Origin of the sequence: Caballeronia sordidicola, from assembly GCF_000729995.1 — a bacterium.
In the GTDB taxonomy this organism is placed as follows: Bacteria; Pseudomonadota; Gammaproteobacteria; order Burkholderiales; family Burkholderiaceae; genus Caballeronia; species Caballeronia sordidicola_A.
Genome location: NZ_JNFG01000044.1, coordinates 1 through 47,544, shown reverse-complemented (window position 1 = coordinate 47,544; position 47,544 = coordinate 1). Strand labels below are relative to the sequence as shown.

General features: G+C 61.1%; 39 protein-coding genes. 16 read left to right on the top strand and 23 right to left on the bottom strand.

Annotation, left to right across the window (positions count from 1 at the left end; all coding sequences use genetic code 11):
• Positions 1-475: 475 nt before the first annotated feature.
• From FH08_RS0130520 to FH08_RS0130510, 3 genes are all read right to left on the bottom strand, one after another.
• On the bottom strand, positions 476-1,498 hold the full coding sequence (locus FH08_RS0130520; protein ID WP_031361996.1) for an aldo/keto reductase: 1,023 nt from the start codon (positions 1,496-1,498) through the stop codon (positions 476-478).
• Positions 1,499-1,538: 40 nt separating this feature from the next.
• Positions 1,539-2,417: an NmrA family NAD(P)-binding protein gene (locus FH08_RS0130515; RefSeq protein ID WP_031361995.1), complete on the bottom strand. Its 879-nt coding sequence runs from the start codon at positions 2,415-2,417 to the stop codon at positions 1,539-1,541.
• Between the two features lie 200 nt (positions 2,418-2,617).
• Positions 2,618-2,944 (bottom strand): DUF4148 domain-containing protein, encoded by a 327-nt coding sequence (locus tag FH08_RS0130510; RefSeq protein ID WP_031361994.1) that lies wholly within the window; start codon positions 2,942-2,944, stop codon positions 2,618-2,620.
• A gap of 171 nt (positions 2,945-3,115) precedes the next feature.
• On the opposite strand from FH08_RS0130510, the gene FH08_RS0130505 reads away from it, so the two are divergent.
• Entirely contained in the window at positions 3,116-4,030 is a 915-nt protein-coding gene (locus FH08_RS0130505) for a LysR family transcriptional regulator (protein WP_031361993.1), read from the top strand.
• A 158-nt stretch (positions 4,031-4,188) separates the two neighbouring features.
• On the opposite strand, the gene FH08_RS0130500 is transcribed toward FH08_RS0130505, so the two are convergent.
• A complete protein-coding gene (locus tag FH08_RS0130500) occupies positions 4,189-4,968 on the bottom strand; it encodes a hypothetical protein (RefSeq protein WP_051888665.1) in 780 nt (259 codons plus the stop codon).
• Positions 4,969-5,317: 349 nt separating this feature from the next.
• Between FH08_RS0130500 and FH08_RS0130495 the strand changes: the two genes are divergently transcribed.
• Entirely contained in the window at positions 5,318-6,361 is a 1,044-nt protein-coding gene (locus FH08_RS0130495) for a response regulator (RefSeq protein ID WP_081889626.1), read from the top strand.
• 110 nt (positions 6,362-6,471) lie between these two features.
• Here FH08_RS0130495 and FH08_RS0130490 read toward each other — a convergent pair whose 3' ends face one another.
• Positions 6,472-7,413 (bottom strand): diguanylate cyclase domain-containing protein, encoded by a 942-nt coding sequence (locus tag FH08_RS0130490; protein ID WP_031361990.1) that lies wholly within the window; start codon positions 7,411-7,413, stop codon positions 6,472-6,474.
• A 3-nt stretch (positions 7,414-7,416) separates the two neighbouring features.
• Positions 7,417-11,394, bottom strand: coding sequence for a response regulator (locus tag FH08_RS0130485; protein WP_235210551.1), 3,978 nt, complete (start codon positions 11,392-11,394; stop codon positions 7,417-7,419).
• A gap of 292 nt (positions 11,395-11,686) precedes the next feature.
• Here FH08_RS0130485 and FH08_RS0130480 point away from each other — a divergent pair, with 292 nt between their 5' ends.
• Positions 11,687-12,358 carry a cation diffusion facilitator family transporter gene (locus FH08_RS0130480; RefSeq protein ID WP_051888663.1) on the top strand — a complete coding sequence of 224 codons (672 nt, stop codon included), beginning with the start codon at positions 11,687-11,689 and terminating at the stop codon, positions 12,356-12,358.
• Positions 12,359-12,486: 128 nt separating this feature from the next.
• Here FH08_RS0130480 and FH08_RS0130475 read toward each other — a convergent pair whose 3' ends face one another.
• Positions 12,487-14,052 (bottom strand): methyl-accepting chemotaxis protein, encoded by a 1,566-nt coding sequence (locus FH08_RS0130475; protein ID WP_031361987.1) that lies wholly within the window; start codon positions 14,050-14,052, stop codon positions 12,487-12,489.
• Positions 14,053-14,469: 417 nt separating this feature from the next.
• On the opposite strand from FH08_RS0130475, the gene FH08_RS0130470 reads away from it, so the two are divergent.
• Positions 14,470-15,567, top strand: a complete 1,098-nt coding sequence (locus FH08_RS0130470; protein ID WP_031361986.1) for a DNA alkylation repair protein — start codon at positions 14,470-14,472, stop codon at positions 15,565-15,567.
• A 3-nt stretch (positions 15,568-15,570) separates the two neighbouring features.
• Here the strand turns inward: FH08_RS0130470 and FH08_RS0130465 are convergent, their stop codons facing one another.
• Complete coding sequence (locus tag FH08_RS0130465) at positions 15,571-16,464, bottom strand: LysR family transcriptional regulator (protein WP_031361985.1); 894 nt, start codon at positions 16,462-16,464, stop codon at positions 15,571-15,573.
• A 121-nt stretch (positions 16,465-16,585) separates the two neighbouring features.
• Here FH08_RS0130465 and FH08_RS0130460 point away from each other — a divergent pair, with 121 nt between their 5' ends.
• Entirely contained in the window at positions 16,586-17,335 is a 750-nt protein-coding gene (locus FH08_RS0130460) for a sulfite exporter TauE/SafE family protein (protein WP_031361984.1), read from the top strand.
• Between the two features lie 188 nt (positions 17,336-17,523).
• On the opposite strand, the gene FH08_RS0130455 is transcribed toward FH08_RS0130460, so the two are convergent.
• From FH08_RS0130455 to mdeB, 3 genes are all read right to left on the bottom strand, one after another.
• Positions 17,524-18,870: a pyridoxal phosphate-dependent decarboxylase family protein gene (locus tag FH08_RS0130455; RefSeq protein WP_031361983.1), complete on the bottom strand. Its 1,347-nt coding sequence runs from the start codon at positions 18,868-18,870 to the stop codon at positions 17,524-17,526.
• Positions 18,871-19,086: 216 nt separating this feature from the next.
• On the bottom strand, positions 19,087-19,857 hold the full coding sequence (locus FH08_RS0130450; protein WP_031361982.1) for an AraC family transcriptional regulator: 771 nt from the start codon (positions 19,855-19,857) through the stop codon (positions 19,087-19,089).
• 208 nt (positions 19,858-20,065) lie between these two features.
• Positions 20,066-22,786 (bottom strand): alpha-ketoglutarate dehydrogenase, encoded by a 2,721-nt coding sequence (gene mdeB / locus FH08_RS0130445; protein ID WP_031361981.1) that lies wholly within the window; start codon positions 22,784-22,786, stop codon positions 20,066-20,068.
• Positions 22,787-22,937: 151 nt separating this feature from the next.
• Between mdeB and FH08_RS0130440 the strand changes: the two genes are divergently transcribed.
• Together FH08_RS0130440 and FH08_RS0130435 are read left to right on the top strand one after the other, a co-directional pair.
• Positions 22,938-23,468, top strand: a complete 531-nt coding sequence (locus FH08_RS0130440) for an Lrp/AsnC family transcriptional regulator (protein ID WP_031361980.1) — start codon at positions 22,938-22,940, stop codon at positions 23,466-23,468.
• A gap of 134 nt (positions 23,469-23,602) precedes the next feature.
• A complete protein-coding gene (locus tag FH08_RS0130435; RefSeq protein ID WP_031361979.1) occupies positions 23,603-23,854 on the top strand; it encodes a hypothetical protein in 252 nt (83 codons plus the stop codon).
• On the opposite strand, the gene FH08_RS53610 is transcribed toward FH08_RS0130435, so the two are convergent.
• Together FH08_RS53610 and FH08_RS54050 are read right to left on the bottom strand one after the other, a co-directional pair.
• Positions 23,851-23,997: a helix-turn-helix domain-containing protein gene (locus FH08_RS53610; protein WP_235210550.1), complete on the bottom strand. Its 147-nt coding sequence runs from the start codon at positions 23,995-23,997 to the stop codon at positions 23,851-23,853. The two genes, FH08_RS0130435 and FH08_RS53610, sit on opposite strands and share 4 nt — an antisense overlap.
• Positions 23,997-24,122 carry a hypothetical protein gene (locus FH08_RS54050; RefSeq protein ID WP_268810837.1) on the bottom strand — a complete coding sequence of 42 codons (126 nt, stop codon included), beginning with the start codon at positions 24,120-24,122 and terminating at the stop codon, positions 23,997-23,999. The genes FH08_RS53610 and FH08_RS54050 overlap by 1 nt, the downstream gene beginning before the upstream one ends.
• A 392-nt stretch (positions 24,123-24,514) precedes the next feature.
• Between FH08_RS54050 and FH08_RS0130425 the strand changes: the two genes are divergently transcribed.
• The 9 genes from FH08_RS0130425 to surE all read left to right on the top strand — a co-directional run bounded on the left by FH08_RS0130425 (position 24,515) and on the right by surE (position 35,760).
• Positions 24,515-25,735 (top strand): MFS transporter, encoded by a 1,221-nt coding sequence (locus tag FH08_RS0130425; protein WP_031361978.1) that lies wholly within the window; start codon positions 24,515-24,517, stop codon positions 25,733-25,735.
• A 195-nt stretch (positions 25,736-25,930) separates the two neighbouring features.
• Positions 25,931-26,782: a TetR/AcrR family transcriptional regulator gene (locus tag FH08_RS0130420; protein WP_081889624.1), complete on the top strand. Its 852-nt coding sequence runs from the start codon at positions 25,931-25,933 to the stop codon at positions 26,780-26,782.
• A 123-nt stretch (positions 26,783-26,905) separates the two neighbouring features.
• On the top strand, positions 26,906-29,410 hold the full coding sequence (locus FH08_RS0130415) for an acyl-CoA dehydrogenase (protein WP_031361976.1): 2,505 nt from the start codon (positions 26,906-26,908) through the stop codon (positions 29,408-29,410).
• Between the two features lie 36 nt (positions 29,411-29,446).
• The gene (locus tag FH08_RS0130410) at positions 29,447-30,877 is read left to right on the top strand and encodes a 3-oxoacyl-ACP reductase (protein ID WP_031361975.1); all 1,431 of its coding nucleotides are present in this window, start codon (positions 29,447-29,449) and stop codon (positions 30,875-30,877) included.
• A 2-nt stretch (positions 30,878-30,879) separates the two neighbouring features.
• On the top strand, positions 30,880-31,809 hold the full coding sequence (locus tag FH08_RS0130405) for a MaoC family dehydratase (RefSeq protein WP_235210549.1): 930 nt from the start codon (positions 30,880-30,882) through the stop codon (positions 31,807-31,809).
• Positions 31,810-31,942: 133 nt separating this feature from the next.
• A complete protein-coding gene (locus FH08_RS0130395) occupies positions 31,943-33,247 on the top strand; it encodes an acetyl-CoA C-acetyltransferase (RefSeq protein ID WP_031361973.1) in 1,305 nt (434 codons plus the stop codon).
• Between the two features lie 270 nt (positions 33,248-33,517).
• A complete protein-coding gene (locus FH08_RS0130390) occupies positions 33,518-34,426 on the top strand; it encodes a DUF1571 domain-containing protein (protein WP_051888661.1) in 909 nt (302 codons plus the stop codon).
• A 210-nt stretch (positions 34,427-34,636) separates the two neighbouring features.
• Positions 34,637-34,876: a hypothetical protein gene (locus tag FH08_RS0130385; RefSeq protein WP_031361971.1), complete on the top strand. Its 240-nt coding sequence runs from the start codon at positions 34,637-34,639 to the stop codon at positions 34,874-34,876.
• A gap of 80 nt (positions 34,877-34,956) precedes the next feature.
• Positions 34,957-35,760 carry a 5'/3'-nucleotidase SurE gene (gene surE / locus FH08_RS0130380; protein ID WP_200878810.1) on the top strand — a complete coding sequence of 268 codons (804 nt, stop codon included), beginning with the start codon at positions 34,957-34,959 and terminating at the stop codon, positions 35,758-35,760.
• A gap of 52 nt (positions 35,761-35,812) precedes the next feature.
• On the opposite strand, the gene FH08_RS0130375 is transcribed toward surE, so the two are convergent.
• From FH08_RS0130375 to FH08_RS0130330, 10 genes are all read right to left on the bottom strand, one after another.
• Positions 35,813-37,204, bottom strand: a complete 1,392-nt coding sequence (locus FH08_RS0130375; protein WP_031361969.1) for a sigma 54-interacting transcriptional regulator — start codon at positions 37,202-37,204, stop codon at positions 35,813-35,815.
• A gap of 120 nt (positions 37,205-37,324) precedes the next feature.
• Entirely contained in the window at positions 37,325-39,115 is a 1,791-nt protein-coding gene (locus FH08_RS0130370; RefSeq protein WP_031361968.1) for a TadG family pilus assembly protein, read from the bottom strand.
• Position 39,116: 1 nt separating this feature from the next.
• Positions 39,117-39,554 carry a DUF3613 domain-containing protein gene (locus tag FH08_RS49675; protein ID WP_235210547.1) on the bottom strand — a complete coding sequence of 146 codons (438 nt, stop codon included), beginning with the start codon at positions 39,552-39,554 and terminating at the stop codon, positions 39,117-39,119.
• Between the two features lie 8 nt (positions 39,555-39,562).
• A complete protein-coding gene (locus FH08_RS0130360) occupies positions 39,563-40,480 on the bottom strand; it encodes a pilus assembly protein (RefSeq protein ID WP_419178032.1) in 918 nt (305 codons plus the stop codon).
• A 20-nt stretch (positions 40,481-40,500) separates the two neighbouring features.
• Positions 40,501-41,511: a type II secretion system F family protein gene (locus FH08_RS0130355; protein WP_031361965.1), complete on the bottom strand. Its 1,011-nt coding sequence runs from the start codon at positions 41,509-41,511 to the stop codon at positions 40,501-40,503.
• A 2-nt stretch (positions 41,512-41,513) separates the two neighbouring features.
• Entirely contained in the window at positions 41,514-42,527 is a 1,014-nt protein-coding gene (locus FH08_RS0130350; RefSeq protein WP_031361964.1) for a type II secretion system F family protein, read from the bottom strand.
• Entirely contained in the window at positions 42,520-43,896 is a 1,377-nt protein-coding gene (locus FH08_RS0130345) for a CpaF family protein (RefSeq protein WP_031361963.1), read from the bottom strand. The genes FH08_RS0130350 and FH08_RS0130345 overlap by 8 nt, the downstream gene beginning before the upstream one ends.
• Before the next feature lie 3 nt (positions 43,897-43,899).
• The gene (locus tag FH08_RS0130340) at positions 43,900-45,303 is read right to left on the bottom strand and encodes a fimbrial protein (protein WP_152602954.1); all 1,404 of its coding nucleotides are present in this window, start codon (positions 45,301-45,303) and stop codon (positions 43,900-43,902) included.
• Positions 45,304-45,423: 120 nt separating this feature from the next.
• Positions 45,424-46,947 carry a type II and III secretion system protein family protein gene (locus tag FH08_RS0130335; RefSeq protein WP_051888659.1) on the bottom strand — a complete coding sequence of 508 codons (1,524 nt, stop codon included), beginning with the start codon at positions 46,945-46,947 and terminating at the stop codon, positions 45,424-45,426.
• A gap of 119 nt (positions 46,948-47,066) precedes the next feature.
• On the bottom strand, positions 47,067-47,544 hold a 478-nt coding region (locus tag FH08_RS0130330), incomplete at its 5' end, for an RcpC/CpaB family pilus assembly protein (RefSeq protein WP_031361960.1).

The window sequence follows — 47,544 nt, the reverse complement described above, 5'->3', positions numbered from 1 at the left end:
AACGTCATTTGAAACCGCGCCTTTGCGACCTTCAAACCGCGATCGCATAAGCATTTGTCGGCCGTTTTAAAAGTGATACAGAAATGGTTGTCCGATTTGACGTGACCCGGACAATGTTCGCTTCTTGCGGGGTCCGGAATCAGCGAGCAATCGTCGGCGTGGTCTTAAGGGCGTTCATATCGCGATGGCGGAGAGGAGGTATCAAGGCTCGATGGCGATCAAAACCGATGCGTGAAACGCGCGACGTCCACCGTCCTCTGCAAACGACTCGGTAGCGATCCATGACACGCTATGTCGCAACACAGCCGGAACAGATGTTTCGCATCGCCCAAGCGGAGTCGAAGGCCGGCGTCCTTTCGGACGGCCGGGGCCTTCCCTTGGCGCAAACATCCGAACGGCGGAAGGAGTTGGTTACTTCGACGACGGTGATCCGTCGTCCTTTGATCGAGTGACGGGGTTATCGCTGATCAAGCAATCAGACCACTACCCGATCCTTGTCGTGGAACTGCTGCATCCAGTAAGGATAGGGCAGCTGCGGCTGCGAAACCTGATTCAGACGTTCGGTCTGCGCCGCGTTCAATTCGATTTGCTGGGCGTCGAGGTTGGCGGTCAGTTGCTCGGGCGTGCGCGCGCCCACGATGACGGAACAGACTTCACGGCGCTGGAGGGTCCAGGCCAATGCAACCTGAGCCGGCGACGCGTTCAATTCCGTTGCAATGTCGCGCAATACACGCACGACAGGATCCGCCTTTGCGGGATCGATCGGCGGAAAATTCAGTTTGGTTCGACGCCCCGTTTCGCCGCTGCTTCCCTGCGTGTACTTACCGCTCAGGTACCCGCCCGCGAGCGGACTCCACACCAGAAGCGCAACATCATTCGCCTTTGCCACGGGCGCAATCTCATACTCGACGTCGCGACTCGTCAGCGCATAGTGAACCTGATTGCTGACAACGCGCGCCCGGTGCGTCCGGGCGGTAATTCCCTGTGCGCGCTCCAGATCGCCCGCGCTGAAATTGCACACGCCGATGTGCCTCACCTTTCCCTGCGTGACAAGATCATCCAGCGCGCGAAGCGTTTCTTCGAGCGGCACGAGTGCGTCACGGTCGTGCAACTGAAACAGGTCGATATGATCCCGGCCGATACGCCGAAGACTCGTTTCCACTGATCGCATGATGTGCGAGCGGCCGAGCCCGACGTCGTTGTGCTCGACGCCCGTGCGCAGCCGGACTTTAGTCGCGACCAGCATGCGCGATTCGTCGAGTCCAAGGTCAGCCAACGCCTGACCGACGACCGCTTCAGAGTGCCCTTGCGAATAGGCGTCAGCCGTATCGATCAGGTTGATGCCGCGCTCGACGGCCATCGCGACAAGCCGTGTGGCCTGGGCGCGGTCGAGGCCGGCAATCTCGCCCCAGATTCCGGTCCCGGCGCCAAAGGTCATGGCGCCAAGACAAAGACGCGAAATGCGCAGCCCTGAGCTGCCGAGTGTGCTGTATTCCATAACGAACCCTTTGATGAATGATGAGCGAATGGCGCCCGCGTTAGTCCGCCTGCGTGCTTGCCTGCAAGACGAGGCCTCGCAGAACTGTTTCGAGTTCCACTTCGCCCTTGACGATGTCGGCTTCCTCGCCTTCGAAGGCGATCCAGCCTTCATTGAAGCCGTCGAGCATGCGCATACGCGGCATCGGTTCTTTCATACCTTGGGACCGGAACAGCGACTCCCACGTGTCACGCTGAACGACTTGCGCGACTACTGCATGGCCAAGAATTCTGGCGAACGTGTCCGCGATGTCGATCGGAGTGACACGCTGCGGCCCCTCCAGCTCGACGACACGCACACCGCGCCCTCTCTCCTGAAGCAGTTGCGCGGCGACGCGGCCGACATCTGCCGTGGCGACCATCGGTACAGGTTTGTCGAGCGGCTGTAGAAAGCTGGGAATAGTCCCCGTATCGCGGGCCGGCGCCACATCCCACGCTGCGTTCTCCATGAACCAGCCAGGTCGCAGAAACGTGACCGGCATGGGCAGCGTGCTCAGCGCCTGCTCCATCAGCGTGCGTTGCGTGAGCAGATTAGTCTCGGCGGCTTGCGCGCCAATCGTCGAGAGGCAAACGACCTTCTCCGGCGCCGCCGACTGAAGCGCGGCGCTCACGGCGTCGATGACAACACGTGCTCCGGGAAAGCCCGGCGCCGGATCAAAGTCGGACGGCGGCAGAATGAAGACGCCTTGCGTGCCCTCGAAAGCGGCGGTAAGGGACACCGCGTCGTCCATGTCGGCTGTCACCACTTCACAGCCGCGCTCAGCCCATGAACGTGCCCGGGCGGCATCGCGTACCACCGCGCGTACCGGATGGCCCGCTGCGAGCAACGTGCGAGCCACCGCCCCGCCGACCTTTCCTGTTATTCCTGTAATTGCATACATTGCCGTTTCTCCTTGGCGTAAATGGATCTGTCCCGATCACTGATCAGCGCTCAGGCGTGCCGCAAAACGTGCTGCAGCCCCTGCTCGAACTGTCTGTACAGATCTCGGCTGTACGTTGATACGTTGATGTCGAAGGAGAGGCCCCACTTCTGAGGCGTCCCCGGAAATCGAAATGAACAACGCCTGGTGTGACGTGTCGATCAGTGACGCGAATAAAGCGAGTCGAACGCTACATGCGTGGCGATGCGGTTGCCCGATGCGGACGAACCGCTGCGCACACCGCCCATGCTGCTGTCGACGTTCGACCCGGCCCCCTTCTGCGAGGCCAGCGCCGCTTCGGCTGCCTGAATGTCCGCGGGGTAATGTGGATCGTTGGCGCGGCCGGGCCGGTAGCCCACGCTTTCCAGTTGTACGAGCTCTGTGCGCACCTGCGCACGAGTGACAGTCGAGCTGGATTCCTGAGCGTATCCAGCTGCAGGGAAGGCGATGGCGGCCGCGATGGCCAGTGCGAAATGACGGGTATTCATGGCAATGCTCCTTGGGATCGTTGAGGTTGAAACGGACCGTTGGGATGCATTGTGGGCAAAGACGACAAGAAACTAAATGACATGAATGACACTTATGAAATGACTGATAGTCACTAATGAGTCATAGTGCGTTTTTTGTTCCGACCATCAAATGACCAGGAGGGCGCGCCAATGAGATCGTCCAGCGAGAATCTCTCCAGCGGTATCAGCGTATTTGCTGCTGTCGTCGATGCGGGGACGTTTGCCGCCGCCTCCGAAGTGATGGGTATGTCGCCACCGGGGGTTAGCCGGGCCATCGCTCGGCTCGAAAGGCGGCTGAAAATACGGCTCTTCAACCGGACGACCCGCGCCGTTTCCCTGACCGAAGAGGGCCGACGGTTCTACGAGCAGGTCATGCCGCACTTAAGGGGGATGGAGGAAGCGGCCGCAGCCGCGGCGGGCGGCGCCGTGACAGTACGCGGGAAGCTGCGAATCAATCTTGATCCGGCTTTTTTGCGAATCGCTCTGAGCCCGAAGCTCGACGAATTCATGGATGCGCATCCTGAACTTGAACTCGAGTTCATCGCGAGAGATCAGCTCGGCGACCTCATCATGGACGGCTTCGATCTGGCCTTGCGATTTGGCGAACCGCGCTCATCCAGTCTGATTGCGCGAAAGCTCCTGGACACCGCGGTTGTCACAGTCGCAGCACCCTCGTACCTCGCTCGCCGGGGGCGGCCAGCGGAGCCTCAAGAGCTGGGGCGCGGGGTGCACAGGTGTCTCGAATTCCGGAACCCGGAAACCGGAAAGCCGTATTCGTGGGAGTTTCATCGCAAGCGCAAAAAGCTTGTTGTCGAGACGAATGGAAGGCTTACGGTGAATGATCCGAGCGCACTCCTCAACGCGTGCCTGGCCGGCTCCGGCGTCGCGCAGATGCTTCTGCTCGGAGCCGAACCTCTGATCCGGGAGGGCCGGCTCGTCAATCTGTTCCCGGACTGGCCGGATGAGCACTTCCCGCTCTATGCATACCATCCATCGCGGCACCACACGCCGGCCAAGACGAGGGTATTTCTTGACTTTATCGTCTCTTTGACGAGTACAACTTAGCAAGTTGAGATAGGCCAATTGTCGAGCTTCCGCGCGAATCTGGAACGATGCCGACGTCGACTGTCGTGAGTCGACATTTAATCTGCTGTCTCGCACGCTGCAGTACGGGAGTCAGCGCCACCCAGGGTTCGATTTTATGGTCTGCAGCTCGCCAAGCGTCACATCATGCCGCCTGTGGTGCCGCTTGTGCTGCCGGTGCCGGTGCCGGTGCCGGACGAAGGTGTGGCCGTGGTTGCGAGAGGATGGGCGAGACCCGCTGCCGTCAGTAGCGAGACGGCGGCCTGATCGGGCATGCCATTGGTATCGATAGCGCCCGCTCGCGCCAGCGTGTCGAGATCGCCGTCGACGCCTGCTTGTCCAACAACAAATGGCGTCGTCAGAAACGCCGGTGCCGTCAGCGTAAGAGCGTAGCGCTGTTGCAGATTGGTGTCGACCGCCGATTGTGCGGCCAGCACATCGGCCTGGTTTTCCAGCGCTTGCTGGAACTGCGCGTTACTCGGGAAGCCGGCGATCAGACTGGTTTCGTTGGTGCCAAGCTGGGAAGCGAGATAGACGAGAAGCAACTCGGTTTCTGGCGTCGTATTAAAGGTGCCCCCGCCAAACGCCAGCGAATGCAGGCTCGTGGCGCCAGAGGTCACGGTGATGACGCAAGGAGGCGTGGCGTTGAACGTGATCGCATAGTGTCCACCACCGTCCGACAAGGCGGAGCCAGAACCCTGCGCACAACTGAAGCTGACCGTCGCGCTGGCGAGCGCACTGCCGGTAGCGGCCGTGCCGGATATGGCGACGTTTGGCGCCTCGTTCGGCACCCCATTTCCGCCGCCACAGCCGTTAAGGCCGATGCAGGAGTTTCCGCCGCACGCCACGAGCGTTGCGAGCGAAGCGACGCAAATCGCAGCCAGCGCCGGGCGAACGAAACACGCATAGCGAGTGTTCATGGTTGCCTGCCGTTGATAAATCGAGCCAAGGCAATCGGTTCCACACCAAAAGGACCGGCGCCACGTTCAATTCTAGCCCCCGATGCCCCGAGATAAATAGTTGCTACCTCAAGCACATCCGCTACCTACGAATTCTCGCGGATCATGCCGAACACATCGTCGAATTGCCCAATACCTCCGTTCCTCAATCTTACGGAATGCGGACGTCCATTTTTCAATTGAATTCAGTTTAGCGAGGCCGTGAACGAATCGGATCTGAGCAACCACCGCAGTCGCACTAAATACAGCGGCTTTGTGGCATTCGGCTTTGACACTTGACCTACAGCCCATCGGGCCGCCCTATATTAGAATGCGGCAAGACTTCCTATTCGCGGCCGCGGCAAGATTCGATTTAAGGTCCAATACCACCGCATTTCCCCCGATCAAGCTGCATCCGAATGCCGCATCATGGCGACATACATTAAAAATCCTGAGGAAGAATCGAATGTCAGCAAACTGTGCGCGACTTCTTTTAGTAGACGACGATCCGTTGACCATTCGAATCATGAGTCAAATGCTTGCCGCGTACCCTGATCAACGGTTCGCCACCTCAGGTGAAGCTGCCATTGAGCTTGCACAAGATTCACCCCCCGACCTTATTCTCCTGGATGCAGATATGCCGGGCATGACCGGATTCGATGCATGCGAAGTCCTTAAGGCCGACGCAAATCTGGCACACGTCCCGATCATTTTCGTGACGAGCCATGACGCGCCTGCGTTGGAAGTCGATGCGCTGAGACTGGGTGCAGCTGATTACGTCACGAAACCGCTCGTTGCCGCGCAACTCAAGGCTCGCGTGCGCGCTCAACTCCGCGTGAGGCAGATCGTGAAAGATATCGATCGTGACTGTCGAGCGGGCAAGTTACGAACCTGGGCGCAGACGCCGGAAAAGCCTGACCTGCTGATCATCGAAGATGATCTTTCCACTATCCAGCTAATGCGGCGAACGCTGGAAAATACAGGCACCTTACATTTTGTGGCCTCCCGCGAAGATGCATTGCGGCAAGCGCACAGCCACCCGCCGACCCTCATTCTTCTCGACACCCATACCGCGCAGAACGACGGGTTTGAAATTTTCGCGGCACTGAAAGCCGAGGCGGCGCTCGAACATGTGCCTATCGTTTATATCGCGCCGGCAGCCGACATCGACGCTGAACAGCGCGCCCTCGACCTCGGCGCAGCGGATGTCATCGCCAAACCGTTCAAGGCCGTCGTCCTGCAAGCCCGGATTCAAACTATCATCACCACCGTGCGACGCATCGAAGCTGAAGTTCACGCCATCATTCAATACTGGCAGTCGGCGGACGCTGATTCGGGGCAGGCAGTGGCAAACGAACGTACACATCCGTTGTAAAGGAAAGGCTGAATCAGAACAGTGTCATTGATCGGCGGGCTCGTCGTCCGCCGTAAAGACGTTCAGATCATCATGCGTGCGCGAGCGGCGCCGCGCAATTCGGACCCGACTCACGACGTCGTCAACGTACAGACACGCGCACGGCCCGTGCGCTTCGCTTCATAGAGCTGTTGGTCCGAGGCCTTCAACAATAATTCTGGAGTGACAGAGGGCGTCGGCACCATGGATGCAACGCCCAGGGAGATGGTCACGACCTGAGCAACGTCGGAGCCGAGATGCTCCACATTCAATTCGCTCACGCGCGTTCGCATTCTTTCCGCCATTGCGCTCGCCCCCGCGAGTTCAGTCTTCGGCAAAAGACAGGCAAACTCTTCACCCCCATATCTGGCCAGCTTGTCATAGGGCCGCCGAAGCGTTTCAACTAGCGCCCTGGCGACAAGTTTCAGGCAAGTATCACCTGCCTGATGACCATAGCGATCGTTATACAGCTTGAAATAGTCGATATCGATCAAGATCAATGAGAGGGGTGCGGTCTCTCTCAGGCACTGACGCCAATCAGTCTGCAGATCCTCGTCAAATTTGCGGCGGTTCGCAACACCCGTCAAGCCGTCAAGCAATGCGCTCGCGCGCAGCAAATCACCCTGCAGCTTCAGGGTCAGGTGTGTGCGCACGCGCGCGCGCACAATGACCGGGTTGATAGGTTTCGTGATGAAGTCGACAGCACCCAGCCCCAAGGCGATGACTTCATCTGCCTCCTGATTCTGCGAGGTCACGAAGATAATCGGTATGGCGCTGGTCCGCGGGTCAGCCTTAAGACGACGGCATACCTCATGACCATCGATATCATCCATCACCACGTCCAGCAGGATCAGATCGGGCAACTCAGCGCGACAGATTTGTATGGTTTGCGCGCCGCTCGTTGCCATGAACACGTCGCACTGGTCGCGAAACAGCTCGAATAGAACACGAATGTTCGTCGGCTGATCGTCGGCAATCAGGATCTTGGGACGGCGATTCGCATGAAGTAACCAGCTTTCCAGAATATGCTCCATAGGTCACGATCGCTTCAGCATGTCGCGCGCGCTGAGCGCCGCGACCGCGAAATCCAATTCCCTTACCTGCGTCAGGAACTGATTGAATTGGACCCGCTGTTCCGGCCCCGTGTGCGCAACCAATGCCTCGGCAAGCGCGACGGCCTGCAAATTCGATGACTCAAGAAATGCCACGATCTCGTTCAGGCGCAGCTTCCATTCTGCTGACGGCCAGGTAACGTCGATTGCAGGCGCCTCGATTGTGTCACCGCCAAATTCGTCCGCCAATGCAGCAACGCTGTCTTGCAGCAGGCTTCTCAGATCGGCAACGCCCTCTTCAGTGATGACAACGTTCGTTGCCGACACATCGGCGTGGCGTAAATCATATTCAAGCTGGCCGGCCCGCGCCGCAAGCGCGCGAGCGCCCACCGTTCCCGCGGTCCCTTTAATTGCATGCAGCACCGAGGCTGCACCAAGCGGCTCGCCCTGCGCGATTTGCTGGCTAAGCAGCATGAGTTGCTTTTCCGTCTGCGACCCGAAGTTATCCAGGACGCTGTTGATCAGCGCAATATTGCCACCGAAACGCGCAACAATCGATGTTTTCGATTCAACCAGCGGTTCGGCAAACTCTTCCGCTTCGGACGGCGCTTGATTGGGCGCTTGATTGGCCGCGGTCGCGAGCGGGAATTTTTTTCCATCAATTTGAGCGTGCAGCACCGACACCAGCCGCTCGACATCGATCGGTTTGCCCACGTGATCGTTCATGCCGGCATCAAGACACGCTTGCCGATCGGCGTTCGATGCATTCGCCGTCATCGCGACAATGGGTAGCGCGGCATAGCGAGGATTCTTGCGAATGCGCCGTGTCGCTTCGAAGCCGTCGATGTCCGGCATCTGGATATCCATCAGGACTGCGTCGAACGGAATGCCTGCTGTCGTCGCCCTTCTCACGCCTTCGATCCCACCCTCGGCGAGTTGTACTTGAGCGCCCTCCGCTCTTAGCACCCCCTCGGCGACCTGACGATTCACGGCGTTGTCTTCAACCACGAGCAGATTAAGCCCGGCCAAGCGAGCAGCAGGTTTGGAAGCCGGCTCCTGCAGCTCAGGCTGTGGTGTACTCGCAGCGCTCAGCGCACGCAGTACAACGTCGCTCAGTTGCCTCGGCGTGATCGGTTTGGTCAGGAAGCCCGCGAACGGCGCCTCTCCAGCATCCCGAGCCTCAGCCAACACTTCGCGCCCGTAAGCGGTGACCATGACGACCACGGGAAGAGGCAGGCCGTCTTTCGCCCCGCGAATGAGCTTTGCCGCGTTCAGTCCATCAAGGTCCGGCATGCGCCAATCCATCAGCACCACGTCGTAAGGCTGCTCCGCGTGCACCGACTCGCTGATCTTCCTGACTGCGTCGATACCACCGCAAACAAAGTCTGCGTGCCATCCGAGCGTCGCGACGGTCCGGACCAGCAGCTCTCCTGCCATCTGATTGTCGTCGGCAACCAGCAACCGCAAAGGCCGGTCGATGACAGGTGCAGTGACGGGAGATTGCGCGCCATCGACCCCAAGCGTGATGTCGAACCAGAACCGGCTGCCCACGCCTACTTCGCTTTCGACCTGAAGGTCGCCGCCCATCAATCCGACCAGGCGCTTGCAAATGACCAATCCCAGGCCCGACCCGCCGAAACGTCGCGTTGTCGAAGTCTCGGCCTGAGTGAAGCCCTCGAAAATACGCGCGGTCTGCTCGCTGCTGATGCCGATGCCACTATCCGTTACCGCAATCCGTACACGGACCGCTTCATCCTCGCGTTGCAGCAACTCGACGCTGACGATGACTTGTCCGCTCAACGTGAATTTGAGTGCGTTGCCGGCCAGATTGATCAGGACCTGCTGCAGCCGAAGGCTATCGCCGATCAACGAATTGGGCAGCGCCGAATCAAGGTCGAACAAAACTTCGACGTTCTTGTCACCCTGGTTGCCGGACAGGACCACGCCCAGGTCCTGCATCAACGGTTCCAGCTCGAACGGATGCACGTCGAGTTGCAGCTTGCCCGCGTCGATCTTCGAGTAGTCAAGAATGTCGTTAAGCAGGCTAAGCAACGACTTCGCCGCTGTCTGTGCCTTGCTGACGTAGTCGCGCTGACGCAGATTGAGATTGCTTAGTTGTACAAGATGCAGCATGCCCAATACTGCATTCATCGGGGTGCGGATCTCGTGGCTCATGTTCGCGAGGAACGAAGACTTCGCAGCGCTCGCAGCGTCAGCCTGCTCCTTCGCCTCACGCAACTGGAGTTCTAGTTGATGCTGGTCGGTAATGTCGCGGTTGATCCCTGTCATGACGACCGGCGCGCCGCTCGCGTCCCGTTCGAGCCGGATGCGCGACTGGATGTAACGGATCTGCCCACCTGGAAGCACGATTCGAAAGAGCGGGAGCTCGCTGCCGTTTCCACTGATCGCCGCGGTGAGCGAATGCATCGTGGCGTCGATGTCCTCAGGATGCACGCGCGTGCGCCAGTGATCGAAATTCAAACCGCCGCCGAGCAGCGACTTCGGTTGTTCGTAGATATCGAACATGCGCGCGTTCCAATGCAGCGCGTTGTCCGCCAGGTCCCAGGACCAGATGCCAAGCTCTGCCGTTTGGGCGGCCAGTAACAACTGGTCCCGCGTGGCGGCCAGCGCCGTGCGTTGTCCGTGCTGTTCAGTAAGATCCGTGATGACGCAGACGAAACAAACCTCGCCCGCGACGACCATCGGGGCAGTGGAAACGTGCGCCGGAAAGATCGAGCCGTCCTTGCGCAGTCCCGCCAATTCCCGGCCGCTGCCGGCGCCCGTCCTGCCTTGTTGTGCAAACTGGGCGACGTAATCGTTATAGGCATCGACGAAGTTATCGGGAACGAGCGTCCTGATGTTCTGCCCGACCAGCTCATGCGATGCGTAGCCGAAGGCTTTCTCACCGGCCGGATTCAGCGAGCGCACAACACCGCCGCCATCGATGGTGATGATCGGGTTAATCGCTGTATCAAGAATGGCACGCGTCATTTCGAGGCTGGCCGCGAGCCGCTCTTCCGCCGCAGTCCTTAGCCCGATGAGCCGGATAAGGCGAAAACCAAAAAACGCCAGCGCGATAACCAACGCGCCTACACCTGTCGAATGCCAAAGCGTATCGGACCACCAATCCGCCAGTATTTCTTGCTGCGACAAAGCAGCAGCAACGAACAGCGGATAGTCCTGCAAGCTTCGAAAGCTATTGAGCCGCACAACGCCATCTTGTGATGACTTCGAAAGGAACGTTCCTGACTTGGTCAGTTCATGGGCGTGGAAAAGAACCGTCTCCGAAACATCCGCGCCCAGAAAGCGGCTCTCGAACGGCCGGCGTACGACCATTCGCCCGTTATCAAGTATCAGCACCGCGGCGCCGCCATGCCCAATATCCAGGCTGCTATAAAACCGCAAGAAGAAATCGATGTCGATTGTCGCCACAACCACGCCGGCGAAATTACCGTGAGCGTCGTCAATTCGCCGCGACACGGGCACGGTCCACTTTCCGGTCGTACGGCTGAGCAAGGGCTCGCCAACGCGTACACCGCGATCCGGGTGGCTCTGATGAAAGACAAAATAATCCCTGTCCGCGTTGTTATAGCTGCGCAATTTCCCGGGCTCTGCGCTTACGATCAGCTGACCGGTCCGGTCAAAAACAAACAAGCCGTTGAGTTGCGGCAGTTGGCTCAGGCGGGACGAAAATAATTGGCGGAGCCGTTCCAGGGCAGCCGGGTTGGTGCCGTCGTGTTCAACACGCTCGACGATGCCCGTTATTGCGGTGTCAGACTCTTTGATCGTGTCGTTCGCGTGCTGCGCCATCGCGCGGGCGAGATTCGTCGTGGCCGACGTCATTTCCTTCAACTGCACCTGTCGGGCAGCCAGACTGCGCCAGATATCCGTGCCCACGAGCAACGCGCAGACCACGACGATAAACGCAGTCATCCGGAACGTGAGCGAATGCTGTTTTGCCACTGTACGACCTCAAAGGATGCAAGCTGTTGCAAGACTGGTATAGGACTTTACGGCAAGAGCGGATAGCACTTGAGAAAATAGCCGAATCTCCTGGAACGAATGACCCGCGATGACGCCCTGCTCGTCGCGGCTGAAAGACCGTCCGGGCTGGCGTTGCAAGCGCCGGAGCGGTTCTCGCGACCGCCCCGCCCGCTCCCTCGCATGGCCCCTCCCCGCCAACCTCGAGCCGTGTCATATCTTCGCCACGTAGCGCGGTTACGGTGCTGTACCCACACTAATAATCCCCTCCACGATGTCGTCGACGTCCGAGCACGGCCGCGAGAAGCAGGATGCCGCCTTCAAGGCGGCCCAGGTAAGCGTTCTGCTGAACGCGGCCTTGATGACGATGCAGATTGTGATCGGCTGGCTGGCTTACTCGGACGGATTGCTCGCCGACGGCGTACATACGCTGGCGGATCTGGCCGCGGACGGAATGGTGCTGGCGGTCTTGCGCCTCAGCGCTACGGCGGTGCACCGGAGCGCCAGAGACTCATGCGATCGATACGAAACCATCGGGTCGCTGCTGATCTCCTTCCTGCTGATCGCGACGGGAATGGAAACGCTGTGGAGCAGTCTAGGACACGTGGCCAACGAGGCCAATGCTTCCAGCGTTCATGCAAGTGCATTGGTCGTGGCGGTGTTCGTGATCGTCGCCAAGGAAGCGCTGTTTCGCTACATCATGTCCGTGGCTAAGCGGACTCGCTCCACCATTCTCGTGGCGAGCGCCTGGCACGCGCGCTCGGACGCCATTTCGGCGCTGATCGCCGCAGTGGGAATTCTGGGGAGCATGGCGGGTCTCGCGATATCGGATCGCCTGGCCGCTGCGGTTATCGGCATCATGATTGCGCGGATGGGCTTCAACCTCGGCCGGAAAGCCTTCAAGGATTCATTCGATCGGCCCGCGAGCGAAACCGCCGGGCAATGACACGCTGACCGCTCAGCGTATCCTGGTCCGGTTGCGGGAGTTGAAACACGTTCCCTTCCGGATCCTGGCGTCGTCACACTCGTTTGCGCCCGCGTGAGGCCGCCGCGAGCAAGCGCCCGCTTCAGTCCTTAGTACCGCGTTACCCTTCCCTCGTCCGGGATCTTGAACACGGATACCGCGGCCTTCAGGTGGCGCGTCTGCTCATGCAGCGAAGCCGCCGCCGACGCCGCCTGCTCCACCAGCGCCGCGTTCTGTTGCGTCATTTCATCCATCTGCACAACGGCCTGATTGACCTGCTCGATGCCCGTGCTTTGCTCGAGCGACGAGGCGCTGATTTCCGCCATCATCTGCGTGAGGCGCGAGATTGACGTCGATACCTCGCGCATTGCCTCACCCGCACGACCCGCCAGCGCGGAACCATCGTTCACCTGCGAGACCGATTCGCCGATCAGTTCCTTGATCTCCTTCGCCGATTGCGCGCTGCGTTGCGCAAGCCCACGCACCTCGCTCGCCACGACCGCAAATCCGCGACCCTGCTCACCCGCACGCGCCGCCTCGACAGCCGCATTCAACGCAAGAATGTTGGTCTGGAACGCTATGCCGTCGATCACCGAGATAATCTCCGCAATCTTGTCGGAGCTCCTGGCAATGCTGGTCATCTTCTCGACCACCTGATCGACCACGCCCGTGCCTCGTGATGTCGCAGTCAGTGCGTCGCCGGCAAGGCTGTTCGCATCGCGGGCATGCTCGGCGTTTTGGCGCACCGTCGCGGTCAGCTCCTCCATGCTCGATGCCGTCTCTTCCAGCGATGCGGCCTGGTTCTCCGTGCGAGCCGACAGATCCGCGTTGCCGGTGGCGATTTCATCGGCGCCAAGATTGATCGAATCCGACGACTCGCGCACCGTCTTCACCGTGTGCGCGACGCTTGCCTGCATCGACGCAAGCCCGGCGAACAAGCGGCCAATTTCGTTGGTGCCGCGATCGGCAATGTGCTCGTCGAGCTTGCCCTCGGCGATGCGCTCGAAGTGGCGGCCGGCTTCCTCGAGCGGGGCGACCACGGCGCGGCGCAACGCGACGTGTACGAACGCGACACCGGCCACGAGCAGCACGAAAATCGCTAAGCCGACGCCCCGGAAAAGGCCAAGCCGGGCATCGATGGAATCCAGATACGACTGGCTCGCGGCGTCGCCGAACCGGGCGAAGTTTTGTTGCTCGGCGAGGTAGCGGTCCTGGAAACCCTGAGTTGGCTGATCGAGGAACGCCTGGAGATTGTTGGCGTCGAGGTACTGGGTCAGTTCACTCAGCGCACCGTGATACGCCTGGAATTTTTCCTGCAATGCGGCGGTGCGCGCCGTGTTTTCATCGCCGGTTTTAGGCGCATTGACGAAGGCTGCAAATGACTTGTCGGCTTGCGCCAACTGCTCGCGCGCATGCTGGACGATGTCGGCCGGTTCCGTGCCGCCGCGCGCCATGCGCGTGCCTGCGCGCGACAGGTTGATGCGCGCGTCCATCAGGCGCTGAGTGGTTTCATTGACCTCATTGACTTGCTTGAGCGCGATGTTCGACAGGTTGCCGACATCGTCGTGAGTGGCGGTAAGCGACCAGAAACCAAGCCCTTCTGTTACGACCTGGAAAAGACAGAACACGACCAGAACGAGCAGGAGGCCGGTGGAAACACTCGCTTTTTTAAGCATATTTTGACGACTCTTCGTAACGTTGAATTCGATATGGCCCTTCAACGTGTCTTAACGCGTCAAACAATAAATATCTTTGCAGCACCCATTGACCGGTCACGTTCGCGGGAGCACGAACGGAGCCCAAGTGTCATCGGGTGCGGGTCGAAAAAGCTATTGCAGAATGGTCGTCGAGTGATCTAAGACAGCGTTGAAACCTGACAGGCCGGCCTCTTGTTAACGGCGGTATCAGCGGATACTTAAGTTTGGGAAATGACTCGACAGGTTTTGAATTGCTGGTGAACCGGCCCTTGAAACGCTACTCCTGACAAGATCTGACAGGGGCAGCAGATACACTCTCTTTCCGGCGTTGTGTTAGCCGCTTTCATGACGAGCCGCCTGCAACTCCTTGCCAATTTCAACAAGAAAACGATAACGATGTCGGACACCGAAAACACCGCACTGAAAGAGATTTTCAACGAGCGCCGATTCCGCGACATGGCGCTCGACGTCAAAGCGGTTTATCCCTTATTCGACACGCGGCGCTTCCTCAAGATCTCGCTAGCCGGACTCGACGACCTGACGCTGATGCAGCGCCTGCGCCGCATGACCCAAGCACTCCATGCAACGCTGCCTGCCGACTACCGCCAGGCGCTCGAGGTTCTTCGTGCGCTGGCACAGCGTATCGAGAAGGGATTCGCCACGCTGGTCCCTCCCGACTACGTCGGGCAATACGGCCTGGACGACTTCGATGTATCGATGGACGCACTCAAGTTCTTCACGGTCCTGGGTTCATCCGAGTTCGCGGTGCGCGAATTCCTGCGCAAGGATCTGAAGCGAGCGCTGGCCATCATGAAAGTCTGGTCACGCGATGACAGTGAGGACGTGCGGCGCCTCGCGAGTGAAGGCAGCCGTCCGCGCTTGCCCTGGTCTTTCCGGCTCGACGCAATCCTGGCGGATCCTTCGCTGGCTGCGCCCATCTTGGAGAACCTGCGCTCGGACCCGAGCCTCTATGTCCGCAAGTCGGTCGCCAATCATCTGAACGATGTAACCAAATCGCATCCCGAGTGGGTGTTGGATCGGCTGGCGACGTGGCCGATCGAAAAGGCTCACACGGCCTGGATCGCAAAACGCGCCCTGCGCTCCTTGATCAAGGCCGGCAACGGCCGCGCGTTGGCCGTGATCGGCGCGGGCGGCGTGCCCGATGTGAAGCTCAGCAAGTTCGCGGTGACGCCACGCCAGGTTGCATTGGGGGAGCGTGTGACCTTGTCATTCGACCTTGCGTCCAGGTGCCCGGAAAGCCAGCGGCTGGTGATCGACTACAGGATGCATTACGTGAAGAAGTCGGGCGTGACGGCCGCGAAGGTATTCAAGCTCAAGGAGTTGACACTCGACGGCGGGCAAAAGGTTGCGATAGAACGCACGCAGAACATCCGGGACTTCACTACGCGCATCCATTACGCCGGGCGGCACGATGTCGAAATCCTGGTGAACGGGGTATGCCTTGCCAAGGGATATTTCGATCTGAGCTGCTAACGTTCACGCATCAGGCGCCGTTACAAGCGCCTCGACCAGCGCGCGCTCCGGCCGTTGCAACGCCTCCAGATTGCGCACGCAGATCAGGAGCTGGCGCGTAGCCCAACTGTCGGTTAACTCCACCGTGTGCACGCCAGGCGTCCCCCGATACCGCTTGGCCGCCGTTGCCGGCACGATCCCCAGCCCCGCCCCTTGCCCGACCATGCAGTAGATGTTTTCGAAGGTCCGCACCCGCGCGCGAAAGTAGAAAGGCTGCCCGGCAAACAGCGCCTGCTCGCCCAGATAATCCTGCAGTGCACTCCCGGCGCTCAACCCGATGAAATCTTCCTCGACCACGTCTCTTAGCGCGACACGACGTTGCCCGCTGAGCGCATGGTCGCGCCCGACGATCAGAACCAGCTTGTCGGTGGCGAACGGAAACGTCTGCAACATCCCGTGCTCGACTGCATCGGAAACAATGCCTATCTCCGCCGAACCGTTAAGCACTGCCTTGACCGTCTCGGTACTCTGGCGCTCCTTCAAATCGATGTGCACGCCAGGATTGTTCCGAAGAAATCCGCCCAGAGGACGGGGCAGGAATTCCGTCACGGCCGCGGTATTCGCCCACACCCGCACACGCGTTCTGCGAGCCTCTGAGTGCTCCCCCAACTCACCCTGCATTCGCGCGATCTGGCCGAGTACCAGGCGCGCGTGGTGCGCCAGCGTGTCCCCTGCCGGCGTGGACTCGACGCCGCGGCGGCCTCGCTCCAGCAGCGGCATCCCCAATGCCTCCTCCATGCCGCGCAAACGCGCACTGGCGGACGGCAGGGACATGTTCGCCTGAGCCGCGCCGTGCGTGATGCTGCCTGTTTCGAGGATGGACAGGAAAAGGCGCAGGTCTATCAGGTCGAAGCGCATGGCCGAAGAAACTTGGTTGATCAGCCTTAGTTATACCCTAAGGCACAGTACGCATCTTCCGCATTGTGGCCGTTGCGAATCCGGGGAAAATCAGGGCAAATCATTTTCCTGCGAAACTTCAATGACCTCTGCTGACACCGCGCGCGTCGCTGCCATTGCGTTGACCTTCCTGATGGCCGGCGCTGTAAAGGGCGTCACGGGCATGGGACTGCCGACCGTGGCAATGGGTGTGCTCGGAACGCTCATGCTGCCCGCCGAGGCGGCTTGCCTGCTGATCCTGCCGTCGTTCATCACCAACGTGTGGCAGCTTCTTGCAGGCCCACGCCTGGGTGCGCTTGTCAGGCGCTTGTGGTTGATGATGGCGGGAATTGTGATCGGTACCGTGGCTGCGGCTTCGTTCATTGCCGGCAGCGGCGGGGCGTGGGCCGTCACCGGGCTTGGCGCCGCACTGACGCTTTACGCGGCCTCCGGGCTCCTGTCCTGGCGCTTCTCCGTACCGGCACGGTATGAGCGGCGCCTGTCGCCCGTCATTGGCGTGGTGACCGGTCTGGTCACGGGAGGAACGGGCGTTTTCGTCATACCCGCGGTCCCGTATCTTCAAGCGCTCGATCTAAAAAAAGAAGACCTCGTCCAGGCCCTCGGACTATCATTTACCGTATCGACCGTGGCCTTGGCAATCGGGCTTGCCCGCGCAAGCGCATTCACAACCGCCGATCTCACCAGTTCGCTGCTCGCCGTCGTCCCTGCTTTGTGCGGCATGTGGATCGGCCAACACATACGTGGCCATATCAGCCCCGCGACCTTCCGCCGATGGTTCTTTATCTGCATGCTGGCGCTCGGTCTTCAACTGCTGTTACGGCATTTGATTTAAGCGTTGAGTCGGGAGCATGTAATCGGCTCGACTCTCTGGGAGGTCTGACGCGATGCTCTCGCCATTACTCGAAACATTAGGCGCGCTGGCGGTGTTGGCTAGCCTCGTGATCAACCTTCGTGCGTTGCTCAAGCGTCAGCGCTAGCCTGGGCAAATCGCGCCGGATAGCGCGATGACTGCCGCCTTGGTTAGTGTGACTTAGCAATCCCGGTCAACAATTGCACGAGCGCGTCCGCTTCGTGTTCCGTTGTCCGCCACGATGACACGCTGATCCTGAATGCCGGCCGCCCCTGCCAGACGGTCGCACCAAACCAGGCTTCGCCGGATGCCTGGACCGCTTCGCGGGCGGCAACCGTGAGTTCATCGGTGTGTGCGCGAACGAGGATCTGGTTTATCGTGACGCGGTTCAAAATTTCGAATCCCGCTTGTTCAAGACCCTGCGCAATGCGACGCGCCAGCGCGCAGTGCCTATTCACCATCGACGCCACGCCTTCACGCCCTAACGAGCGCAACGCGGCCCACACCGGTATGCCGCGAGCCCGTCGCGAGAACTCGAGGGTCAGGTTTTTCTGGGCATCTCTCGCCCCGCTCAAATACACCGCATCGCTGTTCATTGCTGCGGCGAGCGCTTCGCTATCCCGGCAGATTGCCATCGCGCAGTCGTAGGGTGTGTTCAGCCATTTATGGGCGTCGGTGGTCCAGCTATCGGCCCCTTCTATCCCTTTCGTCAGGTCCGCGTGGGAGGACGCACGTGCCCACATGCCGAACGCAGCGTCAACATGAACCCAGGCGCCAGCAGCGTTGGCCCGGGGAATGAGTTCGTCGAATGGATCGAATTCGCCCGTGTTGACCTCACCCGCCTGCAAGCACAGGATGGTCATGTCATCGAGCGGCGGCAAACGTTCCGGGTCCACCTGCCCATGATGATTGACCGGCGCAAACACTATCCTGTTCATGCCGAAACCAAGCAAACGGAGTGCTTTTTTCACGGTGATATGCACAAGCTCGGACACGACGACCCTGACCTCGGGAGCACCTGTGAGGCCGTCGTTGTCGAAGTCCCAGCCCTTGCGTGCAAGCAGCACGCGACGAGCGGCGGCAAGGCAGCTTAGCGTGCACGCCGTCGCGCTGGTTCCGAACCCCACGGCGCTTTCGCGAGGCAGATCAAGCGCTTCCAGCACCCAGCCCGCCGCAACGCGTTCAAGCGTGGCCGCAACCGGTGAATTGTCGAACGACGATGCGCATTGGTCCCATGCCAGCATCAGCCGTTCTGCGGCAGCGGCGGCAGGCAGCGCCGCGCCAATCACAAAGCCGAAGTAACGAGGCCCGTTCGAGACCACCGTGCCGGGCGAACCGATATCGTCCAACATCCGCAGCACGTCTTCTGGCGCATACCCGCGCGCCGGAAGCGGCTCGTTGAATGCGGCGAGCGCCTGAAGCGCCGCTTGATCGGGGAACACGCGGCGTTCCGGGATGGACTCGGTATAGCGCCGGGCGCGGTCATCGGCTTCGGTCAGCAGGGTCAGTTCGTTCATGGACTTTTTCTTTAAGGTATTCAGTGGTGCGAATAGGCTCACGGTTCTTGCGGAGTATGTATCGCAATGTCAGCCCTCAGAATACCAGCGCCAGCGGGCTCGTGCCGGCGCCGGGCAAACAGGCGTGCGCTCATAGACGGGATTGGAAAGGTGGCGGCTGATACCGGGGCCGACGCTTGAACCATGACATTCGATCGTTCCCGGAGCGCCCGGGCGTCAGACAAAATATTGGGTCGGCGTCACGCCAAAGGTCCGGCGAAACATCGCGATGAACGCGCTGACGTTTTCATAGCCAAGGTCGAGCGCAATAGTCGTGACAGCCGCGCCCGATGCAAGCATCTCCAACGCCTGCATCAAACGCGCGCGTTGCCGCCATTCGGAAAAACTGAACCCCGTCTCGTCGATAAACCGCCGCGTCAAGGTTCGCGGCGCAACGCCGCCCCAGTCGGCCCATTCATCCAGACGGCGGTTATCGGCGAGATTGTCGGCAAGTGCGTGGGCGATCCTGAGCACACGCGCATCACGCGGCATTGGCAAGCCAAGCGCTTCACGCGGTGACGAGCGAGTTTCATCGAGGATGACCCCCGCCACGCGCATCTGCGCCTCGTTCAGCGCCCCGTCGTGCCAGCTTGCTGCGCGGCTCACGGCCTCGCGTAACAGGCCGGAAGTGCGAACCGTGCAAGGCTCTTTGGGAAGATCAGCGCAGGCGCTTTCACTGACGTAGACGCTCCACCCGGCAAACGCGCCGTGTGAACGAACAGAATGCGCGCGGTTTGGCGGAAGCCAGACCGCGTGGATAGCGGGTACGACCCATTGGCTGTCATCGGTTCCTACGGAGAGCAACCCGCGAACCGCACCGAACATCTGGCCACGGGCGTGACGATGAGAGCCGGTGACACGCACGTCATCGCCCGACAGCTCGACGGCGAACAGCACCGGACCGTCAGGTAAATCAGTTTTTGCAGGATCAAGAAGCGGAGCGGACATGGGTAGAAAATTCTCTGGAACGGCTCTTATACCGCAGCGCCAGGACTCCGCACAATAAAAAAATCCCGCCATCGCGGGGCTCGTCGGACGCGTGAGTCACGAGACCCGAATGCGCCTGCGATCGATCCGGTTCTTGCTTTGATGCTCGTTCCCGCTGCAGATTGCCGGCGTGAAAACGGCGGCTAACAAGCCGCCGTTTCGGTCGCCATTACCGTTGCCAGGGAGCGCCCGACTCCGACGCCACCTTCCCATACTGTTGCGACGCTTTTCGCACTATGGCGATATCGATCTCACCGTCATCGGCCAGCGCTTTCAGCGCAGCGATCACGATGGATGCGCGATCCACTTCAAAAAACTCGCGCAATGCCTGACGGGTATCGCTGCGACCGAAGCCGTCAGTGCCAAGCGTTACATAGCGACGCGGCACATACGCGCGGATCAGTTCGGGCACGGCACGAACATAGTCCGTTGCCGCGATCACCGGGCCGCGCGATGCAGAAAGCATTGTGCTCACATACGGCGCGGGGGCCGTCTCGCCAAGCCGTGCGAGCCGCTCAGACGCCATGCCGTCGCGCTGCAACTCAGTGAAGCTCGTCACGCTCCATACCGCTGCTTCAATGCCCCACTCGTCGCGCAACATCCGCTGCGCCGCGATGACCTCGCCGAGAATCGCGCCGGCACCGAGCAACTGCACCTGCGCCGTCGTATCCGGTTCCGTTGCAAGCAGATACATGCCTTTGAGAATGCCTTCACGCAGCGTCTCGAGATCGCCGCCGGGCACCGATGGCTGCGCGTAGTTCTCGTTCATCACCGTGACGTAATAGAACACGTCGCGTTGGCGCTCGACCATCTCGCGCATGCCTTCATCGACGATAGCCGCGACCTCATACGCAAACGCGGGATCGTATGCACGGCAGTTCGGTATCGTCGATGCCACGAGATGGCTGCTGCCATCCTGATGCTGCAGCCCTTCACCGCCAAGAGTAGTCTTGCCCGCGGTCGCGCCGATCAGGAAGCCGCGTGCGCGCTGGTCCGCCGCTGCCCAGATGATGTCGCCAATGCGTTGGAAGCCGAACATTGAGTAATAGATGTAGAACGGCAACATGGGCAAATCGTGCACGCTGTACGACGTGGCTGCGGCGATCCATGACGACATCGCGCCCGCTTCCGAAATGCCCTCTTCAAGAATCTGCCCCTTGGTGTCCTCGCGGTAATAGAGCATGGAGCCAAGATCCTCCGGCTCATACAACTGACCGAGCGGCGAATAGATGCCGACTTGCCGGAACATGTTCGCCATGCCGAACGTACGCGCCTCGTCTGCCACCACCGGCACCACGCGGGGACCAAGGGTTGCATCCTTCATCAGCGTGCCGAACATGCGCACGATCGCCATGGTGGTCGACATCTCCTTGCCTGCCGCGTCGATTGCAAACTGGCCCCAGGTAGTCATCGAAGGGACGATCAGCCCCTTCGATGCCACTCTCCGCCTTCTGGGCAGATAGCCTCCAAGGCCTGCGCGGCGTGCGTGCAAGTACTGCATCTCCGGGCTGTTTTCCGCAGGTTTGTAGAACTTGACTGCTTCGACATCCGCGTCCGACAGCGGCAAGCGAAAGCGATCGCGAAACGCCTTGAGGTCGTCGAAGCCGAGCTTCTTTTGCTGGTGCGTGGTCATCCTGCCCTGGCCCGATGTGCCCATGCCAAAGCCCTTCATCGTCTTGGCGAGGATCACCGTTGGCTGGCCTCGATGAGCCAGCGCCTTCGCATAAGCCGCATGAAGTTTGCGCACGTCGTGGCCGCCGCGGCGCAAGCCGTCGATATCCTCATCGCTAAGATGCGAAGCCAAAGCGGCGAGCTCGGGATTCTGGCCGAAGAAACGCTCGCGGTTATAACCGCCATCGTTCGCCGAGAAGGTCTGGAACTGGCCGTCGACCGTATGCGCGAATGCGCGCAGCAACGCGTTCGTCTGGTCGCGCGCGAAGAGCGCGTCCCAGTCTGAACCCCACAGGACCTTGATCACGTTCCAGCCAGCGCCGATGAACTGTGCTTCGAGCTCGTCGATAATGCGGCCGTTGCTGCGCACCGGACCGTCGAGCCGCTGCAGGTTGCAGTTGATGACGAACACCAGGTTGTCGAGCTGTTCGCGTGCAGCCAGGGACAACGCGCCGATAGACTCCGGCTCGTCCATCTCGCCATCGCCGAAGAAGCCCCACACCTTGCGGTCCTGTGTCTTTGCGAGGCCGCGGTTTTGCAGATAGCGCATGAAGCGCGCTTGATAGATCGAGTTGATCGGACCGATGCCCATCGAGCCCGTGGGAAACTGCCAGAAGTCCGGCATGAGCCACGGATGCGGATACGAACACAGCCCCGGTCCCGCTATCTCCTGACGGTAGTGCTGCAAGTGCTCTTCGCTAAGAAAACCTTCGAGGAACGCGCGAGCATAAACACCGGGCGATGAATGCGGCTGGAAATACACCAGATCGCCGCCCGTACCCTCACCGGCGTCCGGCGCTGCCGCGCGGAAGAAATGGTTGAAACCCACTTCAAAGAGATCGGCCGCGGACGCATAGCTCGCAATATGACCGCCCAGTTCGCCGTAAGCCTTGTTAGCGCGTACGACCATTGCAAGCGCATTCCAGCGCAACGCGGCGGCAAGCTTTTCCTCTATCTCCAGATTGCCCGGATAACGCGGCTGCTCGGCCACTGGAATGGTGTTGATATAAGGCGTGACCCGCGCCCGCGATGACTCGATTCCCAGCGACAGCGCATGCTCCGCGAGGCGGTCATAAAGGTATTGCGCGCGGTCGCGGCCGATGTGTTCCGTGACTGCATTGAGCGCCTCCAGCCATTCGGCGGTTTCCTCGGGATCGCTGTCTTCGCGACCTCGGGATATCGACAGAATCTGTTCGCTTCCGCTGGATAAATCAGTCATGGCACGGCTCCGCATTGAATGGGGGAATAGCGCTGCTTATGAATACAGCTTAACTATTGCGTCGCAGAATGTGCCTCTCATTTGCTTTTAATCGGGCTCCGGGATAGTGTATTTATTCCGTGTACGTCCACTTTTCCAGAATATTCGAGCTATGACCACATTGCCTAAGCGCCTGGACCGTATCGACATCGGCATCCTGAACCAGTTGCAGCAGAATGCGCGCATCACTAATTCGGAACTGGCGCGGGCGGTGAACCTGTCGCAGACGCCTTGTTTTAACCGCGTGCGAGCGCTCGAAAAGCTGGGGCTGTTTAAACAGCAGGTCACGCTGCTAAACCCGGAACCGTTGGGCTTGCGGATCAATGTGTTCATTCATGTCAGCCTGACGAAACAGGATGAAGACGCGCTGCGGCGTTTCGAAGAAGCGATCGGCGAGCGGCCCGAGGTCATGGAGTGTTACCTGATGACCGGTGACGCGGATTATCTGCTGCGCGTGATGATGCCGGACATCCAGTCGCTGCAGCGCTTCATCATTGAACGGCTTACGAAGATCCCGGGCATCTCGAACATCCGTTCAAGCTTCGCGCTCAAGCAAGTTAGATATAAGACGGCGTTGCCGCTGCCGTTGGCGGGAATGACGTTACATGAACCTGATGAGAATGCGGATACGGAGTGGAGTTAATAGCTTGCAATGGCTTGCAATGGCTCGTGAGCCGTCCCGTTGGCGTGGAAAACGTATCGAATGGCATTTACTCCGCAGCGCGTTCGATTGCCGCTCGATAGAGTCGAGGGGGTCAACCACACCAGGAGTACATGATGCGCGCTGCAGATATCCTTCCCGATGACCTCAACAACGTCACGCTGAACGGCGTCTCCGTTCGCAAAGGCACCGTCGGTGCGTTCCTCGCCAATGCACGAGTCTGGGCCGATCCCTTGACGCCCGCGAACGAGCGTACAGCGGCGGAGAACGATATTGTCGAGGCTCTACCCGCATTACGAGCGCTTGGCTTGTTCGATTTGCTGGAGATCCGTGACCCCGGATTACGGGCGCTGGTCGGCGCGCACTAGCTCGTCGAACGCGCCAACGCCCCACCGTCGCCATGCCGAAAGTCCCGCGGCGACATTCCGAAGGCCGCGCGAAAACGGCGGCTGAAATGGGCGGCATCGTTAAAGCCGTTTCGATAAGCTATCCTTTCTATCGATAGCGACACTAGAAGTCTTTGAATACAAGCGCCGAAGCCGTGCCGTAGAGCAGGAAATCGTATTGTTCGATTGCGGTGCCGAGGAAAGCCGAGATGAAGACATAGGGCCATCGGGCGCGAGGAGTAGCGGACATGGGAGGCTCGGCTGGACTTGTTTCAATGCGGCCAGTATCAATTTTGTCCAGCGCCCACACTTGTCCAGAGGTGAACCGATGTCTTGCCCCCGAGCGAAGTGCGCCAAGCCGTCTTCCTCAAATCCATTTAATACAAAAATAATTCAATTAACTTACATTTTCTTTAATTCATCGATTTATTCGAAAGCTATCCGATCGATGCATTGCACAGAAAACATCAAACCATACCGGGGTTAATACCAGTTTGGCGGATCGCGGCGAGCATCCAATTAAACAGCGGCGTACACTCCACCCTGCCGACAGCGGCCGAGCGCCTTATCCGGCGCGGCGCAGAGAAAGCTTCGGTCACGTCGTCATGATTAATCAATTACGCGAATGGGGAGATTACGGCAATGAGCTGGACGCGAGAACAAAGAAACGTGACGATTGCGGCCTATTTAGGCTGGACACTCGATGCCTTCGATTTCTTTCTAATGGTTTTCGTATTGAAAGATATCGCCGCGGAATTCAATACGAAGATTCCGGAGGTCGCATTAGGTATTACCCTGACGCTGGCGATGCGCCCTATTGGAGCGCTGATCTTCGGTCGTCTCGCCGACAAGTTCGGCCGGCGGCCGACGCTGATGGTCAATATCGCCATCTATTCGCTGCTGGAAATGCTCTCGGGCTTTTCGCCGAATCTCTTTACGCTGCTCGTGTTGCGCTCGCTGTTCGGCATTGCAATGGGCGGTGAATGGGGCGTTGGCTCGGCCCTGACGATGGAAACCGTGCCGACCAAAGCACGTGGTTTTGTCTCAGGCCTTTTGCAAGCGGGTTATCCAAGCGGGTACCTGCTGGCTTCCATCGTGTTCGGCGTCTTGTATCAATATGTTGGCTGGCGCGGAATGTTCTTTATCGGCGTGGCGCCTGCGCTGCTGGTTTTATATGTGCGCGCACACGTGCCTGAATCGCCGGCGTGGAAGGCCATGGAGAAGCGGCCACGGCCCGGCTTGCTGAAGACGCTCAAGCAGAACTGGCAGTTGTCCATTTATGCCATTGTCTTGATGACCGCGTTCAACTTCTTCTCGCACGGCACCCAGGATCTTTATCCGACCTTCCTGCGCGAACAGCATCACTTTGATCCCCACACGGTCGCGCTCATTACCATTGTCCTGAATATCGGGGCGATCTGCGGCGGCCTGTTCTTCGGGTCCATGTCGGAAAAAATCGGGCGCCGCTGGGCAATTTTTATTGCCGCTTTGATCGCGTTGCCGGTATTGCCGCTCTGGGCATTTTCGACTGGCCCCGTTGCGTTGGCCGCTGGCGCTTTCCTGATGCAGATATCCGTTCAGGGCGCCTGGGGCGTTATCCCGGTTCACTTGAATGAGATATCGCCCGATGAGATCCGCGCCACATTTCCTGGACTTATCTATCAGTTGGGGAATCTGCTGGCATCGGTCAATGCGACCATGCAAGCGTCTATCGCTATCAAGAACGGCAATAACTACGGACTTGCCATGGCGCTGGTCGGCGGCACCGTCGCCGTGGTGATCGCGGGGCTTATTTTCTTTAGCCGCGAACGCCGCGGCATTGACATGACCGAGTCCGCGAAGCATGTCGGGGTGACAAGTTAGCTTCAAGCATTTTTAGTCGATGGGGACGCGCTCGCGTCCCCATTTTTTTCTGCGCGTCCCGTCCCCTTGCACGATCGTTCTCTTTTTAGAGAACACGCTCCATGAAATGGCTTGTCGATATCGCCAAAGCTTTTTATCTTGATTAGAACGCCCGTTTTAATTAAAGGCTTTACTCGACCATCGACCATTCCCAGAATGTGGACCGCCGCAGCGGTTCCGGAGACGCCAGTGCCTACCCGTTCCACCCCCACCGCATCCAGTCGCGCTTCATCACGCGCGTCCGGCGATACCAAGACCCGCCTCCTCGACGCCGCCGAAGCGCTCTTCATTGACGCCGGTTACGAAGGTATGTCGATGCGGCTCATCACGGCTCGCGCCGATGCCAATCTGGCCGCCGTGAACTATCACTTCGGCGGCAAGGACGCGCTGGTCCACGCGATGCTCAGCCGTCGCCTCGATGGTCTCAACCAGAACCGCCTGGCCTTGCTCGAACGCTTCCAGTCCTCTCTGGGTTCGCAACTCACCTGCGAGCACATCCTCGGCGCGATGTTCATTCCGGCGCTCGAGCAATCTCGCTGCCTCGAGAAAAGCGGCCCTGCGTTGCTTCGCCTCCTCGGCCGCGCTTACACCGACCCGTCGCCGTTCATTCGCAACTTCCTGCGCGGAATCTATGCGGATGTCGCCGAGCGCTTCTTCTGCGCGTTTCAAACTGTGCTGCCGCATTTGCCTCGCGAAGAACTTGGCTGGCGGCTGCACTTTTGCATCGGCTCGTTGAGCGGCATTCTCGCCGGAGCCGATACCAATAGCCTGATCGCCGATTTCACGCAGGGTCAGCGTCTGGAGGACTCGCAATTGATCGGCCGTCTCGCACTCGTCATGGTGGCCGCACTCAAGGCGCCCCTGTCTCGCGCAAACGGCGCCTGCCCGTTCGCCTCCATGTTCGCCGGGCGCGAGCCGGCCTCGAACAGCGCAGCGAGCTTGACGGCGGACCCTTTGAACATAGGTCCGTTAGCGCACGACATCGCGTCACAACATGCCGTTGCCTGAGATAAGAACGCACTTGAGAACGCACGTACCGGGTATGTAATGTGCTGAACAATAAGCTGCCGATGCACACCGCCTCCATACCGTTCCAGCGCACACTATCGAACAACATAAGGAGAGGTCGTCATGACAGCCAGCTTCGTGGTCGCCTTGTTTATCGTGAGCGGCGCTCTTCTGTATATGCAAGCGCCCGCAGTTGCGTGGCTCGCATGGACGGTGATATGGGTGGCTGTCGGTTGGTTCGCGGGGGTGACCGGACCGGTCGTCACAGCGCTGCTTGCGATCGTCTTCGTGCTGCCCGCGCTCGTGCTTGCTATCAAGCCGCTTCGCCGCGCGCTGCTGACCAAACCCATCTTCGAGCTGTTCCGCAAGATCCTGCCGGAGATGTCGCCGACCGAACGCGATGCGATTGAAGCAGGCACGGTCTGGTGGGATGCTGAGTTGTTCTCAGGACGTCCAAAGTGGGACACGCTGCTTGCCCTCGGCGCACCGGTGCTCACGGCAGAAGAAAGTGCGTTCATCGATACGGAATGCACGCAACTCTGCGACCTCGCCAACGACTGGGAAACAACGGCGGTGTGGCAAGACCTGTCGCCGCAAACGTGGCAGTTCATCAAGTCGAAGGGCTTCCTCGGCATGATCATTCCGAAGCAGTACGGCGGCAAGCAATTCTCCGCCTACGCGCATTCACAAGTCATCATGAAACTCGCCACGCGCTGCTCTGCTGCAGCGGTGTCGGTGATGGTGCCCAATTCGCTCGGACCCGCCGAATTGCTGATGCACTACGGCACCGAAGCGCAGAAGAATCACTATCTGCCGCGCCTCGCTCGTGGTGATGAAATCCCCTGCTTCGCGCTGACCAGTCCCTACGCCGGATCGGACGCGGCGGCCATTCCCGACGTGGGCATCGTGTGCAAGGGGTTGCATGAGGGCCGCGAAACGCTCGGCTTTCGCGTGACCTGGGATAAGCGGTACATCACGCTCGGGCCGATCGCGACCGTGCTCGGCCTCGCGTTTCGCGCACTCGATCCCGACCATCTGCTAGGCGCCGCCGATGAAGCGGGCATTACTTGCGCGCTCATCCCGACCGCGCATCCGGGCGTGAACATCGGCCGCCGTCACTGGCCCCTGAACGCGGTGTTCCAGAACGGTCCGAACTGGGGCAAGGATGTATTTATCCCGCTCGAATGGGTGATCGGTGGACGCGAACAGGTCGGCAACGGCTGGCGCATGCTGATGGAATGTCTCGCAGCGGGACGCGCCATTTCGTTGCCATCGTCGAACGTGGGCATGGCGAAGCTGGCCGTGCGCGGCACCGGTGCGTATTCCGCCGTGCGTCGGCAGTTCCGCACAGCCATCGGCAAGTTTGAAGGCGTACAGGAAGCGCTCGGACGCATGGGCGGCAACTTGTATGTGATGGACGCGGCACGCCGCTTGTCGGCGCAAGGCGTTGATCTTGGCGAGAAACCGTCGGTGATTTCCGCGATCGCGAAATATCACATCACCGAACGCGCACGCAAAGTGATCAACGACGGCATGGACGTCGTCGCGGGCAAGGGTATCTGCATGGGACCATCGAATTTCCTCGCGCGCGCTTATCAACAGGTGCCCATCTCGATCACGGTGGAAGGCGCGAACATCCTCACGCGCAGCCTGATTATCTTTGGTCAGGGCGCAATCCGCTGTCATCCGTATGTGCTGAAAGAGATGACCGCTACCCGCGATGCCGACCGCGCCAAAGGCCTGCGTGATTTCGACAGCGCCTTCTTCGGTCACGCGAATTTCACTGCATCGAATATGGTGCGCAGCTTGGTGTTCGCGTTGGGCGGCAGCGCGCTGATCCCCAAACCTGCCCGTGCCGACTCGCGTCTTGTGCCGTACTATCGCGCGGCCACACGCTTCGCCACGGCATTCGCGCTGCTCGCGGATGTATCGATGTTCGCGCTCGGCGGCGAACTGAAGCGACGCGAACGCCTGTCGGCAAGACTCGGCGATATTCTCTCGCAGCTCTACCTGATCTCGGCCACGCTCAAGCGTTTCGAAGACGATGGCCGCCCTGAAGCCGATCTTCCGCTCGTGCGCTGGGGCGTTGAAGATGCGTTACATCAAGCGCAAACGGCCTTCGAAGGCGTACTCTCCAATTATCCGAAGCCGTTCGCGGCCGGGTTCGTGCGCGCGCTCGCGTTTCCTTTTGGCATGCCGCATCGCGTGCCGGGGGATCGGTTAGGGACGGCTATCGCCGAGTTGATGACAACGCCCGGCGACGCCCGCGAACGTCTGATTGCGGACTCGTACGCGCCGCCCGTGCATATCGATCCGCTCGGTTACGGCGAGTTGATGTTCGCGCTTAGTCCGCGTTACGCCCAGATCGAGAGCAAGCTGCGAGACGCGGTTAAAGCCCGGCAAATCCCGCCGATGCCGCAAAGCCTGCCCGAACTCGATGCCTGGGCCGCGGCCTGCGAAACGCGTGGTTTGATCGATACGGCCGAACGTCAGGTACTCTCCGACTACGCGCGTTACGGCGTGGAAGTCGTCAAGGTAGATGACTTTGGCGCGGATTTCGGTATGCTCGATGCATTGAAGAAACGCCAGGAAGCCCTGTCGATCGAGCCCGAGGAAATCCATGCGTGACGCTTCACATAAGCGCTAAACCGTTTTCAGGCAGGCATGAAAGATCGCTATCTCGACTTCGTCAATTCCCCGTTCGGCGCGAGCGTCGCGCGTTCCATCGGCTTGCCTCAGCCGGAAGTATTGCGGCGGCATGCGCTGGGTCGCGCGGAATTCGGCGGTATAGCAGCGATCGGAGCGGGGCCGTCGCCTACGTTGTTTGAACCGCTGATTGCTCTCCTCACCTCCCTCGGCATGACGAGCGTGGCCCACGAAAGTGCGCTCGGCTGGTTGCCGGTTGTGGCGCAACACGGCGCGATGAGCGGACGCTTCGAACCGCGCGCGCCGGGCGCGCCGGCAAACGACCGGGTGCAGGCGCTGATCTTCGATGCCACGGGTATTTCCGATAGCACGCAACTGCATGCGCTCTACGGCTTCTTCCACGATGCCATCCGCTCGGTGGCGAAAAGCGGCCGTATCGTCGTGCTTGGGTTGCCGCCTCAATCGTGCACGTCACCGCGCGCGTGGACCGCGCAACGGGCACTGGAAGGCATGACACGTTCGCTTGGCAAGGAAGCGCGTGGCGGCATCTCTGCAAATCTGGTTCAGGTGGAACCGGGCGCCGATATTGAAGGCGCCTTGCGTTTTCTGCTCTCGCCGCGCTCGGCGTATGTGTCGGGGCAAGTGGTGCATATCGACGCCACGCCGTCTACGCCACCCGCCGACTGGGACCAGCCGCTCGCGGGCAAACGTGCGCTCGTCACGGGCGCGGCACGCGGCATTGGTGCAGCAATCGCGCAGGTGCTGGCCGATCGTGGCGCGCACGTGATCGGGCTGGATGTCCCTCAGGCACAGGACGCGCTCGACCAGACCATGCTCGCGCTGGAAGATGCGTGGCCGTCGCAAGGGGCGCACACGGCGCTCGTCGCGGATATCGCCGCACCCGACGCACCCGAGACCATTGCGGCCGCGCTGCTAGCGCTGGGTGGTATCGATATCGTCGTGCACAACGCCGGCATCACGCGCGACAAGACCATCGCGAAGATGACGGAGGCGGCGTGGGACAGCGTGATCGATGTGAACCTCTCGGCGCAGGAACGCATAGACGACTTGCTGCTCGACCAGAATGTGCTGCATGCAGGCGGCCGGATCATAGGGGTGTCGTCGATCAGCGGCATCGCCGGCAATCTCGGCCAGACCAATTACGCGACCTCGAAGGCCGGCGTGATCGGCCGCGTGCAAAGCATGGCGGAGCCGCTTCGTACACGCGGCATCACGATCAATGCGGTGGCGCCCGGGTTCATCGAAACGCAGATGACCGCCCGCATTCCGCTGGGACTTCGCGAAGCCGGACGACGCATGAATTCGATGAGCCAGGGCGGCCAGCCCGTGGACGTGGCGGAGACAATCGCGTGGCTCGCCAGTCCCGCTTCCGCCGGCATCACAGGCAACGTGGTGCGCGTGTGCGGACAAAGCCTGATCGGAGCATAACCATGGGCATGCTGCTTCCGTCGGGTTCGTCGCCAGGTTCGCCGCGCATGCGCACGGTGATCCTCGAGGCCCTGCCGCCGCCCGCGAAACTCTATGGCCGAGCGCTGCAGGGCATTTTCAAGCGCTCGGAGCGGGTCGCCGAACTACCGCCGCTGCGCCTGGTGCGTCCAAGCGTGGCACTCGATCCCGAACAAATCGGCCGCTACGCGCGCGTATGCGGTTTCATCCCCGAGCAAGGCGTGCCTGTCACCTTCCCTCACGTGATGGCGTTCCCGCTGCACCTGATGCTGCTCACCGATCCGGCGTTTCCATGGCCCGCGATGGGTCTCGTGCATGTGTCGAACAGCGTGCACTTGCGGCGCACTCTGCACTCGGGACAAGCATTGCGCATTGAAGTGGAAAGCGGCGCGCTGGTGGCTCACGACAAGGGCCAGGCATTCACGCTGCATACGCGCATCTATCGTGGTGGCGAGGCGGTCTGGGATGCGGACAGTGTGTATCTGAAGCGTGGTGTCGCGGGTCGCGCTCAGGCCTCAGTTGCTCATTCAGTTCCTCAGGCCGACACCACGCCGCCCGCGCTGGTCCGTGAAGCACGCTGGCAGCTTCCCGCACAACTCGGCCGCGACTATGCTAAAGCGTCCGGCGATTTCAACCCTATACATCTGCACGCACTATCGGCGAAAGCGTTCGGCTTTCCGCGCGCCATCGCGCATGGCATGTGGACGCTCGGGCGCACGCTCGCGGCGCTGCAACCGTCGAAGCAACTCGGTGCCGCCAATGTGCAGGGCGACTTCAAGTCACCCATCCTTTTACCCGCCGAAACCACGTTGTGGACCGCGGCTTTATCGGCGACAGGACGCGACTTCGAAGTACGCGATCTGGCGGGTGAGCGATTGCATCTGCGCGGCCGCTTCGAGTGGGAATTGCCATGATTCGGGCTCGTGGCATGGACGAGCGCTGCGACGTAGCCGTCGCGTTGTGCAAAATCATACGGCGTTCTAAGCAATTCATGCCGGCTGAAACCGATCCTGAAGCGCCCACCGTATCCCTCGACGAGATCTCATCATGACTGTGAGCGCCCTTCCCGCTGTACGTCGCGTAGCGATCCTCGGCAGCAACCGGATTCCGTTCGCCCGCTCCAACACGGCGTATTCGACGGCATCGAATCAGGACATGCTGACGTCTACGCTGCAAGGCGTGATCGACCGCTACGACCTGCACGGCCTGCGGCTCGGCGAAGTCGCGGCAGGTGCCGTCATCAAGCATTCACGCGACTTCAATCTCACGCGCGAGGCGTTGCTCTCCACCACGCTTGCCCGGGAAACGCCCGCCTACGACGTGAGCCAGGCGTGCGGCACCGGCCTTGAAGCCGCGATCCTGGTTGCGAACAAGATCGCTCTCGGACAGATCGACGTGGGCATTGCAGGCGGCGTGGATACGACTTCCGACGCGCCTATTGGCGTGAACGAACGGATGCGCAAGATCCTGCTGGAAGCGAACCGCGGCAAGTCCACGGCACAGCGCATGAGCGCGCTGGCGAAGCTGCGGCCCGGCATGTTGCTCAAGCCCATGCTGCCGCGTAACGTCGAACCTCGCACCGGACTTTCAATGGGCGAACATTGCGAGCTGATGGCCAAGCGCTGGAAGATATCGCGCGAGGCGCAGGACGAGCTTGCGCTAGACAGTCATCGAAAGTTGGCGGCCGCGTACGAGCGCGGCTTTTTCAACGACCTGATGACACCGTACAAAGGCCTTTCACGCGACAACATCCTGCGGCCGGATCTCACGCCGGAACGGCTCGCGGCGCTCAAGCCCGTCTTCGACCGCGACGCCGGCACGCTGACAGCCGGTAATTCCACGCCGCTCACCGATGGGGCCTCGGCCGTGTTGCTCGCGTCTGAAGAATGGGCGGCCGCGCGCAACCTGCCGGTGCTCGCTTATCTCACGCTCTCGGCAACCGCAGCCGTCGATTTCTTCGACAAGAAAGAAGGCCTCCTGATGGCGCCCGCTTACGCCGTGCCGCGATTGCTCGAACGCGCGGGACTCAAGCTCGCTGATTTCGATTTCTACGAGATCCATGAGGCATTCGCGGCGCAGGTGCTGTGCACGCTCGCGGCGTGGGAAGATGAGGAATACTGCCGCACGCAACTCGGCCTGGACGGCCCGCTCGGCTCAATCGAGAGCCGCCGCATGAACCTCAATGGCGGGTCGCTGGCAACCGGTCACCCGTTCGCGGCGACGGGCGGACGGATCGTCGGGACGCTCGCCAAGATGCTGGCTCAGGCGCCCGGCGACACACGAACCCGCCGCGGCCTCATCTCCATCTGCGCGGCGGGTGGACAAGGGGTGGTTGCCATTCTGGAGCGCTGAGGCGGGCGGGCCAGCCGCTCAGGTCGTGGTCACCAGCGGCCGCCTAAGATAAAACGCGATGACCCGGAATTTCCGGTCTCTCGGAAGCGTTCTAAAACAAGGAAAAGACGGGGAAAGGTTTTCGCCGTGAACTGCGCGACGTATACGCGGCCAAAGCAAAATGAACGCACCACGGAGAACTTCATGCATCGAGGACGACAGCGCTGCCAAAATCGTAAGCTTGTCCCCGCAAGCGTTCGGATCCGGCGTCTGTTCGCCACGATAGCCCTCATGGCCGTCGCCATGCCCGCCAGCGCACAGGAGGTGGCCAGCATGGCCATGGCCGCACTGCCGACGTCCGCTGCCACCTCCGCGGCCGGTCCGGCGCTTTCTGCCGGCGCAACGACTACACCGCCGAAGACGCCCGCGGCACAGGTCGGCAAACTTCCGCTCGATGCCCAGGTCCGCTGGCTGAGTCACGCCGCACTGAGCGGCATGCTCGCCAGCATGAGCGACCAGGCGCTTGTTGCGCTGTTCAAATCGCTTGATCCGCTTGCGCTGCCGCGCTATTTGAAGAACGGCCCGATTGGTTATCCGTCGTATGAGTTCACCATGGTGCGGCGTGAGCGTATCCACGGAATGTGGCCGGGTCAGGCCGACCACATGCTGGTGCGCGTGACGCGCAACCCGCTGCGGGTCTACGCAAAATGGCTGCCCGACGGAGCACACGCGGGCCAGGAGATTCTCTACGACGAAACCGCGCGTTCAGATGAAATGTACGGCCATCTGGGCGGTTTGCTAAAGGTGATTGCGCTCTGGACGTCACTCAACGGCTCACTCGCGCGCTCGCAATCGCGGCATTCTATCCGCGATCTCGGCACCGAATACATCACGCAGCAGTTCCTGGCCGAAGGCAAGAAATTCGCTGAGGCCGGGATCACGCACGCCAGCAACATCGAAGTAAAAACGATGGATGGCGCCCGCGTAGTCGCCTTCACTTACGAAACCCCTTCTGGACAGCCGGAGTTCTATGCCAAGAAAGAAGTCCTCGGCCTGGACCTGAGGCGGCCGTATTTCCGGACGGCGGAATCCTTCGACAACGATGGCAAGATCTTTGAAAGCATCGTGTTCCAGAACATCGCGCCGAAGACATTCGACGACGCCACGTTCAGCCCCAGGAACCCGGCTTACAATTTTTAACCTCATTGATCACAATTTTTTTCCTCGTCAAACGTCTTCATGGCAGACGCATGCGCGGCTTTTCGTCTGTTTTAAGTTTCGCCTAAGACTTGGTCGATACCCTTGCCCAACTTTATCGAAACCTTTATCGAAACATCAAGCGCCGCTGTCTGGTGCGATCGACGCGCTGCACGATACACAAAGACAAAGCATTAACGAAAGGAGTTCGTCATGAACCTCCGCAACGCATCGGCTCCGGTACGGGCCATCAAACGATTACTCAGTCACCACGAAATCGCCACGCTGCTGCTGTTGCTGCACGCGCCGATCGACGCAATGGCCGCGCCTCCCGACGTTGCCTCGCTGAGCGAATACGGCTACGTGGAAATGGTGTCGCCCACGCCGGGTGAGTCCAAGTTCCGCCTGACCGATGATGGCAACGCAGTACTGCGCGGGCTCGGTATCAAGTAAATCCGGGCTTCCACCCCGCACCGCGATCTCTGGAATAATCGATTGAGTGACGCTTTCCCTCAATCGACAGGAGATTAGCAATGCCAGCTGTAACACCCGCTGCAATTCCCTCTTCGCTGCCCAGACTTGCACGCGTTCTGCTAACCAACGACGATGGTATCGACGCACCCGGACTCGCCGTGCTCGAAGCGGTGGCCGCCGAACTCGCGGACGAAGTGTGGATCGTCGCGCCGGAGCACGACCAAAGCGGCACGTCGCATTCCATCAGCCTCCATTCGCCGCTGCGCGTGAGCGAGCATGGCAAGCGTCGCTTCGGGGTGCTCGGTACACCGGGTGATTGCGTGGTGATGGCAGTGCGGCATCTGATGCAGGACGCGCCGCCCACGCTTGTGCTCTCGGGCATCAACCGCGGCGGTAACCTGGGTGTGGAGACCATGTTTTCCGGCACGGTCGGCGCGGCCATGACCGCCTTGCTGCTCGGCTTGCCATCCATCGCATTGAGCCAGACCTTCAGTGACCGCGACAACGTGCGCTGGGATACAGCGCGCGAACTCGCACCCGGCGTGATCCAGTCGCTGCGCGCGATCGAGCACGACGCCCCAACCTGCTTCAACGTGAATTTTCCGGATATAGACGCGGCTCTCGCCGGCCCGCTTACTCCGACTCGCCAGGGCGTGGGACTGGTGGAAGGTATCGACGTGCTGCCGCAAACCGATCCGCGTGGACTGCAATATCACTGGCTGCGTTTCCAGCGCGGTCCGCGTGAAAACTCGGCCGACAGCGAGACGGCAGTGGTCGCATCGGGACGCGTGTCGGTGACGCCGCTGCAATTCGAACGCACCGACGAGCGCATGTTCGCCGCGTTGAAAGTTGCGCTGGCGTAGAAGTCAAATCAGGCGAGAACGCTCGCTTCAACACCGCGGCCTGCGAAGCCTCTCACCCCACGACGCGCGTTTCAGGTTCTTCGTCGAAGATCTGGAACTTGCGCATTTTTTCCCAAAGCACCTTGCGGCTGATGCCCAGGTGACTCGCCGTGTCCTGGCGCCGCCAGCCGTTTGCGTCCAGCGCGGCCAGCACGCGGTTGCGCTCGTTCATGTCCCACTTGCTACGGTCAACCAGCACTTCAGCGCTCAGCTCCGGCGGGACCGGCTGCGAGGTGCGGGCAAGCGCGAGCAGGCGCTGCAGCCGCGCGGTATCCCACGATCCCACTTGCCGCACGGTCACGCCTATGCGCTCCGCCAGGTTGCGCAGCTCGCGGACGTTGCCGGGAAAATAACTATCGGCGACAGCATCGGCCAGCCAGTACGGCAGCTCAGGCAGGCTCGCGAGTTTTTCCGGCCCCACCACCTGTGCAATGAACGACTTGAACAGCGCAATCTTGTCGAGCGCCCCGCGTTCCTCCAGCGACGGAATCTTCAACTCGATCACAGCCAGCCGATAGTAAAGATCCGCGCGGAAGTCACCGTCCTTCACCAGCTGAGGCAGGCTCTTGTGAGACGCGGCGACCAGCCGGAAATCCAGCTTGAGCGGCGCGGCCGAACCAATCCGCGTGACCGCGCTGTCCTCCAGCACGCGCAATAACTTGACCTGCTGATAGAGCGGCATGTCGCCTATTTCATCGAGGAACAGCGTGCCGCCGTCGGCCTGCTCGAAGTAGCCTTTGTGCGCGATCACGGCGCCGGTGAACGAGCCTTTGGCGTGACCGAAGAACAGCGATTCGAACAAGCCGTCAGGAATCGCGCCGCAATTGACCGGCACGAATGGTCCCCCGGAATAACGCTTGTGCTGGTCATGCAGCATCTGCGCAATGCGTTCCTTGCCCACACCGGTTTCGCCATGCACGAGCACACTGGTATCGCAATCGGCGAAGGTCTGCACTTCGTGCAGCAATGCCTGCATGCACTCGGCATTCGCTATCAGGGCACTCGATTCCTGCACTTGCTCCCCATGCGCACGCAGTTGCTGGGCAAGCTTCGCCACCATCCGGCGCAACTCGGCGCCGGTGAAATCAAGCGGCAGGATATGCGAGTAGTCGGTGGGAAACACGCTCGTGTCACGCTCACGCGGCGCCGCGCCCACCCAGATCACCGGCATGCCGCGATGCGCTTCCCAATCGCGCAATGCGAACGCGCCCGTGTCGATCACGGTCACGCTCACAATGGCGATCGCCTGGCGCTGGGCGTCCTGGCCCGCGGCAATCGACATGCCGTCGGCGCGGATCACATCGACTTCAAAACTCGACATGCAGCGCACCACCTGCTCGACGATATCCGCCTTGCCTTCCCACACGTAAATATCGAGGTCGTCGATTTTTGTCGCTGGTCTCATTGCTCAAGTCTCATGGCTTTCATCTGTTGGCTTCGCAGCCCGTTGCGTGCGTTACTAAGTTAACGGCGCCGGCGGGTCGCAAGTCCGGTCACCGGTTCGATCATTCATCCGATAGGCCTCTCAATACTGAAGCTGCGACTGACCGCATGTCAGGGATAAATCGTGGATCGTGCTTACGCCGATCTGCACGCCCAGGAGTTGCAGGACCGGGACGAGGACCGAGTCAAGCGCACCCAGTATGGGAGTCAGCAAATTCACGAGTGTGCTCAGCGTTGCGCTAACCAGGCCAGGGATGAGCAACTGAATCACCACATTGACAATCGGCACGGGCGTGTTCACTACCAGCCCGCCTTGTGAGATCGCCGTGGAAAGATTGGCCAACGCGTAGCTGATCACGTGGCCCGCACGGTTCGAGTTCACCCTTTGATAATCATCAGCATTCCCTACGATGCCATCGAAGGTCAGCGTGGAGCTGCTGTCCGGCGGAACTACGGCCGTGATCGGCGCTTTCACCGAAATGGTCAGGAGGGGAACTCCAGGAGTCAGGACGTTGGGTACGGACACCAGCGTTGCAGGCTGCGAACAACTGAACGCCGCCGACGCGGACAGGTTCGATGGCGGATTGCCCACGCACACGTTGGCAAGCCCCGGCTGCACGCCGACAACGCTGTTGCTCGCCGCTGCCGTCGCGGCGCATTGAGTGGACTGGAGCCAGGCGGTTCCGGGCGTGACCTCAAGTGATATCGGCAAAGTCAGCAAGGGCGTCGACCCCAGGCCGAGGAACGAACCGGGCACGGCTCCCAGGCTCAGGACGAGATAAGCGCGTACTTGCGCTGACGTCGCTATGGTCCGCCACGCTCCGGCCGGCGTCTGCCCGGCCTCGCCTATCGCCAGCACCGGGGGCTGGATCACCTGGACTTGCAATGAGGCGGTCGCGATACCAAGATTCAGCCCGGTACTGACACTCACCGCTGACTTTCCTGCCTGCGCGATGTCGGCCGCGACAAACAGCGCGTCCAACGGGCTGATAGTCGCGGTGAGCGCGGACTGGGTATCGGCGAGTCCAACCTGCAACAGGCCCGGCGTGCCATTCACCGCGCCTAGAGGGAACGTCTGCGAGCCAGGAATATTCGCGTTCACGACGGCCTGCAACGCACCAACCGCCGCCGATAAATTCGCGTTCGCAACCTGAGTCGTCTGCAACGCGGTGAGCATCAGATTGGCAAGTTGCGCGGCCGTGACGTTCATCGCAAGCAATTGGTTCACCGTGCCCACACCCGCTGCCGTCACAAGATCGCCAATCTGGATACGCGATTGTGCGAGACCTGCATAACCCGCCGCCGATATCTGCAGCGTATTGATATTCGTCCCGAGCATCGCGTTGAGCACCCCGGTAATGACCGTCGGATCGACGCTTGCCGTCGTCGTGCCGATGGTGAAGGCCCCCACGTTGACCGCTTGCGCCAGCCCCGTCGCGCTCACCACCCGTCCTGCTCCCAGGAAGAAATAAGGCACTTGCTTCGACACTGTCACCTGCACCGCGTTACTCGGCGTAGCGTTCGCCGCGTAGTAGCTGGGACCCACATAGAGCGTCGGATCCCAGCGCCCGCATGTCGTGGTAATCGAGTTGCCTGACGCCGACGCGTTGAAGCCATTCGCACCGGCGATGCCAAGGGCGGTGGCCGGCGCACGCGAGCAAGCGTTATCGACGACCTGGGCGCCCGCATTCGCCGCCATGTCCGCCACACTCTGCATCACACGCCGCTGATAGAACACGTTACCCACATCAATAGCGGCAAGCGCTGCGACCGCTACCAGCAGCCAGAACGCTGCCAACACGCTCGCCACACCACGCTGGCGTTTGCGCCCACGCGATGTCGCTCTGCTCGGAGATGTCGGAAAGCGTTTCATGTCAGTTCGACGTTCCGCTGCCTATTGAACCACCTGTTGCACCGCCGACCGTGCCCACCGATGAATCCAGATGTTCCGGAATCGGATGATCGAAAGACTTCAGGTAACGCGCGTACGCGGCGCTCGCTTCTGCACCCAGCATCGGCTGTGGCGGCGCCGCCAACTGGCCGCTTCGCTGCAACGCGAGGATCGATAACGTGGCGTCGCCGATCAGCGTGACATGACGAACCACAGCTACCGTTTTTGACGGCGCCGCCGCTTGTGCCTGTGCTTGCTGCTGACTCTCTAGCGCTGCGGGCGGTTCCTGCGACGTCAGCGGAGTCTGCGTCTGAGCCGCCGCATCGGTAGCAATCGCCATCGAGCACAACACGGCGACCAGTCGCGCGGTCAAGACCTCCATCCTGCCCAGCCCTCGCCCCGTCCGAAATTCATTCATCATTCTTCCCCTCACCGTGCGACCAGTTGCGCTTGTTTGCCCGATACTGCGCCGGATGGATCGAACGTCTGGGTCAGGGGCAATTGCGCGTTGAGCAGAGCATCGACCGTCTCCGGCGCACGGATGGCGGGAGCAGGAACGCGTGCGCGCTCGGCCGTCGTCGCTGCACCCTTCGCGACTTGCGCTTGCGACGCCTGTGCAGCGGCCGCCGCGATGCGCTGCGCATCCGCGCGAATTGCCTGCTGCACTTCCAGCGAAAATTTTTGCTGCGCGATCAGCCCTTGCGCTGCGGCAGGCTGCCCATCGGCCAGCAGGAACAGCGCGACATTGCACAGGATCTTCCGGTTATCCTGAGCCAACTCCGCGGCTTTCATCAGCGGTACGCGAGCGCCTGCCACATCGCCGAGACGCAAGCGCGCGTATCCCAGATCCGATAGTGTGAGAGCGTCGGTTGGCTGCAGGCGCGTGGCAGCATCGAACCCTTCGGAAGCCTTAGCAAATTCTCCTGCTGCCCCGGCCAGTAAACCGAGACCGCGATATCCCCGCGCCGCCAGCGGCGTGTTCAATAATTTCGTGTATGCGTCGGCGCTGGCCTGGGCCTGACCAGTCTGGCGCAACGCGTCGGCGCGCAGCAGACTTGTGTCGGGCGTCGAGCCATACTGCTTCTCGTATGCGTCAATGTGCGCAAGCGATGCATAGAACAAACCTTGCGACTGCATCCGGTCGATCAGCGCGAGATACATGCCGGGTGTATCAGGCGCGTCCTGTTTCTGCTGCGACTGCTGAAGCGCAGCTTCGCGCTCCGCTTGTATGCCGACCCCATACCCGCTTTCCATCTTCGACGCACAGCCGCCCAGGCCCGCGAAAACGCTGCATGCAAGCATCAGGACAACAGTGGGCAGGCGGTTCCTGATCGCGATCGATTTCATGGTGTCACTCTCTTCAACGTCTATCTGTGCATTGTGGATAACGAGTGGTATATGGCGATAAATCCGGGACCCGCCGTCATGATCAACAGAGCGGGAAGCAAGGTCACCACCATCACGCCGGTCATCTTTACGGTCAATGCGCCGATCCGTTCACGCAACGCCGCGCGGCGCGACTCGCGCAACCGGTCGCCGAACTGGCGCAGCGGTTCCTGTACCGCGCCACCGTGTTTGTCGACCTGGACGACCAGCCGCATCACGGCATTCAGGTCGTCGTTTTCATAGCTCGTCGCGAGCCGGCTCAGCGACTGCTCACGCGTACGCCCGGTGTTGAATTGCCGGTGAGCCAGCGCGAGTTCCTGCGAGAGAACCGGCAGCACAGTTGCGAAGTCGTTGATCATCACCTGCAGGCACTGATCGAGCGACAGGCCGACGCCCTGCAGCAAACGCAGCAAGTCGACGAACATCGGTAACTCGCTCGCTACCGAGCGTTGACGCGTTTTCGCGCGTCGCCGCACGAACCACTTCGGCAACATGAACCCCAGCACGAGCGCGGCGATCATCGACAGAGCGAGGCGAGGATCCCCGTTGAACCAGGCCAGCGCAAAGAGCGGCAGGAACGCGGCGCAACCAATTCGTGCCGCGAAGAAACGCGCGCGCGTGTTGGCATCGAGGAAACCGCATTGATCCAGCAATCGCCGGTCTTCAGCCGCGACGACGATTGCACCGAACGGCGTGTCCAGCCACCCCACCGCCGCGCGGCTGAGCGCATCGGCCAGACGCGACCGGCGGGCGTCTTTGGTCCGCCCCCTCCCGGCCTCGCTCGCGTTCTTCGCGTCCGTTGACTGCCAGGTCTCCTTGCCCGTTGCAATCGCGCGTGCCGCCGAGCTGGCCGCGCGTTGATCGAGCGCATGGTCGAGCGTGCGCGCGCCGCGCTGCATGCGCGCGAGGCCCGTGAACACGAGCACGCCCAATAAGGCGCATCCCAGTGCGGCCACGAGCAAGGCAAGAGCGAACACGGTGTGAGCGGTCATGATCAATCCTTCAGGCGCACCAGCCGATACAACATGAAGGCGCCGAGCGCTTGCAGTCCCAGCGCCACATACACAAGGCGCTGACCAAATGGATCGGACCACATCTCGCGGAAGTACGACGGACTGGAGAGCATCACAAAGCCGCCCAGCAGCGCCGGCATCAGACCAAGCACCCAGGCTGACAAACGCGTCTCGGAGGACAACGCAATCAGTTCACGCCCGGCCTGTTCAAGGTCGCGCATCACCGCGGCCATGCGGTCCAGCATCACGTCGGAACGGCCGCCGTACTTCACCGAGATACGCAGCACCGAGCCGACCAGCTCCAGCTCGCGCACGTGATACATCGAGGCCACATGTTTCAGCGCCACATCTATTTCCACGCCCGAGCGCAACATGCGTGAGACCCGGTCGAGGCAGTCGCGCAACGGCGCGTCGGTGGTCGTCACGGCAGCCTGGAACGCGGCCGGTACGCTGTTGCCGATCGTGATGAGCCGCACGATGCCATCGAGAAATACGGGCAACTGGCGCGAGATGCGCTGATGGCGTTTCTGTGCGCGCCATGAGAGAAAAGCAAACAGGCAAAGCACACCGAAGACGAGAAAACCCAGCCCCAGTATCCAATGTGCCCGCAGACCGACCAGGCACGCGCCTGGCAGGATAATTACGCAAGCGGTCCACAGCAGCTTGGCGGGACTCGCGATACCCGCGCGGTTCATCAGGTTGTCGAAGGCGCAGAGGAAACGGGCCCGCAGATGACGCAGATGTTCGCGGCCACCGTGCTCGGCATTCGGTGATATCGCGGCGGCAGCGGCAGAACGAGTGCGCTGGCTGTTCTGGGCAGGTGCTACACCCGCTGTTGCGCCCGGTGTTGCTCCCTGCAACGACGCCACGCGCCGGTCAACAAAAAGGTCCGTCAGCGCGCGTTCGCGGCTGTCCTTCGCGCGCTGCCAAAGCAGCAGGCCGCCGGCCGCGCACAGCAGCGCAACGACCAGGACGAGACCGATACCGCTAGACATTGAAGCCCCCACCGGAGCGGCCGAAACCGCTACTACCGCCGCCTCGTCCGAAGCCGTCGTTGAAGCTGTCCGCGCTCCTGTCGTTGCCGAGGGACTGGCGGTACTTGGCAAGCTTCGGCGAGCTGGGATGAATGCCGAGCGAGACCCAGTTGTCCTGCTCCTCGCCGCCTTCCATGATCGGCTCGTAGCGGTACAACTCCTGTGTCGCAACTATGTTGTCCGAGAGTCCCGTCACTTCCGTCACCGACAAAATTCGCCGCCGTCCATTCGACAGGCGCCCGATCTGAACGATGAAGTCGATCGCGTTCGCAATCTGCCGCCGCAGGCTGGACTCCGTGCCCTGGAAGCCGGCAAACCCTGCCAGCATCTCGAGCCGGTAAAGACATTCGCGCGCCGAGCTTGCGTGGACGGTGCCCATCGAACCATCGTGGCCGGTGTTCATGGCCTGCAGCATTTCCAGCACTTCGCCGCCGCGTACCTCACCCACGATGATCCTGTCCGGACGCATCCGCAGCGTATTGCGCAACAGGTCACGAATGGACACCACGCCCGCGCCGTCAAAACCGCCCGGACGGCTTTCCAGACGCACCACGTGCGGGTGATTGAGTGAGAGTTCGGCGGTGTCTTCTATCGTCACCACGCGCTCGTGCTTGGGAATAAAAAACGCAAGCGCATTGAGCAGCGAGGTCTTGCCCGAACTCGTCCCGCCCGACACCAGCACGTTGCAGCGCGCAGCGACCGCCGCATCGAGCAGCTTGCAGATCTCCTGGTCGAAGGTGCCGTTCGCGAGCAGGTCGTCGGGGCGCAACGGGTCGCGACGAAACTTTCGAATTGACACCACCGGACCATCGAGCGATAGCGGCTCGATCACCACGTTCACCCGGCCGCCATCGGGCAGGCGGGCATCGACCATTGGATTGGATTCGTCCAGTCGCCGCCCCATAGGCGCGAGGATGCGCCGCACGATCCGCAGCAAATGTGCGTTGTCTGCGAAGCGCACCGGGATCTTCACGAGCATGCCGTGGCGCGAGACGTAGACGTCGTCGAAGCCGTTGATAAGGATGTCCTCCACGGCAGGATCGGCGAGCAGGTCCTCGATCGGACCGAAGCCGGCCAACTCCTTCGTCAGGGCCTCCGCGATCAGCCGCACTTCGCTCTCGTTCAGGGGAATGCGCCGCATCCGGACGAAGCCGTCGATCTCCAGGTCGACGAACTGCAGGATCGCCTGGCGCGACCAGCGTCCGAACTCGGCGCCCAGCTCCTCGATCCGCGTAAGCAGATGCTCGTGCGCCGCGTTCTTGATGTCCTGGAACTGCTGCGTATGCGCAAACGAAGTAGCGTCGTCAGCGAACTCAATGTCTCTTGCCATCGTCTATGGCCGCCTGGTGAAAGTGGGAAGGAGCCGCTTGAGGAATTGTTTTGAGCCGCTCGGCGTGTCGGTGAAATCTGCCGTCTTCTGCTTTAGTGCATCGGTGTCCATGCCATCGGACAAGGGCCCGCATGCGGGCGTGACGCTTTCCGCGGCGGCGATTCTTTGACCGCCGAGCCGCGCGACCAGCGGGTCCAACGCGCGCACATAAGCATCGCGTTCAGCGATATCCGCCAGGAGGCGCCCTTGGTTCACTGCGCGTCCAAGCGCCTGTGCGCGTGCAGGGAGTACCGCGAGCAACGGCAAACGCAGCCGTTCCGCGATTTGCTCGGCGCCAAACTGCAGCGTCGGGTCGAACTTGTTCACGACCAGATGCAGCTTCTGCAGCGCATCGGGAGCCTCGCGGTCCTTGGGCAAGCGTGACTCGACATCGCAGACACGCAGGCCTTCCAGCAACTCCATGGCGGATACCACTGACGCCACGTTCGGATCGCAGACGAGCCACACGTTATCCGCCGCGCGCACCATCTGGGCGATGAACTCAAGGTTCGTAAAACCGCCGAGATCGATGATCTGATGATCGAAGAAAGTCCGCAGCCGGTTCACCAGGTTGACTGCCGACGCATACGAGACCTCGCGCATCGCCGTGAGATCCGCCGGCAGTGTGGTCACTGCCAGGCCGCTGGCGTGGCGTCCGAAGGCCGTATGAACAAAGGTCTGGTCGAAGCGGCGCAGGTTGCGCACGGCATCGACGAAATTGAATTCGCTTTGGGTGTCGAGCAGCACTGAACTGTCCGCGGCCGGGATGCCCAGGTCGAGCAGCGCGGAGGTCTTCTGTGCCGCCGCGCCTCGTTTCTGCAACCTCACCGCCAGGTTCGCCGCCAGCGTGCTCACGCCCATGCCGACGCGCGCACCCAGCAGCACCGTCATATGGCCGTGGCGGTTGGCGATGGGTTCCGTCCTCGCGGACTGGCTGGCCTGTTCAATTAATTGCTTCGCTATCCGAAGTGCTTCATCGGGCTCGCCTTCAACATCGATAAAATCACGCACGCCGGCGCGCAATGCGGCAATCGCGCTAGCCGACTGCTGCAGCGAGCCGAGTGCAACGATGGCCAGGCCCGGGAATGCCTCGTGCACCGCGGTCGCCATCGCCGTCGCGCCGGCGATGCTGGCCTCGGGCGCTTCAAGCGGCGCACAGGCGAAATCGATGAACACCAGCGTGGCGCCCAGCGACGAGATCTTCGGCATCAGTGCAACAGCGTCGAACGGCACGTGTTCGAGCGCGCCCAGCGTGCCCAGCGCACGCGCGAGCCAGGCCCGGCGTCCCGCATCCGAGCAGACGCACAGGAACCGGACGCCTGAAGGGCGCGCTTCCATGTCAGTCAAAGATAGAACTCTTGCGTTCATCGTCGCTTTCTCCTGCCACATCGGCGCGTGCCATGCTGCCAGCACACCTCGCCGTTCCAGACGGACTTGCGCGCGTCTTCGCCACCTGCCCGCGGCTTTCCTTGTCAGACAGGACGACCGTCATTTCGAGAATCCCGGCACCGCTTCACGCGATGCAAAACCACCAATGAACGAGCGCCACACAGGTCCGTCGCGTCGCTCGGACTGTTCGCCAGGGGTGGCCGGAAGGACCGCCCCCTTCGCAATCGGCGAGACCAGGTGCGGCGTCACGATGATCACCAGCTCACGATCGTTTTGCGTGTACTGCAGGGTCTTGAAGAACGCACCGATGACCGGCAGATCACCCAGCATGGGCACCTTGTCGACGTTCGACGACGTCTCGCGATCGATCAAGCCGCCAATCACGAAACTTTCGCCATCACCGAGTTCGACGGTCGTATCCGCTCGCCGCGTAGTGATCGCCGGCACGGAAATGCCGTTGATGGTCAGCGCGTGCTGGAAGTCGAGCTGGCTTGCTTCCGGCGCGACCTTCAGCGCGATCCGGTTGGCACCGAGCACGGTCGGGGTCACCGTCAGCCCGATACCGTAGGGCTTGTAGACAATGCTGATCGTGCCGAGCGACTGCGGCACGGGTACCGGAATCTCGCCGCCGGCGAGGAAGCTCGCGCTTTGTCCCGACAACGCTACGAGCGTCGGTTCGGCCAGCACGCGCGCCAGGTTGTTCGATTCGAGCAGGCTGAGGTTCGCGAAGATACCGCGAGAACCCAGGTTCACCATCAGGTTGAAGGCGCTGCTGATAGGCGATGCAGAGGCAACCTGTAAATTCGTGGTCGCGCCGCCTGTATACGATGTCAGCGCTGACGGGGCGAAGGTGCCGAACGCAAACGCGTTGTTCTGCTTGAAGAGATTGAAGCCCGCTTCTTTCAGCACGGCCTTGCTGAACTCGACCACCTTCACATCGACCTGGACAACGGGACTGGTTGCTATCGTCGATGCATCGAGGACAGCGCCTCCCTTTGCACCGGCCCCCTTGTCTCCCCCAGTTGCAAGCGGGTCGGACGCGCTGTCGTTTTGCGCCCCCGAATCCTTGCCAACAGATCCCGGCTGCGTATCCGACGAGCCTGCGGCTTTTGCGACCGACTCTTTCGCCACCGCCAATGCAACTTGATGCGATTCCATGCTGGCAGCCGACCCTGTGATCACCGCCGTGCGGCCAAGTACGTTCACTTTGGGGGTATCCCTGCCGAGCAGCTCGCGGGCGGCAAGCGTAGTGACGTTGATCGTATAAGTGCGCGGCGCGGCTTGACCGCGTTCCCACACCATCAGCTCCGTGCGTCCCGCGCTTTTTCCGACCAGCAACAAACCGCCGTTCGCACCGCCATTGCTCTTGAGCCAAAGCACATCGGCGACCGCGGGGTCTCCCACGGCTACGCGCTGCAACGTGCGTCCCATCGCGATCTGCTTCTGGGTACCGACGATGATGTCGATCACCCGTGACCCCGCGGAGCCGGTCGCATCTGCCGCAGGCCCCGCAGCCTTCGCACCGGCAAGCGGGGCCGCCGCGCACGTGCATACCAGCGCGGCGAGCAATAATCGACGCGCGCCAGAGACGCCGCGTCCTCGATAGAAATCTAAGGCTTTCATGATTTTTATATATCAACTGCGTACTGCGATGTCGCCTCACGGCGGCACGGCCCCGAACTTCCCTTTGATGCTGGCTGCTACTCGTCCTTCTAAATTTGTTTACGCCACGGCCATCGCTTTCAGTAAGTCACTTTTTCCCTACGCGCACCGCGAATCAGCTCAAGATCATTCGACGCTGCCTGGACGCGCGGCGTGCGCACCGCAGGCATCGAAGGCACGCCAGGTAACGGTGGCATGACTGGCGTGCGCGCCGGTCGCTCGCCGCCGGCACCCGCCAGCGCCTCCAGCGACAAGCCCGCTGCGGCACGTGACGCGTCATTCTTCGGCATCCTTATCGATGCCATAAGCGGCGCCATGGCAAGCGGTTCGGCTGTGTCAGTATCGGCGGGATTGCGCAACGCCAGCACCAGGCGGCCCGCGCCTTCGGCAAGCGTGAGTGCGTCGATATCCGCCGCGCGCACGGCCAGCACCGCCGTACGCGCCCCCCCACTGCGCGGGGCATTGGCCGCGTTAGCCGCGGCGACGGCAGCGGCCGACATGCAGGGAAGGGCCGCATCGCCGAGACTGAGCACCCGGACCCTCGATAACAAAAGCCGC

Bases quoted from the DNA above. Each gene is read 5' to 3' on its own strand.
- FH08_RS0130520 (WP_031361996.1), bottom strand. From the start codon at position 1,498: ATGGAATACAGCACACTCGGCAGCTCAGGGCTGCGCATTTCGCGTCTT.
- FH08_RS0130515 (WP_031361995.1), bottom strand. From the start codon at position 2,417: ATGTATGCAATTACAGGAATAACAGGAAAGGTCGGCGGGGCGGTGGCT.
- FH08_RS0130510 (WP_031361994.1), bottom strand. From the start codon at position 2,944: ATGAATACCCGTCATTTCGCACTGGCCATCGCGGCCGCCATCGCCTTC.
- FH08_RS0130505 (WP_031361993.1), top strand. From the start codon at position 3,116: ATGAGATCGTCCAGCGAGAATCTCTCCAGCGGTATCAGCGTATTTGCT.
- FH08_RS0130500 (WP_051888665.1), bottom strand. From the start codon at position 4,968: ATGAACACTCGCTATGCGTGTTTCGTTCGCCCGGCGCTGGCTGCGATT.
- FH08_RS0130495 (WP_081889626.1), top strand. From the start codon at position 5,318: ATGCGGCAAGACTTCCTATTCGCGGCCGCGGCAAGATTCGATTTAAGG.
- FH08_RS0130490 (WP_031361990.1), bottom strand. From the start codon at position 7,413: ATGGAGCATATTCTGGAAAGCTGGTTACTTCATGCGAATCGCCGTCCC.
- FH08_RS0130480 (WP_051888663.1), top strand. From the start codon at position 11,687: ATGTCGTCGACGTCCGAGCACGGCCGCGAGAAGCAGGATGCCGCCTTC.
- FH08_RS0130475 (WP_031361987.1), bottom strand. From the start codon at position 14,052: ATGCTTAAAAAAGCGAGTGTTTCCACCGGCCTCCTGCTCGTTCTGGTC.
- FH08_RS0130470 (WP_031361986.1), top strand. From the start codon at position 14,470: ATGTCGGACACCGAAAACACCGCACTGAAAGAGATTTTCAACGAGCGC.
- FH08_RS0130465 (WP_031361985.1), bottom strand. From the start codon at position 16,464: ATGCGCTTCGACCTGATAGACCTGCGCCTTTTCCTGTCCATCCTCGAA.
- FH08_RS0130460 (WP_031361984.1), top strand. From the start codon at position 16,586: ATGACCTCTGCTGACACCGCGCGCGTCGCTGCCATTGCGTTGACCTTC.
- FH08_RS0130455 (WP_031361983.1), bottom strand. From the start codon at position 18,870: ATGAACGAACTGACCCTGCTGACCGAAGCCGATGACCGCGCCCGGCGC.
- FH08_RS0130450 (WP_031361982.1), bottom strand. From the start codon at position 19,857: ATGTCCGCTCCGCTTCTTGATCCTGCAAAAACTGATTTACCTGACGGT.
- mdeB (WP_031361981.1), bottom strand. From the start codon at position 22,786: ATGACTGATTTATCCAGCGGAAGCGAACAGATTCTGTCGATATCCCGA.
- FH08_RS0130440 (WP_031361980.1), top strand. From the start codon at position 22,938: ATGACCACATTGCCTAAGCGCCTGGACCGTATCGACATCGGCATCCTG.
- FH08_RS0130435 (WP_031361979.1), top strand. From the start codon at position 23,603: ATGCGCGCTGCAGATATCCTTCCCGATGACCTCAACAACGTCACGCTG.
- FH08_RS54050 (WP_268810837.1), bottom strand. From the start codon at position 24,122: ATGTCCGCTACTCCTCGCGCCCGATGGCCCTATGTCTTCATCTCGGCT.
- FH08_RS0130425 (WP_031361978.1), top strand. From the start codon at position 24,515: ATGAGCTGGACGCGAGAACAAAGAAACGTGACGATTGCGGCCTATTTA.
- FH08_RS0130420 (WP_081889624.1), top strand. From the start codon at position 25,931: ATGTGGACCGCCGCAGCGGTTCCGGAGACGCCAGTGCCTACCCGTTCC.
- FH08_RS0130415 (WP_031361976.1), top strand. From the start codon at position 26,906: ATGACAGCCAGCTTCGTGGTCGCCTTGTTTATCGTGAGCGGCGCTCTT.
- FH08_RS0130410 (WP_031361975.1), top strand. From the start codon at position 29,447: ATGAAAGATCGCTATCTCGACTTCGTCAATTCCCCGTTCGGCGCGAGC.
- FH08_RS0130405 (WP_235210549.1), top strand. From the start codon at position 30,880: ATGGGCATGCTGCTTCCGTCGGGTTCGTCGCCAGGTTCGCCGCGCATG.
- FH08_RS0130395 (WP_031361973.1), top strand. From the start codon at position 31,943: ATGACTGTGAGCGCCCTTCCCGCTGTACGTCGCGTAGCGATCCTCGGC.
- FH08_RS0130390 (WP_051888661.1), top strand. From the start codon at position 33,518: ATGGCCGTCGCCATGCCCGCCAGCGCACAGGAGGTGGCCAGCATGGCC.
- FH08_RS0130385 (WP_031361971.1), top strand. From the start codon at position 34,637: ATGAACCTCCGCAACGCATCGGCTCCGGTACGGGCCATCAAACGATTA.
- surE (WP_200878810.1), top strand. From the start codon at position 34,957: ATGCCAGCTGTAACACCCGCTGCAATTCCCTCTTCGCTGCCCAGACTT.
- FH08_RS0130375 (WP_031361969.1), bottom strand. From the start codon at position 37,204: ATGAGACCAGCGACAAAAATCGACGACCTCGATATTTACGTGTGGGAA.
- FH08_RS0130370 (WP_031361968.1), bottom strand. From the start codon at position 39,115: ATGAAACGCTTTCCGACATCTCCGAGCAGAGCGACATCGCGTGGGCGC.
- FH08_RS49675 (WP_235210547.1), bottom strand. From the start codon at position 39,554: ATGATGAATGAATTTCGGACGGGGCGAGGGCTGGGCAGGATGGAGGTC.
- FH08_RS0130360 (WP_419178032.1), bottom strand. From the start codon at position 40,480: ATGAAATCGATCGCGATCAGGAACCGCCTGCCCACTGTTGTCCTGATG.
- FH08_RS0130355 (WP_031361965.1), bottom strand. From the start codon at position 41,511: ATGACCGCTCACACCGTGTTCGCTCTTGCCTTGCTCGTGGCCGCACTG.
- FH08_RS0130350 (WP_031361964.1), bottom strand. From the start codon at position 42,527: ATGTCTAGCGGTATCGGTCTCGTCCTGGTCGTTGCGCTGCTGTGCGCG.
- FH08_RS0130345 (WP_031361963.1), bottom strand. From the start codon at position 43,896: ATGGCAAGAGACATTGAGTTCGCTGACGACGCTACTTCGTTTGCGCAT.
- FH08_RS0130340 (WP_152602954.1), bottom strand. From the start codon at position 45,303: ATGAACGCAAGAGTTCTATCTTTGACTGACATGGAAGCGCGCCCTTCA.
- FH08_RS0130335 (WP_051888659.1), bottom strand. From the start codon at position 46,947: ATGAAAGCCTTAGATTTCTATCGAGGACGCGGCGTCTCTGGCGCGCGT.